The sequence below is a fragment of the Companilactobacillus versmoldensis DSM 14857 = KCTC 3814 genome (assembly GCF_001434295.1).
Taxonomy (GTDB): domain Bacteria; phylum Bacillota; class Bacilli; order Lactobacillales; family Lactobacillaceae; genus Companilactobacillus; species Companilactobacillus versmoldensis.
In genome coordinates this window covers 1-57,671 of the sequence record NZ_AZFA01000009.1, presented here as the reverse complement: position 1 = coordinate 57,671, position 57,671 = coordinate 1, and the positions used below count along the sequence as shown (strand labels likewise).

Below are 57,671 nucleotides of genomic sequence, written 5' to 3'. Positions count from 1 at the left end.
GAGTTCGGGATGAGCACGATCATGAACGGCATGGCGCTTCACGGAGGCTTGAAGGTCTTTGGATCAACTTTCGCTGTCTTTTCAGATTACCTGAAAGCTGGGATCCGTCTCAGTGCTCTGCAAAAATTGCCTGTCATCTACGTTTTCACCCATGACTCGATTGCTGTTGGTCAAGACGGACCGACTCATCAACCGATCGAACAATTGGCAGGTCTGCAAAGTATCCCTAACTTGAACGTCTTGCGCCCCGGCAGTCCTAACGAGATCGTGGCCGCTTGGAAGATGGCTATCGAATCGACCGATAGACCAACAGTCATGTTCTTGAGCCGTCAAGATATTCAAGAAATGCCGACCGACAACTCGGCTGACCTACTTCAAAAACGTGGCGGTTACGTGACTAATTTCGAAAAAGGTAAATTATCGGCAATATTACTTTCAACCGGGACCGAATTAGAGTTAGCTAAAACTGCTCAGCAAGAATTAGATAAGCAAAATATTTTCACCCGAGTAGTTTCGATGCCTGATCAAGCTAAATTTCTCCAGCAGGATATTTTATACCGTGAGAGCGTCCTTCCGAACAATCAGAGAAAACGGATCGCGGTCGAAATGGGCAGCCCGCTTGGTTGGGCCAACATCGTTGGCCTTGACGGCGATATCATCGGGACCGAGAACTTTGGTGAATCGGCTACACCTGATGAGGTGATCGAGGATTTTGATTTCACCGTCGACCACATCGTCAGTTCAGTCAAAAATCTACTATTTAAAATGGAAAAGGTGGGATAACATGTCACAAGCGTTATACGGTTTGATCGGATATCCAGCGATGCATTCAAAATCTCCACAGATGCACAATGCTGCGTTATCGCGCTTACACATTGACGCCAAATATCAAGCTTTCGAATTTCCACCGACCAAATTGGACGAAGAAGTTCAAAAATTGAAATTGATGAATATTCAAGGTTTCAACGTCACCATGCCTTACAAACAAGCAATCATTTCCTATTTAGATGAAGTCGACCCACTGGCAGATAAATTGCAGTCGGTCAATACCGTCAAAAAAGTTGGTCAAAAATGGGTCGGGACATCGACCGACGGCCCCGGCTTTTGGCACACGATCAAAAATTATCCCCAAAAGGCACTTATCTTAGGGACAGGCGGAGCAGCCCGTTCGATCATCTCTAGCGCCCCAGCTGATGTCGAGCTGAAAGTCTATAACCGCCACTCGAAACGCTTCGATCATCACTATCAACAACTCAAAGAACTCTTCGGGATCGAATTACAGCCCTTATCTGAAATCAAAAATGATCTCAGTGAAGCTGATTTGATCGTCAATGCTACCAATGCTGGCATGAGCGATAACGAAAGTATTTTGAGCGTTGAAGATTTATCACAGGCAAAAGCTAATGCTCATGTCGTCGATATCATTTATCGCGACACGCCGACAGCTTTGATCAACAATGCTTTACAGGCAGGACTGACCGCTGAGAATGGCTTGAACATGTTAGTCGGTCAAGGGATCTTAAGTTTCAACTTCTGGTTCGGTCAACCGGCACCTGAAGACCTGATGCAAAAAATGGTTCACCAATAAAATAAACTAAACAAAAGAGGAATAACTATGATAATCGAATTAAAAACAATTGAAGATGCTGACCAAGTAATGAAAGCAGTCAATGACAAAAAATTGGAACATGTCTTCCAACATAAGAACCGGGTTGGTTTCGTGGATCAAAAAGCTTTAGGCGACGTACCTTTCGAAATCAATAACGTTAAAGAAGTCATCACCGATCACCCTGCTGCCTTGCAAGCTAGTCGACTTTTCCATCCTGAAAATACTATTATCAAAACTCAGCACAGTGTCATCGGTGACGGGAGCTTTGCTTTGATTGCTGGACCAGATTCGATTGAATCAGAAGAACATGTGCAATTAATGGGTAAAGATGTTAAGGAATCTGGAGCTACTTTGCTCCGTGGCGGTTCTTTCAAGCCTCGGACTAATCCATACAGTTTCCAAGGTTTGGGCGAACAAGGACTTAAATGGCATCGTGAGGCTGCCGACAAGTTAGGGATGGACATGGTCACTGAGATCATGGATACCAGAGACTTGGAGATGGTCGACAAATACACTGATATTTTTCAAATTGGTACTCGTAACATGCAAAACTTTGCTTTATTGAAGGCTGTCGGTCAAACTGACAAGCCAGTCGTTTTGAAGCGTGGTATGTCCGCTACGATCGATGACTTGTTGAATGCTTCCGAATACATTGCTGCTGGTGGCAATCATCAGATCATCTTGATGGAACGTGGTATCCGGACTTTCGATAACAAATACACTCGCAATACTTTCGATGTTTCTGCTATCCCTGTTTTGAAGGACTTGACTCACTACCCAGTTATCGGAGACCCCTCACATGCTGCCGGCGTTACTAAATTCGTTGAACCGATTGGCTTGGCTGCCGCCGCTGCCGGTGCCGATGGCTTGATGGTCGAGATCCACAATCACCCTAAAGAAGCTTTCGTCGATGGCAAACAAGCTTTGACACCAGCTCAATTCGACCACCTAGCAAAAGTTGCTACTAAGATCCATAATCTTGTGAAAGAAGCAGACTAATGATTACTGTAACTTTACCGAATAAAATTTATGACGTGAAAATCGAGATGGGCCTGGGGCGAAAGATTGGCTCGACTGTCGCTCAGGTCTGGAACCAACGGAAAGTTATCGTGGTGACTGACGAAACTGTCGGCGACTTGTATTTACACTCGACTGTTAAAGAACTTCAAGAGGCTGAGTTTGAAGTCATCACGGCAACTGTGCCAGTCGGCGAAGGTTCGAAGAGTTTGAAATTTGTTTCTGAGATCATCCAAAACATGGCTGACGCTGGTTTCACTAGAGGTGACGGTGTGATTGCCTTGGGCGGTGGCGTTGTTGGTGACTTAGCCGGTACCGTAGCAAGTTTATATATGCGCGGTATCGCTTTTATCCAAATCGCTACTTCGATGACGGCGATGGTTGATTCAAGTGTTGGTGGCAAAACAGCGGTAAACTTAGGGCAGGTCAAAAACATTATCGGGTCGTTTTATCAGCCAGATTTAGTCGTCATCGATCCTATCTTTTTGAACAGCTTATCGGAACGCAACCTAGTCGAGGGTTACGGCGAAGTAGTTAAATGTAGTGCTCTTGAAGGTGGAGCCTTCTTTAAACTGACTGGTTCGATCAAAAAAGTCGATGACATTTTAGCAAATGCGACTGACTTAATCGAACGTTCAGTTAATTTTAAAGCTAACGTCGTCATGAAAGACGAAAAAGAAAGCAACTTGCGCCGCATCCTTAATTTTGGCCACACCTTAGGCCACGCGATCGAGCTTTTAGCTGATGGGAAATTGAAACACGGCGAAGCAGTGGCCATTGGGATGGTCACGATCAGCCAGTGCTTTGAACGGACCGATGTCACTCCTAGTTCAGTTACACAAGAACTAGAACAACGATTGACTTCGGTGGGTCTGCCAACTTCTTCAGATCTAATTGGTTCAAAGGAATTCTTTGACCATTTGAAAAACGACAAGAAAAACGACCACGGTACTTTGAACTTGGTCGCTTTAAAGAAAATTGGTAAACCAGTCATCGTGCCAACTAAACTATCAGCAATGCCCGATTTCGTCTCAGTTTTGACTACTAATTGATCACATTCAGGAGGTCATCATGAAACAATTACCAACAACAACTACCGGTTTAACAGGAAATCTTACCGTACCCGGCGATAAAAGTATCTCCCATCGTGCCTTGATGTTTGGTGCCATGGCCAACGGAACCACTAAAATCGCCAAGATATTGCATTCCGACGACGTAACCAGCACTATCAACGCACTAAAAGCCGTCGGTGTAAAAATCTCTGAAGCAAACGGGATCACCGAAGTAGTTGGTAAAGGTGTCAATAATCTAAATGACCCCTGGGGACCGATCAATATGGGTAATTCTGGGACCTCGACGAGATTGTTGACGGGGCTATTCACCGGTGCCAATCTAGCAGCAACCATTGTTGGGGATGCTAGTTTATCGACTCGACCAATGAAACGGATCACCAGACCACTGTCAGAGATCGGTGGGACCATCATTTCCGATGACGGTCACTTACCTTTGCAGATCAAAAAATCTCTCTTGTTACCAGTGATCCATCAGAAGTTGACCGTTGGCTCTGCTCAAGTAAAAAGCGCCATCTTGTTAGCTGGTTTAGCAGCCGGTGCCGATACTTACGTGACTGATAATTTTCACAGCCGCAATCATACTGAGCAAATGTTGCCGAAATTTGGCGTTGAAGTTGACTACAAAAATGATACGATCCACATCCCCGCTCACCAAGAATTACAAGCTACGGAAATAGAAGTTCCTGGCGATATCTCTTCAGCTGCTTATTGGATCGTTGCGGGTTTGATCACTCCAAACAGTGAATTGACGATCAAAAACGTCGGGATAAATCCGACGAGAACTGGTATTATCACCGTCCTTAAAAAAATGGGCGGCAATATCACCATTGTTCCACAGGAAACAGTCGGCGAACCGATGGCTGACATCACCGTCAAAACTAGTCAGCTACACGGTATCAAAATCGCTGGTCAGATCATCCCCTCACTGATCGATGAAATACCGATCATCGCCTTGGCTGCCACGCAAGCTGACGGACAAACCGTCATTGCTGACGCTAGCGAATTAAGAGTCAAAGAAACTGACCGGATAAAGACGGTCAGTGACGAATTAAATAAATTGGGAGCAAAAATTGTTCCCACCACTGATGGCTTCATAATCGACGGCAAAGTATCACTTCGGACCGATAAGATCCACGTTTCTGGACATACCGATCATCGCATTGCAATGATGCTAAGTATTGCAGCTTTGGTCACCAATGGTACTATTATTTTAGATGACGATGAGAGTGTCAAAATCTCTTATCCAACATTTTTTAATAATTTGGAAGGAATCGTGTAATTATGATCAAAGTAATCGTAGACGGACTGGGCTCAATGGGAAGCTCCCTAGCCGAAAAATTAGAAAATAGTAACTATTATGTAATAGGAATCGATGACAATCCCTCTACAACACAGATTGCCTTATCCGAAAATGTTGTCAACGAGATTGGCCACTGGGACGAAAAAACCGTTAAGGATGTCGATATGATCATCCTCTGTACACCAGTGTCCACCATCATCAAGCAATTAAATATGCTGAAAACTATGAGTCTTAAAGAGAATACTATCGTCATGGATATTGGATCAACCAAAGGTGAAATCTTACAAGCTGCCCAAGGATTAAAGAATTTCATCGGTGGACACCCAATGATCGGTACTGAACGCAAAGGTATCGTTGGCCGGGACCAATCGATGTTCAAAGGTACGCCCTTTTTCTTGATTGGGGACAACGAATTAGCCGATAAAGTTATCGATCTGCTATCGCCTTTGGAAGCTGATTTCCAGCAATTGTCAGCTGCTGAGCACGACCATTTGACTGCTGCTATCAGCGCTTTGCCACATTTGGTAGCCTACGCCCTGACTGACTCTGTCGACCAAATGCTCCCTGATAATAAATTGAACTGGCAAAATCGTGTCGCTGGTGGATTCAGTGATACGACCAGGATCGCCAAATCAAATCCAAGTCTCTGGACCGATATTATCATGTCGAACAAACAACAGATCATCGATGGCCTTGATGATATGATCAAGACTCTATCCGACTATCGTGACGACTTGAAAAATAATAATAATGAAGCACTTAATCAAAAAATATCAAAAGCTCAAGAAATTAGAAAAAAAGTAGGTGAGTCTAAAAATGGCTGACACAATAATTTTAGTTGGTTTCATGGGTGCCGGAAAAACTACCGTGGGCCGACAACTGGCAAAGACAACTTCGAAGAAATTTTTAGACCTCGATGATGCTTTCGTTGAAGACGCTGGTATGACCATCAACGAATTCATGGAAGAAAAAGGTGAACAAGCCTTTCGTCAAAGAGAAACAGCCGTACTCGAACGTAGTCTAAAAACTTCGGCAATCATCAGCACTGGTGGCGGAATCGTTGAATCAAAAGAAAACCGCCAGGTCATTGCCGATAGCAAGACAACCGTCGTTTTCTTACAAGCCGACTTCTCGACTGTTTTACAGCGACTATCTTCAGATACTGACCGACCTTTACTGCGTCAGCTATCTATGAAGGCTTTATTGGACCGATTCGAATACCGCCAACCACTCTACCGTTCAGTTTCTGATTCAGTCATCATGACTAAAGGAAAAGCACCTGACAAAATTGTTCAAGAATTAACGGAAATGTTGTCGCTCAAAGACAACTCGCTAGTTTCTTTACGAAGCGAGATCGACAGTTTAGATCGACAGATCTTGTCTTTGATCTCACGGCGTCTCAATGTGGTTAAAGAAGTAGCCCACATCAAGAAACACAGCGGCGAATCAGTCATCCAGGAAAACCGGATGCAGCAGATCCGACTAGCTTTGAAAGAAGAATTTAAAACCGATGCCAATCTTACGGACAACTTGATTGACCGAGTAGTTGATTTACTTACGACTACCTCAATTGCTAAAGAACAGAAAATGATTGGATGAAAAAACCAGCTCAATGAGCTGGTTTTTTTGTGGTCAAATTATCATACAGATATTACCCATAATGATATATTTAGCAATAGATCTATTGTCATGATGTATTGCGTGACAGATAATAAAATTAGGAGGTAATTTGGAACTTTTTAAATCAATAAAATTGTTACTGACTGAAAAAATTGGCCTAAACTTTCAATCATATTTAATTTAAGAAGGGCATTAACTATTTTTAAATATTTGAAACTCTCTTATGACTTTTATACACATGGCAATATCATAATCATTCCAGATCCAGTTCCAGCGCCTCATCTTTACTGGGAATCTGCCATGAAGCTACATCACTAGTTTATCGACACAAGAATTAGAAATTTTAAAGGGGAACATCATGAAAGAACGCAGACTAGATAAACCTATTGAAACAATTGTATTATGGCTTCAAGAATGCTCTGATAAAGAAATTAAACCTTGGCAATACGATTTAAAATGGGAAATTTATTACCATTTAAAGCCAGAGGACCATGGGGTTATGCGCTTTTTAAAATCTCGAGCAGGCTATTATTGGGATGCAAAATATCTTCCTGATAGGGAAAACACGGTCGAAGTTGAAGACTGTATTTTAATGCAATGTATTTATAAATTGTTATGGAAGGAAACAAGTAAATACGCTACCGCCGAACGAATAAAAAATAAAAGCCAAGAAAATTACCCTGATGCTGATATTATGAATTCATTTTGGTCACCTTATAAAAAGCGACTTAATGCAGCAAAGTTAATACCAAATAATGCGGAACAAGAAAATATTACCAAGGCTCAATATAGATACCAAGAAAATTTGCAAGAACTATTGGATAAATATAATTTAGACAAATATAGCGGAATCAACGCCGAATATGGACGTTTTGCGGAAATGACTCATACAATTGGCAATTGTACATTACTGCCAATTGGTTTTAAAAATAATAATCGTATGGACTGGGTTTCTACGTGGAGCGAGAGATTAGCAAAAATGAACGCTAAATTAAAAAATGGTTCGGGTCAAGAGAAATATAACAAAGATTTTTACATGGAAGATTATAAAAGCAAGTGGTCTTACAATGATCCGGATTATGTAGAAAAGACAGTAAATGCAATAAACCACCGTGGAAAGTTAATGACTGCTCATTTATGTGGTGAAATTTTACAGAATACACAACATAATGACAAACCCCAAAATATCGATATCAAAATGTTAGTAAAGAAATGGGGTCTTGAGAATTTACTTAATATAGATGACTCCAAACAATGGTAAATCGTCTTGGATAATATATGAGCCATATTTATAGTTTTAGAAATTTAATTTTGCATTATTAAGACAAAAGAATCAGCCCGAATGGGCTGATTCTTCTTAAATTTTCTATTTGTTTTCTAACATTTTATCTAAGGCTGCAAATATGGTCTCTTTGGCATTGGTAAACTGATATTTATACATTTCGGGATACTTAGTATGAATATTCAAAGTATTATTGATACGATTGATATTTTCCTGGTAGTACTTGCTGTCAGGCACATTCTTCAAGACTGCCAAGGCATCTTTTTGACTTATAACAGCTGACATTTGACCAAACAAAGTCTCAATTTGCTTTTGATCTAGATGTTCATTCACATCATCCACTAAATCGCTGAACATCAGTGTGAAGCCTGTACCAAGGATACGGATGTTTTTAGCTTGGTCGTTGTTCATCAAATCCAATTGCATTTGAGCTACATCCCGAACATCGATACTATCCATCTGCGATTCGATCAATGGCTGACCGTTTTTGAGATAAGCAACGATCATGTCGTGATTCCAAGCTAATTTTGAGGGCCCAATGACATTAGTTGGATGGACGATCACGTAATCGATATCTAAAGCTTTACACCAACGAGTAACGGTTTTTTCTTCGGCAACTTTCATGATGCCCCAAATATTATCGGGATCCATGGCCGAAACATCGCTCTCATCATATTCCAAGACTGAAGGATCATAATGACCAGCACCTATTGTCCCAACGGAACCAATATGAACGATTTTCCTAACGGTCCCAGCTTGTTTTACCGCCTGCATTACATTATTGACCATAATAGTTTTCGTTACGATGTAGTCATCGGTAGTTTTTTCCTGACCAGAAAAAGCTGCTGTATCGTTGAATAGCCAACGGGTATCCTTCATCAATTCGATCAATTTAGCATTGTCATTCAAAACGTCGATTTGGACTAAATGGAGTTTTGCAAAATCGCTTTGAAGAGCTTGTGCTTTCTCCGGATTGTTGAAGGTTCCATACACATTAGTATATCCGGCATCGAATAAATCCTGAATCAACCAAGACCCCATATAGCCAGTGGCACCTAAAACGACAACTTTATCATCTTTATTCATCATTGCTTCCTCCTATATTTATTTTCATGATATCCCTTCAAGTAAGCTCGAAGTCAAATAATCATATTGTTTTACTTGTCTCTGTTTGATATGCTTAAGCGGCAAACACTATAACGCCGTTACAAATAGCTAACGTCAAAGACTTTTGACAGACAAAATGTGCTCTTGATTCTTTAATTAGAAATGGGGAAACGATGATGAATTTAGGTATTAAGTTAGCAAAATTACGTCAGGCACACAGTTATTCTCAGGATGACCTATCACATAAGGCTCATGTCAGTCGACAGACGATTTCCAATTGGGAAACTGGGAAAACTTATCCTGACATTACTAGTCTAGTACTGATATCCAATATTTATGATCTTTCCTTAGATGATTTAGTCCAGGAGGATTTGCCTATAATGAAGCATAAATTGTTAAAGCAGAAATTATTATGGCTCTTAATTGGGATCTTATGGCTAATAGTTTTGACATATCTAGCCCTTTTCAGCCTCAAATATTCCAAGATGCTAGGCTCACTATTAGTTGGTTCTACAACGGTACTTGGACTAGGAATGATATTTATGTTCCTAAAATATGCCCATAAAGCCGACTTAAATACTTTTCAACAAGTTATCAATTATCTACATGATCGACCGGTAAAAGTCACCCCTAAATCGTCAAAGGCTAAAGCCATTCAATACATCACTGGTGGAATAATTGGCTTAACGATGGGGCTTATACTAACTTGGCTGATTTTTAAATTTGTTTTAGGAATCAATTTATTCTAAAAAAAGGATGGACTCAAGATAAAATCTTGAATTCATCCTTTTTGATTAGCCGTTGTTCTTCTCTTGCTCATCTTCGGCTAATTTAGCAAGTACTTCACTATTGCGCTTACCTTCGTTTAATTCGACCATTTTTCCTGAACTGCTATAAACTGTCCATTCAGCCAAGTTAACGATGTGATCGCCGATCCGTTCTAACATCCGGTCGACCATCAAATAACTTGAACCCATATTAGCCGTCATGGAACCCATTTGAATAGAGTTCGTTACTAGTGATCTAGTCAAATCATACTGTCGATCAACGATCAGATCCTCTTTTGCTACCGCACGAGCATCGTTTTCATCATTTCTGATATACGAATCCAAACCTTGTTCGAGCATCGTCCGGATCTGAGCAGTCATGTCAGCGATATTTTTTTCAACGATCGGCAAACGTTGATCCATTTCCCCACGGATAGTCTCTTCAGCAATACTGACGGCATGGTCACCGATCCGCTCTAAATCTGAACTGGCCTTTAAAATAACCATGATAATTCGTAGATCTGTAGCCACAGGTTGTTGTAATGCAATGAAGTCAAAAGCTTCTTTCTCCAGGCGAATCTCTTCACCGTTTGTGTTTTGATCATTTTCGATTACTTCCTTAGCCAATTTATTATCATGCAGGGTAAATGCCCTAGTTGCTTGATAAATTTGCTTGCTCGTATTGATTCCCATTTGCATAAATTGATCGTGAAGTTGATTTAATTCTTTTGAAAATAGTTCTCGCATAATTTATCCTCCGGTTGAGAATCCGTTACAAAATTGAATGGCAGTATTTTTAACCAAATGCACCGGAAATATAGTCAGATGTCGCAGGCATGGACGGATTCATAAAAATATTCTTAGTCTTATCATACTCGACAATGTGGCCAAGATGGAAAAAGGCTGTGTAGTTACTAATACGTGTTGCCTGGGACATGTTATGAGTAACAATAATGATCGTGTAGTGAGATTTCAACTCATCCAAAGTATCTTCAATCTTCGAAGTCGAAATTGGGTCAAGCGCACTAGCTGGTTCATCTAAGAGCAATATTTGTGGGCGCATAGCAACTGAACGAGCAATACATAAACGCTGTTGTTGTCCACCAGAAAGTTCCAAAGCACTCTTGTCCAGTTCATCTTTGACCTCATCCCACAAAGCAGCTTCTTTTAGACTACTTTCCAAGCGTTCTTCAAGCACATGCTTATCATGAATACCATTGCTCTTCAAAGCAAATTGGATGTTCTCACGAATCGATTTAGCAAACGGATTTGGACGCTGAAATACCATCCCAATCTGCTTTCTCACTTCGTAAACATTGACACCAGAAGCATTGATATCAGTTCCTTGATACATAATTTTGCCATCGACTCGAGCGATTTTTTCGTTCATCCGATTCAAACAGCGTAAATAGGTCGATTTCCCTGAGCCAGAAGCCCCGATCAATGAGGTAATTTGATTCTTAGGGAATTCTAGACTGGCATCAAAAATTGCATGGTCGTTCCCATAATAAACTTGTAAATCTGTGGATGAGATCTCAACCTCATCCGTTATTTTAACTATTGAATGTTCTTCAAGATTATATTCTTTCATGTTGATTACCTCGTTGCCGTCATCTTCTTATACAACCAGTTACCGATAAATCTAGCACTTAGGTTAAATATTAAGATCACGATTATTAAGACCGCCGATGACGCACTTGAGATCAAGTGGGCATCCGGGGTAACACTTTCAGTATTAACTTTCCAAATGTGAACTGCGAGTGTTTCAGCAGGACGCATTGGATTTAAGAAACTGGATGGATCGAAAATATTCCAGTTAGCATAATTTACTATTGGAGCACTTTGACCAGCTGTGTAAATCAAAGCAGCAGCTTCACCAAAGACACGTCCAGCACTTAAGATCACACCAGTTAAAATACCAGGCAAACCTACTGGCAAGATGATCCGAGTGATCGTCCGCCAATCAGAAAGTCCTAAAGACATTCCTGCCTGCTTTTGAAGATCAGAAACGCTATTGAGCGATTCTTCAATACTTCTCGTCAAGAGTGGCAAATTGAAGAACGTCAGTGCAATCGCACCAGATAAAATTGAGAAACTCAAATGCAATTGGATTACTAAGAACAAGTAACCAAATAGACCTACAACAACTGATGGTAAAGAACTTAAAACCTCAATAGTAGTTCTGATCAAATTCGTAAACCAATTATCAGGTGCATACTCAGCTAAATAGATACCTGAACCTAACGCAATCGGGAATGAGATTAACAGTGTCAATACTAATAGATAAAGTGAATTGAACAACTGATCTCTAATACCACCGCCAGCACTAAAAGCTTGTGCTGGAGTCGTCAAAAATTTCCAAGAGATATCAGGAACACCATTGAATAAGATATATCCAATCAGAAATAGCAGTATCAAAACAACGATACCAACTAGTCCGTAGATAACAGCTGTTGCAATATTATTTATACGTTTTGGATTCATTTTTTAATACTGCCTTTCTTACCAATAAATCTTACTAACAAGTTGAAAAATAGTGACATGAACAAGAGGATCAAAGCCAATGACCAAAGGACATTATTTGGCAAAGTCCCCATAACTGTATTTCCAACATCAGTGGTTAATTTACTAGTCAAAGTAGAAGCTGGTGATACTAAACTCTTCGGCATCAAAACGGCATTACCAATAACCATTTGTACGGCTAAAGCTTCACCAAAAGCACGTGCCATACCAAAAATAACGGCCGTTAAAATACCAGGTGCAGCGGTTCTTAAAATAACTTTGTAAATAGTCTGCCAACGATTGGCACCTAAAGCTGCTGATGCCTGACGATAACTCAAAGGTACGGCCCTTAAACTATCTACTGATAACGAAGTGATCGTTGGTAAAACCATGACAAACAAAACAATAGTTCCGGCTAAAATACCAAAGCCAGTTCCACCAAAAATTTTTCTGATTAAAGGAACAATTACTGAAAGGCCAATAAATCCATAAACAACTGATGGAATACCGACTAATAATTCAATAACAGGTTGTAAAAATTTGGTTCCTTTTTTCCCTGCAATTTCCGACATAAAGATAGCCATTGCTAAAGCAAATGGTGTAGCAACCGCAGCTGCTAACACGGTGACACTAAACGACGTCACGATCATTGGAAGTGCGCCGACTTCCGGATTTCCATGTGCGTCAACGGATCCCGGATTCCAATTGGTACCCGCTAAAAATCCCCAAATATTAACATGATTTTGAGTAAACGTTGCAATACCACGAGAAGTAATGAAATACAAAATACAGACAACTAGGGCAATGATCAGACCAATGCATAAATAACAAATCGCACGGCCAAAATGATCTTCACGGGTTGCTTTTGATTTTGTCAGCAACTTATTTTGAATCTCTTTCATTTGAATCCTCCAAATTTATACAAAAAAAGACCTCAACCAATTAGTTTGACAAATTTCCCCCTAATTTGGTCAAAGTCTATTTGATACTTCAGTTAACGATTACTTAGCGTCTGTAACGTTACCCTTAGCATCTTTTTGAACTTTCATATTATGAATACTGATGTAGCCCATCTTCTTAACCAAGCTATCTTGAACATCTTTAGAATTCATGTATTTCAAGAAATCGGCAGTGGCTGTCTTAGCTTTACCCTTGGTATACATGTGTTCATATGACCAGATCTTCCACTTGTTATTTTCGACATTGGCATCAGTAGGTTTTACCTTGTCAATAGATAATGGTTTTACAGAATCATTTAGATATGAGAATGCGAGGTAACTAATTGCTCCAGGTGTTGATGAAACAATCTTTTGAACTGTTCCGTTTGAATCTTGTTCTTGTGATTTAACGGCCTTAGCACCTGAAAGTACAGCGTCTTCGAATGTTGCACGAGTACCTGAACCTTCAGCACGGTTAACAACAGTGATCTTTTCGTCCTTGCCGCCAACTTCTTTCCAGTTTGTAACTTTACCAGTGAAGATGTCTTTTAATTGAGCCATTGTAATGTTATCAACGCCAGCATCTTTATTGACAACTGGTGCCATACCAACAACGGCAACCTTGTGATCAACTAACTTACTTGAGTCGATACCTGGTTTTGATTCAGCAAAGATATCTGAGTTACCAATGGCAACTGCTCCATCTTGCACTTGACTTAAACCAGTTCCTGACCCACCACCTTGGACAGTGATATTGATTTTCTTATTATCATTTTGAAATTGACCAGCAGCCTTCTCGACTAATGGTTGGAGCGCTGTTGAACCAACAGCTGTGATTTTGCCAGCGTGGTCACTGGCACTTGAACTTCCATTTGAGGAAGCGCTATTTGAACCACATCCTGTTAATACGGCACCGACAGCACCTAACATCAATAGAGTTGAAAAAATGTTTCTTTTTTTCATAGATAGGACCCCTTAATATATTTAATTAGCTTATAGCTAATCTTTAAGTCTGTCTTTACTTTACTTGGTCAACGTAAATTTTATGTGTAGCAATTGTAAATTACATGTAAATTTTGTGTTACAGAATCGGGCATTTTTATAAATGATGTCAATTAAATATTTGTATTTTCATATACTGAAAAACAATGCAAAACAAAGTACATATATAGGACATGGCAGTATCGTCCTTGGTATACTTTCTGTAGATAACTGGGAAATTATTCAAATAAATGCGGAGGTTAGATGGATCAATGAAACCTTTAGTTTTGCTAAGCAATAACCTATCATTATTCATTGAAATCAACCGACATTGTAACGATCAAGGCTGGTTCATCAGCAATATGACTGACTCCAAAAAAACAGTCGACATTGTAAAAGATCAAGAAGTCTCCGGTTTGATCTGGGACCTTTCAGCCGCCCCATTAAAAGACCATCTCAAAGAACTGCGTTTGATCAGAAAAATGATCAATGGTCCAATGATCGTCTTTGCTTCTGAAGAAAATCATCAGGAACGGATCGACTGCTACAACTTAAACATCGATGCATATTTGATCGAACCACTTGATTTTGCTGAATTGATGGCACGACTTAAACAACTACTCTGGGTTTACAATCGTACCAGTATCACCGGAGATGAAGCAGATGAAATTTCCCCAATGGATGCTCATCAAGCTAATCGTTCCTCAGTTAAATGCGATAATTTGGAAATTGATTTTAAACAGTATCGCGTCACTAATGATGGTGTCGACCTCGGTTTAACCCCCAAAGAATTCAGTTTGCTCTGGTATTTAATGAAACATCGTGGGCAGGTGCTTAGTCGAGATCAATTGCTTGAAGGCGTTTGGGGCTATGATTCCATTGGTTCATCCCGAATCATCGATATTCATATCAGTCATTTACGAGACAAGTTAGAAAGTAATCCCCAAGATCCCGCGTGGATCAAAACAGTTAGAGGCTTTGGTTATATTCTCGACAATTCTTATCCATTGATTGCCGAATCTATTTAAAACCAGTTTCTAAATCAAAAAGGCATCGGAATTTTTCAGAAAATTCCGATGCCTTTTATTTTTTAATGTTGACGTTTAACTGTGATCAAAGAAACAATGCTGTTCGGATAATGTTTCTGTAAATCAATCAATGATGAACTTTCTGGAAAATGTTTCAAATCATTCAGTAACAAACTAAGTAAGGTCTCTGCATTCGATCGTGCGTCACGAATATTCATTCCGTAAGTATTGGCGCTGGATAAATCAGGGAATGTCACATTGTATAAAATATTCTCATCCATCTCCGAACGGCTTAAAACTGCAGGATAAGTAATAGTATCAGTCATTAGAATCACTTCCATTAATAAAATAAATAAAACTTGGCGTACCTTATTTATACATCAAATTAATAGCTATTATTGTTTGAATTAATAAAAGGATTTTTACTGATAACGAAAAAGAGCAACTAGCCTAAATCCCAGCTAGTTGCTCTTTGAATATTAAATCTAATTTAGTCACCCATTGATAATACACTTAACTTTTCCCGAAGAAGATAATAATCAATGACACTAATTAAGCTTTAACATCTGATAATTTTTTAAATAAAACAATGCTCATTAAAGCTACGGCTAAACCGATAACTGTCAAAACAACTGAGTTTGTAGCATTACCTGTTTGTGGCAATGTTGAAGAATCAGTGCTTGATGATGGTGTTGTGCCATCTGTTGAGCTTGTTGGATCAGTTGAATCTGTGCCTGTGCTTGATGGCCAATCAGATGTTGAACCATAAACACCACTTGGATTAGTAGCTGATGAACCAGTACCTGTAGTACTTGAACCGGCTACGCCTGAAGATGTTGAATTAAATTTGAAATTGACACTTTCAGTTGCATTAAAGCCGTAACTTGAAACGTCGATCGTCATAGTACATGGGATCAAGTTGTCCAAGTCACTCATGCTATTAATGTTGAAACTGAAGTCCATGTAGTTCTTGCCACCTTGAGTGTAAGTCTTGGTATCATCGGCATTGATCGAACCACCATTAATGGAATCAATTGTTACAGGTTGTGTACCGAATGATGTTGGATAAGTCATGGTCATCATAACTTTATATGTTCCATCATCGTTCTTGGAAACTTTAGCAGTACCTGTAAAGAATTGGGTAGAAACTGATTCTCCTTGAGATGAATCAGCTTTCAAGACTGAGTATGGAATTTCTTGTACGTCATCTGAAGTCGAAGTTGAAGGAGCTGTTTCAGGATCACCAACTATAACGTTAGAACCGGAATCACTTGATGAGCTTCCATTATCTTTGTCAGGATCAGCTATGATTGGGTCGTAATCACCATCGTAACCAGTTGATTCGTCACCAGAACCATTAGTATTAGTATCTGTGCCAGGATCAGTATTAGTATCAGTTGAACTATCTGAATCATCATTGGTATCTGAATCTGAGTCTGATTCGGCAACATCTTTTAGATTGCTTGTATCAAATTTGAAGTCAGCAGTTGGTTTCATCAAACCTAATCCAAGAACTTTAATTTGCATAGTACTATTTAATGTACCATCTAAGTCTGATAGCTTATCAACGTTAAATGAAACGTCTTGATAAGTTGTACCATCTTTAGCACTATCTGTTACCTTATCGCCATTCATAGTTAGGATATCCACTGAAGCAATTGAAGGTACCTTGACTGTTAAGGTCACTTTGTAAGTACCATCACTGTTAGGTGTCACCGTTGCAGTGTCAGTAAAGTACTGGCTGGACATTGACTTTGTATTTGTATCAGTTTTATAAACTTGATATGGAACAGTCTGCGTCTTGTCTGAATCTGATGTAGTAGTAGCAGCCTTCGCTGTTTGTGTAGTAGTAATTTGTGGTGTTGTAGATCCGTTATCGGTCACAGTTGCCGGAACAATTACTCCCCCGAGTAACATTCCGATGGCCAATAATTTTACAATGCTTTTCTTCATTGTATAGCCCCCTCGTTTCGATATACGTCTATAATATCATATATTCATATAATATACTTATCGAATTATTGATAATGATAAACCTAATTTTTAAGAAATATTTTTTTGTAATTATCTGAAAATTAGGATTCAACTTTTTATACAAATTTAATCTTATTATTTTGACAGACAACTTGATAGCTATATACTGTAATTATTCAAATTTTCAGGAGGCAATCCCGTATGAAACAAGGAACAACGATTATTACATTGGACAACGGCTACCACCTTTGGACCAATACTCAAGGACATGGAGACATTAAATTGCTCTGCCTACATGGTGGACCTGGTGGAAACCATGAATACTGGGAAAACTTTGGTGAAAAATTAGCCGATCTTGGCGTACAAGTTACAATGTATGACCAATTGGGCTCATGGTATTCAGATCAACCTGATTACGGTGATCCAGAAATTGCCAAAAAATATTTAACTTACGACTACTTTCTTGAAGAAGTTGAAGAAGTTAGACAAAAGTTGGGCTTAAACAACTTTTACTTGATCGGACAATCATGGGGTGGCGCACTTGTTCAAATGTACGCTGCTAAATATGGTCAACATTTAAAGGGTGCCATCATTTCAAGTATGGTCGACGAAATCGACGACTATGTTAAAAATATCAACAAATGCCGTATGGATGCCTTAGGTCCAGACAAAGTTAAATATATGGAACAAAAAGAAGCTGAGGATGACTTAGAAGACGCAACTTACCAAAGTTACGTTGACGTCTTGAACAAAGAATACGTTGACCGCAAGCAACCTGCTGCCATCAGTCATTTGATCAACACTATGTCGACTGACGTCTATGGTGCCTTCCAAGGTAACAACGAATTCGTTATCACAGGAAAGCTCAAAGACTGGCACTTCCGCAAGCACCTCAAAGAAATCAACGTTCCAACTTTGATCACCTTCGGTGAACACGAAACAATGCCAATCGCCACAGCCAAGATCATGCAACAAGAAATTCCACATGCACGCTTGGAAACAACACCAAACGGTGGCCATCACCACATGATCGACAACGCCCCAGTCTACTTCGACCACTTAGAGAAGTTCATCAAAGACGTTGAGAACAACAATTTTAATGATTAGTTAGCTTAGAGTATGCCACTAATGTGGCGTACTCTTTTTATTTTATAAAAAATTAAAAATACGATGAAAGTTATATATTTAATTTTTTCTGTGAACACTTTTTATCTTGTCTTTAAGTTAAAAGTCTATAAAATTTTAAAAAGTGGTCAGATTATATTTTGAAATAGCTTAGCTATATCAATAAAAATAAATACAAAATCCACTAGAAAATTAGAGGTGAATTATGAAAAAACCAGCTTTTTATAAAAACTGGCAATTTTGGACAACCATTGGCGGTTTTATCGCAATTATTATGACAATCGTTGTAATCAATTTAAACAATGATTCAAAAAGTAGTAAGTCTTCTGCACCGACTACGCAAGTATCAAAAAAGAACAATACACCAAGGCCATCAAAAGAATCTCATAAAAAAGAAACACCCAAACCAAAGCCTAAACCTGAAGTAGAGATACCTTTTAATCCTGATGATTATCAAACAGACATAACTTTTGATAACTTAGCTAGGAATCCAAAAGATTTCAAAGGGAAAATGGTGAAATTCACTGGTGAAATCGCTCAGATAATCGAAGACGACAAAGAAAGCGAAATCCGCGTAGCAATTAATGGAGACTACGACAATATAGTTTACGCAACATTCAAGAATAAGATCCTTAATGATTCCCATATTCTCGATGAAGATAGTGTAACAATCTATGGTAAGTCATTAGGTCTAACAAGCTACGAATCAACAGATGGAGAACAAATTACGATCCCTTCTCTACAGTTACAAAAAGTAGAGGATCATGGACCAACTTCTGACGAATAATATTAATATTAAAAAAGTATATGAACACTTCAAATTGAAGTATTCATATACTTTTTTTCTACCCAACAGTACTTGTACCGTCGTTGTAATTTAATACAAAACCCTTTTCGACGTTGAAAATATAAACGTTGAAATGAATGGAATTGTCGCCGACTGATTGAGCCTCCATCTGAACTCCGCGAGCTAGGAGTTCGTTGCCTCGAAATACAGGTGTAACTCGATAACGGACGTAATGATTTGCGCTACGCTTTAAATAGTAGGCAATATCCATTTCGTGGTGCTGCATTTCTGGACTGTTCAATGAAGCCGTTCCCGTCATTAAGTTTCTAACGTTATTATTTTGCCCAGTGAATTGATAGCCGATCAAATGACTGCGGTTATACAACCAACCAGAAGGTCCCTTCTTATTGTGCCAGCCAGTTGGGTCAACATAAAGTGGTTCCCTCTTGGCATGTGGCATCAAGGAAACATTTAGCATCGCATTGGCAGCTGAAACTCGATTCAAATTGTCGAGTTCGCCGAAAGTCTGCCAAGCACCACTAGAGGTACTCAAATCACTGTCACTGAATTGTGGATTGTTATTGTTGACGGTAATTTCCTGAGTCCCAGCGTAATTTAAATTAGCTAGATCAGTAGTGGTTGAATTAGTACTGGAATTTGTTTGATTGCTACTTGTTTGCGAATCTTTATGTTTATCAAGATAATCTTGAATCTTACTAATTTGCTTTTCTTTGCTCTTGATCGCCTTTTTCAGTTTATTATTGCTAGAGATAAGTTTCTGAGCCTTAGTTTGAAAACCACTACTCGTGGCATTTTCTCCCGCAATCGCTGGAGAACTCAATTCTGGACCAGCCAATAAGACTACTGAAAAAAGAATTATCAAGACAGCTTTAAGTTGTTTTCTCATTAGTTTTTAGCCTTCCTATAACCATTGTCAATTGCTTCTTGTTCCGAATGAAAGAAAACGGCATTTTTGGAGCTCATCGAATAACCCCTTTGGCCAGGAACATGATAAATATGTGAATTAACATTGCCGACGATCTGGTTACTATCGCTAGTGACCATATCACCTTTTGATTGACCGTCATTTGAAGGCTTTGAAGATGATGTGGCATTATCAGAACTACTTGGTTGTCTCGTTGTGGCTTCAGCCTGGTTATTTTGCTCAGTCTGAGATTGGCTAAGCTGATCTTTGACCTGTTGTTTCTTATCTTCTGCAGCGGATAAAGATTTCGATAGCTCCTGGTCTTTTGCGACTAAATCAGTATGTTCTTTTTTAGCAGCTTGATATTGCTTCTTGGTGATCAATTCAGTTTTAGGACTGCTGGACTTATCACTGTCAGTCTGACTATCAGATTGAGCTGATTCGCCACTACATGCCGCTAATATAAGTATCAGCAACAATAAAACTGGGCCTAAATGAAGTCGTCTCATTAGTCCCTTTCTGCTTGAATGTCGATGTATGACCCAAGTAAGGCATCCCCAAATCATCGACACCAATATCAGTGTTAATATCATTGTTTTCCCCTATCGAATGGATTTAATTGCTAGTCCAATTGTATGAAAAAAGAGCTTGTTTTCCAAGCCCTTTTCCTTATTGCAAACTCTTGATAACATAGTCGGCCATTTGGTCGATCCGTTTAAAATCATCTTCATCAGCTTCTTGGTCAACTTTGACCGAATCAGCTGCCTGATCACCATTACTTGAATTCAATTGCATGGTGAAGTAGTCAACAGCCCGTCCATAATGAATGTGGCTCTTAGAACTTGAACCAACGACAGCAAACTTAGTCCGTTTGAGGTCAACATCTTTCAAATCTTCATAGAAGTCTTCGGCCTCATCTGGCAAATCACCATCGTGATAAGTATAAGTGGCAACGACGACGGCGTCATAATCAGGCAGATCATAAGCGTCAGTGTCGACCAACTGTTCTAAAGTTACCTCTTGTTTGTTTTTCTTCAAGTAATCAGCGATATGATTGGCGATATCCTCATTGTGGCCAGTCATGCTGGTATATGTTACTAATATTTTACTCATTTTATCCCTACCATCTCACGCTGATCCGCTCATGTTGATGTTTAGCTTGTTCGATCTCATCAACCATGGCGATGGCATAATCAGCGTAACTTATTTCACTTTGACCATCTTTGTCAAAGGTTAATTCTTCACCAGCCAAGACATATTGACCAGTTCTTTTTGCTTGGTAATTAAAATTAGCTGCTGGACTGATATAAGTCCAGTTCAATGATGACTTTCTCAATAGATCTAATGCGTTACCCATCTCTTGGCTCAACGGTTTCACGGCTGCGGGAAAATCTGCCGTTTGATACAACTGTTGGTCATGCTTTTGATCCATATAAAGTGAACCAGCACCGCCAACGACCAATAGTCTGACCTTAGTATCGGTCAAAATATCGATCAAATGTTGTGTCGAAGGTACGAATTTTTTGACCTTTGGGCCTGAAAAACCAATTGCGTCAACTACGACGTCGAAATCTTTCAGATCATCAGTTGTTAAATCGTAAACATCTCTGACCAAATAAGCATCAGTTGTCGACTTATCCGCACTGCGAACGATCGAAGTAACTTCGTGACCCCGTCGAGCAGCTTCAGCAGTGATCAGTGAACCTTCTTTTCCATTAGCACCAATAACTCCAATTTTCATATGCACACCTCCACCTTCGTACCTTAAGTGTACACAAAGAAATTAATTCAAGCCAAATATTTTAGAGATTATTAGCGATTCCATAGCCATCGATCCAAAAACTATTTTTGACTTGGTCGAGTAAAGTCACCAATTGCTTAGTTTCTTTGACATCGTGGACTCGCAAAATCCTTCCACCATCTAAATACATTGCTGCTTCCGTCACCAAAGTCATTGGCAAACGGTCATCTTTGGCAAGGCCTAATAGGTCAGCTAAAAAACCTTTTCGAGAAATAGCCACCATCATGGGACGTCGCAAATCATTGAATTCGGCGACATTACGGATCATCGAATAATCCTGGGTACCGTGAACGACCTTGGAATAACCAACACCTTGGTCAATGGCAATTCGGTCAAAATCGATCCCAGCCGCAGTCAAATCATGAATATTTTGCTCAAAGAATTCATGCATCCCTTGAGTCAAATTGTGGTATTCATGTCCCCGACTACTGTGCATCGTCAATAAACCGACATCACTTTTGGCCATCAATGCCAATTTCTCTGGGTCATCAGTAAAAGCGTTGACGTCATTAATGATCGAGACACCAGCTTCTAGAGCAGCTTCCATGACCGGAACTTTATAGGTATCGATAGCAATATTAGTCCCTGGGAAATGTTGCTCGATTTGCTTGATCAGCGGGATAGTCCGCTCAATCTCAGTTTGTGGATCGACTTCAGTAAAACCAGGCCGCGTCGTCTGACCGTTAACCTCGATCACGTCTGCACCAGCCTCTAACATCTGTTCAACATGTTGTAAGAGAGCTGTTTCGCCTTGATAATAACCACCATCGTAAAATGAATCCGGCGTATTGTTCATGATCGCATAAATCATCGCTGAATTAGTCAAATCATAATCGAACGAACCAGTCCGCCAGAGCAAACGATGATTTTCCAAAATCTCGTCTAATTGTTCCGCACCGGTTGAGAAAAATTTTACCCAGATAGAACTTAGTTGATGTAGGGCTGACAGATTAAGCATAGCGGTAACTTGTGAAGTGGCATTTTGAACATAGCTATCTAATTGCTCGATCAAGTCAGTGATTTTTGACGCTTCCTCTGAAGTTAGTTCGCTGAATTGAATCAAAACTAACTGTTGTTTTTTCGCAAGACTGAACAAAGCCTGACTTTGTACATCAGTAGCTGTTTCTAAACTAGCAGTGGTTTCTTTGATTTTCATTTTTTCTCTCCATTAATGGTTTCAACCAATTTTTTGGCGGCCCGACCGCGATGGGTCAGTTCGATCCGCTGTGAATCTGGTAGTTCAGCTAACGTCTTACCTAATTCTGGTAAATAGAAAATCTTATCAAAGCCAGTGGAATAGGTGCCGGCTTCTTCTAAAGCAATTTGGCCAGTTATCTCCCCTTCAGCCGTCAAAACTTGACCACTTTGATCGACAGCAGCCAGATAAGCGATCATCTTTGCTTGTCGTTGATCTTCAGGGACATCTTTGAGCCATGACAGCAAAGTTTGATTGTCACTCAATGATGCGTCTTTATGTAAATCGCGTTTCGTAGTAACTCCGAGTTCATCTGATAAAGCAGGGATCTCAATACCACTGTCATCACCAATTACTGGACGTAAGACTTTATTAGACAAAAAGGTAGCCTTGTGAACGGCATTATCACGATAACTGTCGACTGATTCGGCTGGAAAATTCACATTGTCGAAATATTCAGTATAAGGTTCCACTTTCAATCCATAAAAAGCTAAATCCTTTTGTAGATCTAAGGTCTTCAATTTATTATTTGATGCAATCAACCATGCTGCCATTTTGTTCACCCCGTTTGCTTCCATGCTATTGCAATTTTATTGATCAAATAAAATGATCCGGTACCTATCACGATTGCCTTTTGATCCATTTGCACTTTCCGTGCTTGTTCAACTGCTTCAGCAATCGAGTTTGCTTGAATCAAAAGATTCTGATAACTCTTAGGATCATCTTGAAACGTCTGCATTAAATCGCCGGATGGCAAAGCCCGCTCGTGGTTGTCAAGACTAGTGATGATAAAGGTCGCTGGCAAGTCTAGCAAACGATCGACACATTGATAATATTGCTTGTCTTTCAAAAATCCCACGATGATGATCAACTTCTCCGGTTCATGCAGGCGGGCGATTGATTCGACCAACCCGTTGATAGCATTGGGATTATGAGCCCCATCAATCAAAACTGGCGGATCATTTTGAATCTTTTCCATTCGTCCAGGCAATTTAACGGTCTACATCATATCCAAGACATGCGCCAATTTAATGATCTTGTGGTGATCCTGATTGAAGATGGAAATGAAATTCAAGACATTTTGTAAATTTTGAATCTGATACAGACCGCCCAAATTAAAGTCGACATCTTCTAATTTTTCACCTCGAAAATACAGACTGACGATTGAGTGGTCTAATTGCTCATCTTCTAAAGCAACGTTAGTATCACTAGTTCTATAAAGAGTGGACTCTTTGCTATCGGCCTCTTGTTGCAAGATTTGTTCGGCTCGCTTTTCTTGCTGTGGATAGCTGAAGACCTTCGTACCAGGGCGAATTATCTTCGATTTCGTCGTGGCGATTTCTTCAATCGTCGAACCCAAAAATTTCTGATGGTCCAACGCAATCCGAGTGAAAACTGAATATTCGACATTGGAAGTGGCATTGGTTGCGTCCAATTCACCACCCATGCCACATTCGTAGACCGCATAATCGACTCCCTTTTGAGCAAAGTAGATTGCCGAAACTAGATACCAGGTTTCAAATACTGAGATATCAGCTTGTTGCAGCTGAAGTTTTTCCAGCGCCTCAACTAACTTGGCGTAACACTCAACAAAGTCGTCCCGACTTATGAGCTCCTGGTCGATTTGAATTTGTTCGCGTTCATCATACATCGCTGGACTAGAAAAAGCTCCGACTTTAAATCCTGCCAACTGCAAAGTCTTCGAGATCATCAAAGCTGTCGAACCTTTTCCATTGGTACCACAAATATGGATTGTTTTAAACGAATTATCTGGTTGCCCAGCTGTGCGTAAAATCTTTTGCAATAAGGGTATCCGTGAACCAGTATCGTTATATTTCATAACTTTGGGGAGTGAAGCAATAATTTGCTCATATTCCATCAACCATTCTCCTAACAAGTTTTGATTTCTTGTAAAAAGGCCATCTTATGCGTTGGATCTTTGAAGACCCCACTATAATAACTAGTTGTCGTCTTGCTATCAGTTTTTTTGACTCCGCGCATCTCAATGCACATATGTCGAGCCGTGACGATGACTGCAACACCTTGTGGTGCCAACAGTTTTTCGAGTTTCCGGCCGAGTTCACTAGTGATATTTTCTTGAACGTTCGGTTTGGCGGCCACATAATTGACCAACCGCGGGATCTTGCTAAGACCGATTATCCGTCCACCCTTTGGCACGTATCCTACGGTGATCTCGCCGAAAAATGGTAATAAATGATGTTCACACATCGAGTAAAACGGAATATTGCGGACGATGACATTCTCGCCGTCAACCGCCGTATCTTCCTGGAAAATTTTGATATCGTCGAAGTTGGGCTCTTCTAATGAACTGAAAACTTCAGCGTACATTTTGGCCACTCGAGCCGGTGTTTCCTTTAAACCACTCCTATCAGGGTCGTCTCCGACAGCCTTTAAAATATTTTTAACGCTTTGTTCAATGATCTGTTGATTTTCGGGACTCATAAGCTAGCTTCTTTGTGATAGTTTTTGGATATATTGTTGACCGTTTAATTTTTTGATCGCAACTTCAAGGACCTCTTTACGTGGGTCGTCCGGTTCGATAACTTCCAATAATGGGACGAGTACGAATAGTCGCTTGAGCATTTCTGGATGGGGAACGGTCAACTCGTCTGTTTGAATCTTTTGCTGATCAAACAATTCGATGTCTAAATCCAATGTTCGAGGTCCCCAGTGAATCGTCCGCTGACGATGATATTTTGCCTCCAGCTGATGCAAAATTTTTAATAAAGCCGATGCTTCTAAGGTAGTTTCAACTCGTAAGATGGCATTGATGAATTGATCTTGATTGACGTTGCCGACTGGGTCGGTCAAATAGTACGCTGAACTTTTTACTTCTCGAATCTCAGGCCTTTTCTGTAAGTCATCAATGGCATTCTTGATGATATCTTGTGATCGGCCTAGGTTACTGCCGACACCGATATAAGCAATGGTCATTATTTAGCAGTGACTTCCACTTCGGCACTGTCGATAATTCCGTCAATTGGTAAGTTCAGCTTTTTGATATTGACGATAATGTTGTCTAATTGACCGGGATAACTCTGCTTGATCTGCTCAAGGATCAAAGTAGCTAAGGTCTCGATCAATTTAATATCAGTCTGTGAAACAATTTTAGTAATCATTTTATAGATCGGTCCATAATTAATCGTGTTTTCCAATTTGTCTTCAAGCAAGGTTGAAGTCGAAATATCTTTTAAATGGAGCTCGACATTGATGATAATATCTTGACCAATTTCACGTTCGGCTGGATAAACGCCGATATGAGCATGGAATTTCATTTGGTTCAGTTTGATTTTTAGCATCGTGGTCTCCTTTACAAAATGATTGTCATTTTATTTAATATTTTATATATCCGAATAATTTAATTTTATATATGGATATATTTCGTATTTCAGTATATAAAGTTTACCACGAGAATAAATTTTTTAAAAATTTAGTGTCCATTTTTTTCATATTAGGCTCGTTCAATATCTAAACTTAGCCGTTTGTAGTAAAATTGACGTACTGTCAAAGGAGATGGATTATGACAAAATACCAAATTTACTTTGTTCGTCACGGACGAACTTTCTACAATAAGTTGCATAAAATGCAAGGTTGGTCAGATTCACCTTTACTACCTGAAGGTATCGAAGTAGCGAAAACTGCTGCCAACGCCCTAAAAGACGTCGCTTTTGACCATGCCTATTCATCCGACACAACTCGGGCCATGAATACTGCTAAGATCATCATGAACGCCAACAAAAAAGATCTGCATCGCCATACGATCCCTGAATTCAGAGAACAATTTTATGGCTATTTTGAAGGCATGTTTGCTGCTGAAACCTGGTTCATTGCTGGAGAAAAATATGGTACGCCAACGTATCTTGGCATTGCTAAGAAATTCGGCTTCGATAAAACTTTTGATTTCCTTAATCAAGCCGATCCACTTAACTTTGCTGAGAATGCTGAACAGTATTGGGAAAGAATTGGCCGTGGCTTTGAAAAATTGGACCGAATTGCTAATGATGGCGATAAAATTTTGCTAGTTTCGCATAGTACGACGATTTACTCTTTAGCGCAGCGGTATCACGCACCAAACTTAAAAATAACTGAGACTCCTCTTAATTCAAGTTTGACTATTCTGGACCGTGACAACGGTCTTAATTCAGTTTCAACTTACAATAAGGTTTTGAAATGATGGTTTAAGCGGTCTATTTCATGAAATTTGTTATAATAAGATAGAATTTTATTATTAATCACTTAGGAGGACGACATGGCAAAATATCAAGTTTATATTGTGCGACATGGAAAGACCTGGTTCAATCGCTACGATAAAATGCAGGGTTGGTCAGATACGCCTTTGGCTCCTGATGGTTTGAAGGTGGCTGAACAAGCTGCTGACGCGTTGAAAGATGTTGATTTCAGCGCTGCTTTCTCATCTGATGCTAGACGTGCAATCGATACTTGTAAGATCATTGTTGATAAAAACAAGAACCACGATAAAATCACTCCCGTAAAATTGCCAGCATTCCGTGAAGAATTTTACGGATATTTTGAAGGAAATAGTTCAGCTGAGACTTGGTTCATCGTTGGCCAACCTCACGACGCCGAAACTTATGGCGAATTGATCTCGAAATACGGCATGGACAAGAGTAAAGACTTCTTGAAGGAAGCCGACCCATTCCATGATGCTGAAAATGCTGAAGAATATTGGGAACGTGTCAACCAAGGTTTTGAAAAATTAGATGAAGTTGCCAAAGATGGCGACAAAATCTTGTTAGTTTCCCACGGAACAACTATCAGATCAATCATGGACCGTTATAACGCCGGTAATTTTGATATTACCGTCAGCCCAAGAAATTCTAGCCTAACGATCATGGAAGTCGACAATGGCGACCGTAAGGTAACGACTTACAATAAATTATTGAGCTAATGTGAAAGAGTCAAAATCTGTACTGGATTTTGATTCTTTTTTTGTACAGATGCATCTTTTTAAATATACTTATCTGTATTTTAATGATATAAATAACTCAGTAACATCTTTTGATTTAATTTTTTCCCAAAAACAGAATTGTTTCTTTTATTAGTCATATAGCGCTTACAAAAATTAAAATATTGTAATTATTCTAATAAAAGTTTAATTTAGTATGTATATCGTGTCCGTTTTGTTTTAGAATGATGTTACACGTAATTTGAAAGGAGAAATTTTAATGTCTCAATCATTACAACCAGTTGATACTCCTGCGTTTTATATCAATCCTGATTCAAACGTATCGGTGATCAACTATAGTAAAGGCTATATTCAAGATGTTTTCCAATTAATCAATAGTGAAAGTTTGCTAAACTTAGTCAAACTTTACTTAGAAGAACAGACCAATAAACACAACGATGTTTTTCAAGTCACACCTAAACAATACGTTGATGTTATGAAGGCCATTCTAACCGATAATAAAAAAGCTTACGAGATTTTTGACAAAGAAAAACTTCTCCAGAGTGTTGAAGATTTATACTCATACTACCGTACATATTTCCGTGTTTCGTTGATCAACAAGCACAATAACGCGGTGATCAAGGGCAGCTTTATGGATGTGGATAATCACTTCAATGATGTTGTTATTGACCTTTATCGTGCTATTGAGGAGAAACTTCAAGGTTTCACCAACCACACTTATCGTCAAATCAATGCTGGTACTAACGCCTCAGCTATTGTCCAATCAATCGACTGGCCAACTCCTAAGGGTTACGAAAAACTAGCTGATATTCGTTTCATTGACACTTTGATGTTGCGCCCACCAATGATGATGCACACTAAGAGTAACAAGCGTGAAGGCTTGTTTGACGCCGTTCCTGACAATCCCATCAGCAAATTTGATGGCAAGAGAAACGAATGGTACTGCTTCCCTGCCAAAATTGGTGAGAGTTTAACTTATATTTACTTCCAACGTGATTATTTCGTTAGTGGTATCGCTCTAGGTAACTTATTCGAGGTTGCTACCGAAGAAGAGGTCAAGGGTAAGAAGCCTGACGAAATCTTGCTATTCGGTCTTCCCGAAACTGAAGGCGATGTTTGCCACTACTATCATGACGAGGAAAACGACATTTGGGTCGGTGAAGTTCCTTATAACGATAAGACGACTTACTTTGGTTATATGAAGAAGATGTGCTTGACGCTTCATAACTTGCACATGATCTATGAAAACAGACTGCCAATCCATGGTTCAATGGTTAAGATCACTTTCTCAAATGGCAAAGTTAAGACCGTTGTTTTCTTCGGTGACTCAGGTGCCGGAAAGTCAGAATCAATCGAAGCTTTACAAGAGATTGCTGATGACAAGATCGTTGATATCGAGACTATCTTTGATGATATGGGTAGTTTTGCCTTTGATGACGAAGGTAAGATTTACGCTCAAGGTACTGAAACTGGTGCCTTTGTCCGTTTGGATGACTTGAGTTCAGCTGTGGCCTTCAACAATATGGACCGTGGTATTTACTTGAACCCTGAATTGAAGAATGCTCGTGTTATCTTGCCTGCTAATACTTACCAACGTGTTGTTCAACACCACAGAATCGATATGTGGGTCTATGCTAACAACTACGATTCAGAGATTGGCTTGCACCAATTCCCTGATGAAGAAGCTGCTAAAAAGACTTTCATCGCTGGTAAGAGAAAAGCTCTTGGTACAACTGATGAAGTCGGTATGAGCACTACTTTCTTTGCTAACCCATTCGGTCCTGTTCAAGAAGAACAAAAGACTCGTCCTATTATTGATAAAGTATTCAACAAATTATACGAAGACAATATCTATGTTGGTGAGATCTATACTCACCTTGGTAATGATAAATCTAAGGATAGTTTGAAAGAATCAGCTCAAGAATTGCTTGACCAATTGATGAACAACTAATTCAGTTTCTAATCGTTGATAAATCAAGCTTTCCGAAACTTCAATAAAATGTTTTTTTCAAAATTTGAATAAATTTAATCTAAAAAGGTAACCGATATTCTTATATCGATTACCTTTTTTACTTTATAAAAATTAATTTTTGAAATAATGAATAATACAATTATCAAAATGGTGCTATTTTTATAACTGTGATGAGGCTCACGCACGAAGCGGAGAGTTCATTATGAAAAAGAAAATAATTGCTATTATTTTGGGTACAATGGCACTGTTTTCAATGCTTATCATCTCCTCGATCACAACAAAAAGTGATGTTGAGGCAGCCAGTACGGCCGATCCGATTTTCTTCGTACCAGGAGCTTATTCAAACGTTGATTCATGGGACAAAATGTATCAACGCTTAGATCCTCAAGGAGTTCACCCCGTCGTTAAACTAGAAGTATCAACTAATGGGACAGTTCAAAGAACTAACGTACGTATGGGTAAGACGGGTGAACGTCCTTTCGTAACAATCAATAACGAAGATTATCTTTGGGACGATCAAGCAGTCTATGAAGGAGCCAATGGTATCGATCGTGCCATCCAATCCTACAAGACTCAAAATCCATTCGACAAAGCCGATATCATCGGTCAATCAAACGGTGGTAATCAAATCACAAGATATATGGAATTATATCCAAGCAAAATGTTCGGAACTTTCCTATCCACAGGGACTCCATATAACATGCGCGCAGACAATGGAGCCGCACCAACTGATCTCTTGTTGAATTTAATCGCCGGAGCACCAAGACTTGATCCGAATCTAAAAGTCATCAATTGCATCGGACGCACACCGACTGACCTGACAACTGACGAAGTAGTTTCCCGCGACAGCGCCATGTCCGGCAGAAACATCTTCGTCGGAAACGTCGCCAGCTTCACCAATCTTTATTTCACAGGTGACGACGCAATTCACTCACATCAGATCGAATCTGCCCAATTACAACAATTTATTACTAAATATATTAATATTGGAAACTAAAATTAGTCGTCAATCAAATCGAGATCTCAATTAACTGATTTTTCCTTCGACAGCATTTCTCAGAATATTAGGTCGTAATTAGGTTCACCAATCAATATTTACCGAATGGGACGGTTGAACATTAGATACTAGCACGACAAACAAGTGTGACATCTAATTAAGGTCAATGTTCAAAATACCTTTAAACTACAAAAGACAGACCAACTGGTCTGCCTTTTTATTTGAAATTAGAAAAGAATCCATAAATACCAGCCGCGGCATTATCAAATAAATTCAAAGGACGCGTCCACGTCATCATTTTTGAGAAATACTCTCCTAAAATGGGTACGTTTTTGATATCTTCAATCATGATGTCTTCAAATTTATTGATCGTCCGACCAGCTTTGTTGGTGTTTGGATGAATAAAGCCATTAGTTCCATCGATCACGACCGCAACGATTGGTGTTTTTTCCACTCGATTGATGGTCTTATGAACGACATGTGGATCAGTTGAAACAACTGGATAGTTGTCACGATTATTCAAATCATTGTGATCCGAAGTTGAAAATGATGATTGAACGTCATCACGATCAGGTGTTTGGGTAGCCTGACTATTTGGTGATTGGGGCTGAGAATCATCCTGTTGTGATGAATCATCTTTCTTTTGGTCACTTGAATCAGTTTGGTCATCGTTTTGGTCAGTCTGATTTTGCTGATCATGTTCATCTGATTGTCCGGAAGACTGTTGTTGGTCATCTTTCGTCCCTTGATCATCCTTATCAGTCTCATTAGTTGTAGTTTGATTACTATCATTATTATTGGAATCAGATTGGCTTTGATCATTTTGATTTTGATCTGTATCAGTCTGATTTTGACTGGAATCAGTCCCACTTTGGTCCTGGTTTTGATTTTGGCTTTGGTCCTGATCTTGAGATTGGTCTTGGTTTTGATTCTGGTCTTGATCCTGGTCTTGCCCTTGATTTTGGTCATTAGTTTGGTCAGTATCATTTTGTTGATTAGAGGATTCATTGTCAGACTGATTAGAGTTATCGTCTTGATTATTTGTACCCGTCTGATCAGAGTTGCTATTGCCCGTCTGATTTTTTCCAGTTTGGTCATCGCTAGTGTTGTCGCCAGTCTGACTGTCGCTGTTATTTTGATTATCTTGAGAATTTGTATTATCTTGAGAATTATTCTCGTTATTATTATTACCTGTTTGATTACCCTGCCACTCCGAAACGCTATAAGCATGAACTTGGTCCATATTGACAGGAGTCGTTACGGTCAGACCGGCTAATAATAATGTGGACGAGAAGAATAGTCTCTTGAATTTCATAAAATCCTCTTTCTGTAATTAACTATATAAAAAACTCTATCATACTATATAATCAATATCATCTTGAATGAGAATTTGTTTCACAAGCTTAATCTTGAAAGCGGTTTATTTCAATTATTGTCATAATTGTTACAAACTTTTTGCAAATAAAAAAGTGGCCCTAAGGTCACTCGAATGTTTAGCTAAATAAGACTTGCACGTCATTTGCGTTGACGTATTCATTAGTTGAAACCCGATAATAAGTTGTTCCGGTATCAGTGTTTACACGTGTGATATCAGTATACCAATCAGTACTTGGTGCTAATGAGCGTGATTGTAATTGTTCAACTTGATCATAAAGAGGTGTTTGAACAAGTGTCGTTACAACGCCTTTTCTTTGATTATTAGTGTAATTAGCAGTTGATACTGGAGTGATAGTTTCTTCATCTGAATTATCTGGATCAGGGATATTGTCACTCTTACCTGTTACTAATCCATAAGCTCCACCGACCACATTATCAACCAGGTCAAGCGGTTGAGCAATTTTCAAAACGGTCGAAGCTACTCCGCCAACTAATGGAATCTCGCCCACAGCATTGATAACATTGTTTTGAACATTATGAACGGCATTGCCCCACTTATTTGAAGTAGGTGCGACTAGACCAGTAGCCCCAGCAACAACGTTGGAAACAACTGGAACAGTTTCAGCATTTTTGATCGTCGTCACAACGGCATCTGCATCATAAGTCGGATTCGATGTTCCAGCAGGTGCTGTAGTTGTGTCGCCAGCGTTAGTTGAAGCAGCCTCAGTTTGGCTGTCAGCTTCAGCAGTAGCTTGGGTATTTGCTTGTGTAGCTGATTCATCAGTTGCGGTAGTCGATTGATCTGTGTCAGTCGAATCATTTGTCTCAGTAGCTGGAGTTGTTTGGTCAGTTTCAGTAGTTGGTGCTGTAGCAGCTGTATCAGCGGTAGCTGCTGTCCCAGCAGTTTCAGCTGTGGCGGCAGTTCCTGCAGTAGCAGCTGTTCCTGCGGTACCATTAGTAGCTACGGCAACTGAGTTGGCTGCTTGATCACCTTGGATGCTGTTATTATTGGTTGTTTCAGCAGTTGGAGTTGTTTGGGTATCTGTAACTTGAGCAGCAGGTACTTGAAGATTTACTTGGGTATCAGTCTGTCCAGAGTTTTCATTAGAATTGACTGTATCAGTGGTTGTTGTGGTCGTATTAGCAGTATTGTCACTAGTTGCAGCATTAGCAGAACCTTGTGCCAAAGTTACGCCAGTTAACGTTAATGCAATTGCTAAAGTTGATGATAATAAAATTTTTTTGTATTTCATAGAAGCTCCCCTTTTCCCTAAAAGACTTGCTTGAGAACTCTATAACATAATATTAATGGTAGCGCTCTCAAATTACATTAATTATAACGCATATAATTTTAAAAGGAATATTTATCGTTAAAATATTCAAAATAATCAGTTCATAAAATACAAAAATCGGTCAATTGTGAAATTGACCGATTTTTTATCGTTTTATTGAATTTTTATTTGCGAAAGAGTTTATAAAATGAATCCATATCTTTAAAACCAAGTTTTTCAATTGAACCATCGATATCTCTAGTAATACTTGTAAACGAACGTTTTATATTATCAAATCTATATTTAGGATTGATCGCATACATCATATGAACGACTATCGCGATCACTAAAGCTATTTTATTAGTATAACTGATGTCCCCATTGATATTCTTGAACCAAAGAAACTCTTGATAATCCTTTGGTGCTACCGCATGGGTCGATAATGAAATATCTAGCAAATTGGAATTATGACAGCAAATATTTCGAACAAAATTCAAGCATTCCAACCATGAAACTAGTTCATCGCGAGAACAGTTAAAGTATTTAGTAAAGTATTCAACATTCTCTGGCGACATTAGTCGTATCAAGGTCGAAGTAGTTTCAAATGTCAATAAGTTAGTCATTAGCCAAACAGTTGGAAAATTATCATTATTTAAATTTTCCCGATAGTCTAGATCCAATATATTGGAATTGTATGCTTGGCGCAGCAACGACTTCTTAAAGTAGAATTGTTTCTCCTCTAAGCTATAAGCGGAGATCCGCTTATCAGCCCAATTAGAAAACTCCAAATAGCCAAAGGGCCCATATTTATCGCCTAAAACGTGTGATATCAAACTATTCATCGACACTTCGATATCTTCGATCGCATGCAGTAAATTTATCCGCAAATTTTTATCTTGATAATATCTTTTTACTACGAAATCAAACGACAATCCGTCATAATCGGGCGTGTTATAACCATCGCGGTAAGCAAATGGATAAGCAAATTGCTTCAATGTATAATACCCGATCGTTTCGATCGCATTGATGTTCTTCTCACGTAGTTTGGGGTCTAGCGTCATGCCACGCTTGGAAAACAAATTCAGTTGATCCTCATACGTGAGTTGTCTGGGATTGTGCATCTCATACACCTTCTTTAATTATTATGCTTGCCAACATTTTTAATATCAGTTTAAAAATTATCAAATGTTGGAACTTTTATATAGGTATTATGATACTATATTACATCTAAATTTGGTACTTTTTCTCATCCTCTTTATAGCGACTCAAGCAAAATATTTAAAGCAAAAACTATTTGTTTGCGGCCAATTTTTTCAAACCAATTCCGGTGAATCCACTCAAAATTGATAAAATTGGTGACAATAAACTAAAGAAACAAAATGGTAAGAAAGCTAAAGTTGAAACACCTAAGGTATTAGCAGCAAAAGCACCGGCCACACCCCATGGAATCAAGTAGTTGATCACCGTCCCACCGTCTTCCAGCACACGGCTCAACGCTAAGTTATCTAAGCCACGTTTACGGTATGTTTCTTTGAAAGCTTTACCAGGTAAAATAACTGATAAGTATTGTTCACCTACGAAAATGTTAACACCAATCCCAGCTAAAACGGTAGCCGTAACGACTGAACCAGAAGATTTCAAGCGTTTAGCTAATGGGTCGATAGCAGTTTGAATGATGTCGAATTTCATCAATAGACCACCTAATGATAAGGTCAAAAAAATCAAAGCAATCGTCCCCATCATCGACATGATACCGCCACGAGTTAATAAAGCATCAACATTTGCATTACCAGTTTTCGAAACAAAACCATTTTCGATAAAGCCAGCAATCTTAGGAACAGTCATATGTGGAACTTGAACAAAGATCATTACAATAGTCACGCCGATATTCAGCAGCAAAGTAGCAATAGCTGGCACACGCATGATGGCACAAACAAATAATAATGCGATTGGCAAAACTGCCCACCAGGAAACTGCGAAATGAGTGTTCAACGTATTCAAAGTTGGTTGAATATTAGTTATCTTCGAGCCAGTTTGACTCAAGCCTAGTAGCCAATATAGGACTAGTGAGATCAAAAAAGCCGGGATAGTAGTCCACAATAAATTTTTGATATGGGCAAATAAGTCGGACCCGGCAATGGCAGCTGCCAAATTCGTCGAATCTGATAATGGTGACGACTTATCACCGAAGATAGCACCAGAAATGATTGCCCCAGCTACTAGTGCGGGATTGACTCCCATCGTTGTTCCAATGCCAAAGAGTGCGATCCCGATAGTTGAAACGATAGTAAAGGCTGAACCGATCGAAGTCCCAATCAAGGCACAGACTAAAAAGACTGACGGTACGAACCATTGAGCAGATATCAGATGAAATCCTGCCACCATCATTGATGGAATCACACCTGCAGCGATCCAAGTACCGATCAAAGCACCAATCAAAATGAAGATAAACATTGGAACGATTCCGTTTTTGACCCCTTCGCCGATACCTTCATGGATACTGTCCCAAGTTTTGTGACGGATCTTAGCCCAGAGAACCAACAAACCGATGACTAATAAAACTGGTGTCTGTGGTGACAGACCAAAACCAATTACGCCCGCTCCTAAGATTGCGAGCATCACGACTAAGATCGTGACTGCTTCAGTAAAACTTATCGTTTGTTTTTTCATAGTTACCAACCCCAAATAAAAAATCGCCCCTGCTGCTTATGCAACAGGGACGACTCGACTATTAACCGTGGTACCACCCAGCTTGAGACTTCAAAAAAGCCTCCACTCTGAGTGATAACGGCACTCTTTTCCGCTCGGCTGACCGAGTCACGTTTGGTAGTTCGTAATTAACACCCTGACTGGTTCGCATAAACCACCAGCTTTCTGACACCCAGATGCAATCCTACTTTTTTCAAACATTTATAATATTTTGAATGATAACAACTATTTTTATCTACGTCAACTTTATTTTAAGCCATACGACGATCGATGACCTTGGAAATCAAGGACAATGCGTAACAAACGATAAAGTAAAGAATTGCTAACGCTAAGTACATCGGTACGATATAGTTAGCATTTTGTCCATAAATAACTTGAGCGTGTTGCATTAATTCCGGCACCACGATAATTGTTGCCAAAGACGTATCCTTGATTAACGAGATCAATTGCGATACTAATGCGGGGATCATCTTTTTATAAGCCTGTGGTAAAACAATATGCCACATAGCTTGTCCATAGTGCATCCCCATTGCCCGTGAGGCCTCCATTTGGCCGATATCGACCGCTTGAATACCAGAACGGATGATTTCCGCGATCATCATCGATTCGAAGACAGTCATTGCTAAAATGGCTGCTGGGATGGTATCTGGTTTGAATCCAAAAGCTGGCAAACCAAAGTACACGAAGAAAATTATTAGTAGCAATGGCAAATTACGAATAATATCAATGATCAAGCCAACGATCTCGGAAAGATAAGGAAATTTCGAATAACGAATGATCCCTAAAATCGATCCGAAGATCATACTGAAAATAACTGAAATGATTGATATTTCTACCGTTACCCAGAGACCTTGAAGAAGGAACTTTAGGTTGACTGCAGAATAAGCATCGATCCAATTTTGCATAATTCATTCCCCCTCCTAGGCTAATTTTCTTTCTAAGTGTTGCATGTAGTAACTGATCGGTAAGGTAATGATCAAGTAGAACAAGCCAACGACTAAATATGTATTAACTGTATCGAAAGTTTGCGAGGCGATCGCATTACCTTGATACATCAAATCAAATCCAGCCACGAAGGCTAAGACTGATGAATTTTTAACTAAGTTAACGAACTGGTTACCAAGTGGTGGGATCACTAATTTAAAGGCTTGTGGCAAGACGATATAACGCATTGCTTGACCATAAGTCATCCCCATCGCCCGAGAAGCTTCCATTTGGCCGATATCAACTGAGTTGATACCTGAACGAACTGTTTCAGCGATGAATGCTGAAGTATAGATCGTCAATCCGATCGTCCCGGCAGTAAAGCCATTGATCTTCACGAAATACAATGGGATTACTAAATAGAAGAACATGGTAATAACCAATAAAGGAATATTTCTAAAGATCTCAACGTAAATATTCCCGATTATCCGTAACGCTTTATTAGGCATAACCTCCATGATGGCAAACAGTGAACCGATGATCAAACTGAGAATCAAGGCCACGATACTGGACAAGATAGTCCAGCCGAATCCAGTCAGGAAACTGTGCCAATTGTTGACAAATAAATTAAGCATTAGCGAAGCACCTCCCGATAATTGAATCCTGGTACGTCACCGAACCATTTTTTGATCAGCTTGTTATAAGTACCATCGGCTTCGACTTCTTTGATAGCTTTGTTCAAAGCCTTCCGTAAATGTGGCTGTCCTTTGTTGACTCCGATACCATAAGGTTCAGTCGTAAAGGCTTTACCTTGAACACGATAACCAGGGTTCTCAACGGCCATACCACCTAGAATAACGTTATCAGTCGTTAAAGCATCTCCTTGGCCAGACTTCAAAGCTACGAGGGCTTGGGCATAATCTTGCAACTGCAAAACTTTAGCCTTGGGCGCATACTTTTTAACATTTTGAACTGAGTTTGAACCAACAACCCCGATGACAGTTTTATTATTTAAATCTTGAACCTTTTTGACTGGCGAACCGTCTTTAACTAGGATCGCTTGGCCAGCATCGAAATAAGAATCAGAAAAATCAATGGCTTTTTTACGTTCGGCATTGATTGTCATTGTGGCCATGATGGCATCGATATTACCATTTTTCAGTAAGGGGATTCGTGACTGCGAGGTTACGGTAACGAATTTAGCTTTACCGTTTTTACCAAGGATCTTCTTGGTCAAAGCTTTGGCCATGTCGATCTCGAAACCTTTGGGCTGACCATCATTAACATCAATCAGACCCATTAGTTTGGTATCAGCCTTGACTCCCCAAGTTAAGGTGTTGGCGTCTTTAGCATTTTGCAAAACGTCTTGTTGCGAAAGTGGCTTCGAGCCACAACCAACTGTGACGACTGCGAGGAGCAATGACATGATCAATATGGCAAGATATTTAAACTTTTTCATGTTTAACCCCTTTCTTTAGTGCGAGATGATCTTACTCAAAAATTGTCTAGCACGTTCGTTACTTGGATTTTTAAAGAACACGTCCGTCTTATCATCTTCGAGGATCTGACCATCATCCATAAAAATAACTCGGTTGGCTACTTCTTGGGCGAAGCCCATTTCGTGAGTCACGATCAAAGAAGTCATATCACTTTGACTCGTAACGTATTTGATAACACCTAGAACGTCATCGATCATTTCTGGATCAAGTGCACTAGTTGGCTCATCAAATAACATACACCGTGGTTTCATTGCCAATGATCGAGCGATAGCAACACGTTGTGCCTGACCACCAGAGATCTGTGAAGGCATATTGTGAGCTTTATCAGCTAAACCAACTTGGTCTAGTAGAGCCATGGCGTTCTTTTTATTTTCGTCCTCATTCATCTTTAAAACGATCCGAGGAGCAATCATAATATTTTCTAAAACATCTTTATTAGCATATAAATTGAAATGCTGGAAGACCATTCCAACATCAGTTCTGATCCGGTTGATATCAGTCTTTTTATCGGCGATATCACGACCATTGACGATCAGCTGGCCGCTTTGGATAGTCTCCAATCCATTAACACTACGAGCTAAGGTACTTTTACCTGATCCTGATGGACCAATTAAAACAACAGTCTCTCCCTTATCAATTTCGAGATCGATATCTTTTAAAGCGTGGAATTTCCCATAATACTTTTGAACCTTGCGAAATTCAATCATCGACATAAATCTGTCTCCCTTCATATCCCTGCAGTGGATGTAGAACCATTTGTGCGCAACACAAATGACCATTAAAGAAATTTTAATAGTTTTAGAACCATTTGGCAATAAAAACACCATTTGTAAGAATATCAAACAAATGGTGTGACTGATTGATAGGTCAATGATACCGCCATATAAAGGCTTTCAGGCTTTTTTAAAAAAATTTTTTAAGATCATTATATTAGAAACGTTTTCATAATAAAAAATAGCAATTCATTTAAGAATTGCTATCTCATTTTATTATTTAAATAGTTGTTCAGGCCATTTTCCGGTCGATGATTCGGGAAATAATTGATAGTGAGTAACAAACTATGAAATACAGCACGGCTAAAGCTAAATACATTGGCACGATATAATTAGCATTTTGTCCATAAATAACCTGAGCGTGTTGCATCAATTCTGGCGTCACAATGATCGTAGCTAAAGACGTGTCTTTGATCAAGGAGATCAACTGACTGACCAGAGCTGGGATCATATTTTTATAGGCTTGGGGCAGAATCACATGCCACATAGCTTGATAGTATTTCATCCCGACTGCTCGAGAAGCTTCAAGCTGCCCGCGATTGACTGCTCCGATACCGGAACGAATGATCTCGGCAATCATCATCGATTCAAAGACCGTCATCGCAAAGATGGCCGCGACGATCGTATCTGGTTTGAATCCCAGACTTGGCAAGCCAAAGTATACGAAGAAAATAATCAATAATAACGGTAAGTTACGAATAATATCAATAATAAATCCAACGATTTCCGATAACCAAGGGATCTTAGTATAGCGAACGATCCCCAAGATCGATCCAAAGATCATACTTAAAATTACTGACACAATGGAAATCTCCAAAGTAACTAATAATCCTTTAAATAGAAATCGCAGGTTCATGGCTGAATAAGCGTTGATCCAATTTTGCATATTGCTGCTCCTTTCTATTTAAGCTAACCGTTTTTCCAAATGGCGCATGTAATAACTGATCGGCAAGGTAATCACTAAATAAAAGGCCCCCACGATCAAATAAGTATTGACCGTAGCAAATGTTTGCGAAGCAATCGCATTACCTTGATACATCAAATCAAAGCCTGCGACAAAGGCTAAAACTGAGGAATTTTTAACTAAATTGATGAACTGGTTGCCCAATGGCGGAATAACTACTTTGAAGGCTTGGGGCAGAACAATGAAACGCATTGCTTGGACGTATTTCATCCCCATTGCTCGAGAAGCTTCCATTTGGCCAATATTGATTGATTTGATACCAGATCTGACGGTCTCGGCAATAAAGGCTGAGGTGTAGATCGTCAATCCAATCGTTCCAGCAGTGAAACCGTTGATCTTGACTACGTACATTGGAATAACTAAATAGAAAAATGACACGATAACTAATAAAGGTATGTTTCGAAAAATTTCCACGTAGACTGTTCCAATCGTCCGCAATGTTTTATTAGGAACAACTTCAAAAACAGCCATGATGGAACCAATCAATAAACTGGCTACTAAGGCGATACAACTAGATAAAATCGTCCAGCCAAAGCCGGTCAAAAAAGTCGACCAATAGGTCCTAAGTAAAGTGATCATTTACGAAGCACCTCCTTGTAATTAAAGCCAGGAACATTTCCGAACCATTTAATAACTAATTTATTGTATGTTCCATTAGCTTGAATTTCTTTTAAGGCTTTGTTCAAAGCCTTTCTCATCTTATCTTGATGTTTGTTCAATCCGATTCCGTAAGGTTCATCAGTAAAAGGTTTGCCCTGGACCTTATAACCGGGATTTTCAACGGCCATCCCACCAAGGATCGAGTTATCAGTCGTCAAAGCATCGCCCTGACCAGATTTCAAGGCTACTAAAGCCTGAGCATAATCTGGTAATTATAAAATCTTAGCGTCAGGAGCAAATTTTTTAACGGTCTCAACTGAATTAGAGCCGACAACACCGATGATCGTGCGGTGATTTAGATCCTGAACGCGCTTGATTGGCGAGTTGTTTTTGACTAAAAGTGACTGACCAGCATCAAAGTATGAGTTGCTGAATTCGAGGATCTTTTTTCTTTCCGGTGTGATCGTCATCGTGGCAATGATTGCATCAACATTACCGTTTTTTAGAATCGGGATCCGTGATTGTGAAGTCACTGTGACAAACTTAGTTTGGCCCTTTTTTCCCAAAATTTGTTTAGTGAGAGCTTTAGCGATATCAATTTCAAAGCCTTTTTGTTTGCCATCACGGACATCGGTCAAACCAAGTAATTTCGTATCCGCTTTGACTCCCCAAGTGATCGTATCGGTTTTTTTGGCATTAGCTAAGACATCTTGATCAGCTGCTGATTGAGCATGACAACCGGTCAAGACTATCCCTAAACTAAGCGAAACTAACAAGGCAATTAAATATTTCCATCTTTTCATCAGTTGCCTCCTTCCTAGTGACCCAGGATCTTACTAAGAAATTTGCGCGTCCGTTCATTTTCAGGATGCTCAAAGAACTCATTGGTCTTACGATCTTCAATGATTTGACCGTCATCTAGAAAAATGACCCGATTGGCTACTTCTTGAGCAAACCACATTTTGTGAGTCACGATGATCGAAGTCATATCACTTTGTTCGGTGATCTGCTTAATAACATCGAGAACGTCTTCGATCATCTCAGGGTCAAGCGCACTAGTTGGTTCGTCGAATAACATACATTTTGGCTTCATGGCTAGAGATCGAGCAATAGCCACCCGCTGCTCCTGCCCACCGGAAATTTGTGATGGCATGTTGTGCGCTTTGTCAGACAGACCGACTCTTTCTAGCAATTGCAGAGCAGTCTTGCGATTCTCATCTTCAGATTTTTTTAAAACGATCCGAGGTGCAATCATGACATTTTCTAAGACATCTTTATTGGCGTACAAGTTAAAGTGCTGAAAAACCATCCCGACATCGGTCCGAATTTGATTGATGTCAGTCTTCTTATCGGTCAGATCTTCACCATTTACGATCAAATGACCCTCTTGGATATCTTCTAGTCCATTGATCGTCCTGACCAACGTACTTTTACCGGAGCCAGAAGGTCCGATCAAAACAACAGTTTCTCCTTTGTCAATTTTTAAATTAATATTTTTTAAGGCATGAAATTTACCGTAATATTTTTGAACGTTGCGAAATTCTATCATTGCCATGGTGATGTCTCCTTTCAACTTGGGATTGATCCGGTGTATAAAAAAAATAATCCGAATTTAGTTACACCATCATCGCATTAATAGTAATACCTGTATTTTGTTAAAAAAATTGAATTTTGATAGACAGAATTTTCAATAATGAACATATTATTAATTTAATTAGTTAATATCTAATTTTAATATAAGAGGACTTTTTTAAGCGTAAATACTTGCTTATTTTTTCAATCAATTCATTTGAATATGACCTTTGTCGTAACTAGAATCGTCAGTAAAAAAGGAGTACTTATCATGACCTCAAAATCCATTAGAGACCCGAAACAAGACCATTTATTGACACCTGAGAACTGTGCCTTTTTATTGATCGATTATCAACCTGCACAAGTCAATTCACTAAACTCTGGCAGCCGTGCTGAGATCATTCATAAAATCGTCGTTGCCATCAAAGCTTTCAAGTATTATCACATTCCCATCGTCCTTTCGACCGTTAACGTTGAAACTGGACGTGGTAAAGAAACTATCCCCATTTTGAAACAAGCTTTAGGCGATACTAAATCTTATGACCGGACTAGTATCAACGCCTTTGAAGATGAAGAATTTCATGACGCCGTTTTGGCTACTGGTCGAAAGAAATTGATCATCTCCGCACTTTGGACCGAGGCTTGCCTATCATTTCCGACTTTAGATGCTCTAAAAGAAGGGTTTAGCGTCTACCCATTGGTCGATACCGTTGGTGTGACTTCCAAACTGGCCCACGAAACTGCTTTAAGAAGATTGGAACAAGCAGGAGCAGAATTGACCACCTTCAATCAAGTCATCTGCGAACTACAACGCGACTGGAGCCGAACCGATACCGTGCCCGGATTTACCGATGCTCTCTACGGTGCGGATATGTTTCTGGATACGCGTAAATCTGAATAGATAACAAAAAACAGGATGTTAATTCAGCTTGAATTAACATCCTGTTCTACTTTCTACTTCAAAACGATTTTTTTGTATAAATAACGCGTCAAGAAATAATAGCCTAAATATAGGACCAAGAAAATCAAGAACGGTATCTCGATATACGCATATGGCTGAACCAACAGTGCTTTGAACATCTGGACCCCGACTAAAACGTGAACGATCCCGATAACTGCTGGCACCGTGAACAGTACAGCAATTTCTTTATTGATCGACTGACGTAAAGCCCTTTGGCGTGTACCAATCTTATGCAACATTTGGTAACGTTTCACGTCTCCTGCAGCACCAGAAAGGATCTTGAACATCAAGCAGCTAGCTAACATTGCTAAAAAGGCGATTCCTAGGAAAAAGCCCATGAATTCCAGTCCGGAGAAGAAACCATTGATAGTTTGATATTGTTGATATTTATCACCCGAACCCATCTTAAGTTCTGGATAACGTTTCAACTGCATCTCGGAGATCGACCTGATCGTTGGCAAATTCTTCTAGAACGAATCAGTCTTAACAAATGTCAACTTACTAGGTTCAGATTTGATCTGAGCATATTCAGCATCACTGACGAACTGTAATTTTTTCATCCGATCTTTGCCCAGCATCGAACCCTGCAAATAATACTGGACCTCTTCATTTTTAGGATTCGAAGTCGTTTTAGTCTTCGAAAGGATATTGTTAGAACTGTAGTTGAAATGGTTATAAGTGATCGGTTGATCCTTAAAATCACTCAAGCGGAAATAATCATTTTTAGCATCACTCTTATAAGTATATTCATTGAGTTTCTTACCAGTCAGTTTATCAACTTGATCACGTTCTTGGTCATTCATATTAACGATATTAGCGTCATAGTATTGTTGACCATTAACGATCGTACTGATTTGTTGATGAAAACCAAGTCCTACCGTGATGGCACCCAATGCTAAAGCAAACATGATCGAGACCATGGATAGGATCTTCGTATAATCGCCGATTCGGAAGTTCAATTGGGATAAAGTAAAATTATTGATCCCCTTTTGGGCAACGCCCGGACGCTTCTTCAAGAAATTAATAACTGTCGTCGTCAAAGAATTGATCACAAAATAAGTTCCCAAAACAATTGTCACTAAGGCAATCGGCACACCGATATAAATCAAAGCGGGACTGTTGCCAAATCTGACCATAGTCACGTAACCAATACCTAAGAAAATTATTCCCAAAATAGATTGGATCACTGTCCAAGCAGTATTTCTCTTGATACGGGTCGGCTGACTTTCTTTATGCAATAAGTTTAGGACTTTAGTCATGCGGATGGATATTGAGTTACGTAAAGCCGATAAAATAAAGATCACTAAAAAGAAAATCATCGTAGCAATTAATGCTGGCAAATAAAAGCTATTGAAATTTTTTGCTGGGATATCCATGCTCTTCATCAAAGCATCCCCGACAAAACTAGTTGCGACGATTCCAACGGCCATCCCGATAATCGAAGCAATGGCACCAATAGCAAAAGTCTCGATGAAGATCATCTTGGAGATTTTGCTACTCTTCGAACCGAGCATCATGAACATGCCGTACTCTTTTTCGCGCATGCTCATCAAAAATTTATTGGCATAACCGATATAAACTACTGTGATGATTGCTAATAAAACTGCCCCAAAACCAAAGATAAAAACTGTTGCGGCGGCAGGTGAATTAGCTTCCAAAAATTTTGTATTCATGGCCATCGTCATGAACATATAAAAGATAGCTGAAGCAATCATCAATCCAGAAAACAGCACACTGTAATCTCGGAAACGATGCTTGATACCACCTAAGGCTAATTTATTTAACATTTGAGTTCCTCCCTATTCCGCAAAAGTTCCTAATGAATCTAAAATTTCTTGATAAAATTCGCCCCGTGAATGATTAGGATTCTTCAATTCTTGGCCGATCTCACCATCTTTGATGAACAAAATACGGTCACAAAAGCTGGCTGAAAATGGATCGTGTGTCACCAATAAGATCGAGACATTATCTTCTTGATTGACCTTCGACATCGTCTCCATCAAGGTCCGAGCACTCTTGGAATCTAAAGCACCTGTCGGTTCATCACCAAAAATAATCTTTGGATAATGGACCAAAGCTCGAGCTGCTGCCACCCGTTGTTTTTGACCACCAGACAATTCAGTTGGATAGTGGTTCATGATTTCCGATAACCCTAACTTTTCAGCAATACTCATCACATTTGGCTTGATCTTCTTAACTGACTTGTTTTGTAAAGCCAGTGGTAAAGCGATATTTTCGTAAGCCGTTAAATTTTCCAGCAAATTGAAATCTTGAAAAATAAAGCCGATCTCATTTGCTCGAAAATCAGCCATCTCATTATTTTTTAGTTTGGTAATATCTTCCCCGGCTATGTTGACAACGCCATTAGTGGGTGTATCAAGTGTCGATAAAATATTTAACAAGGTCGTCTTACCAGAACCTGAAGCCCCCATGATGCCGACGAATTCCCCTGGTTGGACTTCAAAATTGACATTCGACAAAGCTTTAAATTGTTTTTCATCAGCTCCGCCGTATACTTTTTCAATATTTTTTACATCAACTATTTTTTGCATTTGTGTACCTCCATCTGATGTATCTATCTTAAAATTTCGGCACAAAATAGTCGTTCGATTCATATTACAAGGACTTACATTTTTGTAAGATAAAATTTTTTACCAAATATGATATAAACATATTTATTATCAGGGATACCATTAATGTAAATAGAGTCAAAGGGAGGATCAGCATGACTTCAGAAACAAAAAGAAACACTCTTTTTGATAATTTAATAACGCCTGATAATTGCCAATTGCTACTGATCGATTATCAAGCTGTTCAAATAAATACCGTCAATTCTGGCGACCGTTCACAATTGGTCAAACGAGCGACCTTGGCCACTAAGGCCTTCAAATATTTTCAGATCCCGATCGTTTTGACGACTTTGAATATCGGCATCGGATTAGCAAAGGACACTATCCCACCGATAAAAAATCTTCTTCCAGATTGGAAGTCATTTGATCGAACCTCAATCAATCCTTTCGAAGATCGAGATGTTAAGCAGGCGATCGAAAAGAATCATCGAAAAAAATTGCTCATTAGTGGTCTCTGGACTGAATCTAGCGTTAGTTTTGCTAGTTTGGATGCATTAAATTCAGATTTTCAAGTTTTCGTGTTGGTCGATACTTTGGGGGTTACTTCAAAATTGGCCCACGAAATGGCCTTGCAACGAATGCAACAAGCTGGTGTTACTTTAACTACTTTCAATCAAGTACTTTGTGAACTGCAGCGTGACTGGGGTCGCCATAATACCATCCCTGGTTTTGTTGACGCTCTGTACTCTTCAGGCATGTACTTGCCGACTGCTGAGCGAAAATAATTTCTCCACACTTAGTTTCTTAAAAAATTATGGATGGGGGTGTTTATCTTGAATGATAAGATGCCAAAACTCACCTCAAAGAAGTCTTTTATCAGCTGGCCAACTGTTGCTTTAATGGATTTTGTAACAGTTATCGGCTTTGAAGACATTATTTATAACTTCCAAAATCAAGGACTCGCCATTGTCTTCACTTGGATCGTACTTATGATCGTTTTTGTACTTCCCTATGAATTGATGGTCGGACATTTGGGTTCGACCTTTCATGAAGATGGCGGCGGATTGACCACTTGGGTCCGTAGTACCGGTGGCGATTTTTGGGGATACATCTGTGCCTGGACATACTGGGTCGCTGGTCTTCCTTACTCGTTGATGTGGCCAATTCGACTTTGATTTCCTTTGGTTGGATCGTAAATGGCAGTGGAAAGATGTCGAATTTGATGTCAAACAGCATGTTCGCTCTACTCTCTTCGGTCATCTTCACCATTTTTATTTTCATCCAACACCATCTAAAAAATTCCTTACAGTGGTTATCGATCATCGGTGGAAGTGCCATGTTCATTGTGACGATCTTATACGTTATCATGACCATCTACTATCTCGGACAAGGCAAAGCTCCGCAGACTCAACCATTTACTTTCAAAGCCTTCATTCCTAAGTTTGATTTTCATTACTTCTCAACCCTAGGTCTAGTTATCTTCGCCATGAGTGGGGCCGAAATGGTCTCGCCGTACGTAACTAAGATGAAAAATGGCAAAAAAGATTTCCCTAAAGCTATGTGGATGTTAGCTATTATGACCGGATTCTTGACCGTCTTCGGTTCATTCTCTTTAGGCGTTTTCTTCAATGCTCATCACCTACCACACGATTTGAAAATGAATGGTTCCTATTATGCCTTTCTCGCTATGGGTAATGAATTTGGAATTGGCAAACTATTCCTTTACATCTTTTCCATCACCCAGGCCATCTACATGATGGCTCAACTAGCAGTCCTGATCGACGCCGGAACAAGAATGTTCCTATCTGATACGACTAAGGCATATTTGCCAAAGCAATTGACCAAAGTCGATGAGCACGGCTTGCCGATCAATGGCTACTGGTTGACCACTGGAATTTGTACTTTGATCATGGTGCTCAGCGCAACCTTGCCAAATATGAACACTATCTTCAATCAATTACTAAATTTAAACGGCATCGTTTCACCATATGTGATCTGTTTCGTCTTCAGTTCCTTCGTATTAGTCAGATTGCATCCAGATAAATATCAATCGCAATATGTCTACATCTAAAACAATAAACTCGCCGTGGCTGTCGGCTCTTGGTGTTTCCTATTATCATTTGCCGCCGCAACCATGGGTATCTTGCCGTTAGATGTCAGTTATGGCACCAGCACTTGGTACCATGTCTTAGCTTTGAACATCATCGAGCCATTGATCATGGTCGCTATTGGTGCCGCTTTACCGATTATCGCCAAACTACAACGCAAGAACGAACCAGAATTAGAAGAATAACTTCTACAATAGCAATAGAAAAAGCAGTATCTCAGGATACTGCTTTTTTTGCGTCATAAATAACCGAAATATTCAGATAATAATTGATTTATCAACTATTTAGATTAACAATTTAAGATATAATATTAGAGTTGTCCTAAAATCTTAAATATAGGGGTGTTTATTTTGGGGAAAAATTTGCCAGAACTCGATTCGAAAAAATCGTATATTAGCTGGCCTGTTGTTGCCTTGATGGACTTCGTTACCGTTATTGGTTTTGATGATATTATTTATAACTTCCAAAACCAAGGACTAGGTATCGTCTTCACTTGGATCATTATGCTATTCTTATTCGTTGTTCCTTATGAAATGATGGTTGGCCATTTGGGGTCAACCTTCAGTCACGAAGGGGGTGGAATGACTTCTTGGGTCCGTGGTACCGGCGGAAACGTCTGGGGATATATTTGTGCCTGGACTTATTGGGTCGCTGGTCTTCCTTATATCGTCGACGTGGCCAATTCAATGTTGATCTCCTTTGGTTGGTTGATCAATGGAAACAATAAAATGTCAGATACGATGACAAACAGTATGTTTGCCTTACTGACAGCGGTTATTTTTACGCTCTTTATTTTTATTCAACATCATTTGAAGAACTCGCTACAGTGGTTATCGATCATTGGCGGTGGCGCCATGTTCGTCGTTACCGTCCTTTATGCGGTCATGACGATTGTCTACTTAGGACAAGGTAATGCGCCGCACACATCACCATTTACAGCCAGCTCCTTTATCCCGAAGTTTGACCTCCATTATCTGTCAACTTTCGGGCTAGTGATTTTCGCCATGAACGGAGCTGAATTAGCTTCTCCTTACGTTACCGAAATGAAAAATGGTAAACGTGACTTTCCAAAGGCCATGTGGATGTTAGCTATTATGACCGGATTTTTGACCGTCTTCGGCTCGTTCTCATTGGGCGTTTTCTTCAATGCCCACCACTTGCCACACGATTTGAAGATGAACGGTTCTTACTACGCCTTTCAAGCCATGGGTAACGACTTCGGTATGGGTCATTTCTTCCTATATTTATTCGCCATCACCCAAGCAATTTACATGATGGCTCAGCTAGCCGTTTTGATCGACGCCAGCACCCGGATGTTCTTGTCCGACACTGCCAAAGCATATTTGCCAAAACGTCTGACGAAAACCGATTCCCGTGGCTTGCCGATCAACGGTTACTGGCTCACGACTGGGATCTGTACTTTGATCATGGTCTTGAGTGCCACACTTCCAAACATGAATTCGATTTTTAACCAGTTACTAAACCTTAATGGTATCGTGTCACCATACGTTACTTGTTTCGTCTTCAGTTCCTTTATTTTAGTTCGGCTCCATCCAGACAAATTCCCATCCGACTTTACTTATATCAAGAATCAAAAACTGGCCGTCATGGTCGGCGCTTGGTGTTTCTTAGTCACCTTTGTGGCCGCAACGATGGGTATCTTACCAGTTGATGAAGTCTCGGGAACTAAGACCTGGTATCACGTACTAGCTCTAAACATCATCGAACCATTGATCATGGTCGCCATCGGTGTTATTTTGCCAATCATTGCCAAGATGCAACGTAAAAATAATACTATTTAGTCTTGAACAAACAAAAGACGGTATTCGAAATGAATATCGTCTTTTTTGCTGGTTATTTATCTTTTTTAACTTCTTGCTTGATTGGTTCAACGACGCCGTATCCTTTGATAAAGGCCCGTAGACCAACGATCAAGACTACTATACTAATGATAGGTGGAATCCATTTTGCATGTGCACCAATAATTGGAGTGAAGAAATGGTCCCAAGTAAAGAGAACCATAAATGGTGCCAATACTAAAATAGTCCACATCGCATTAGTCAGAATTTTGCGAATCATTAGTGGTACCTCCTAATAATTAATATCGCTATCCTTGACTTGATATTTCTTGCGGAAAATATAGTGAGTGATTCCTTGAACAAAGATGATCAAGAAAAGCATCAAGGCTACTAGCCAAGCGGCCCAAAGTTGTGATTCTCTTGCACTCGCAGTATTTTGAGCATTCAAGTTAAATCCTTCGGTACTCATAATGACGTTCGGGAAAATACTCCAGAAAAATGAGATGACGAAGGCTGCCATGCTAATGATGATCATTGGATAGTGTAGCTTTTTGAATTTTTCATCAAATCTGATTGCTATTAAAAGTAGCAATGACAACAATAATAATGCCACTGTGATGATTGGATGTAATTTCAATCCTTGACCAACAACTAAATAGATGATGATCTCGATGACAAATGCTATTGGAACGATGGCATTAAGTTTCTTTTGATAATCAGTGATTTTACCTTGATATTTTTCAGTCATAAAAGCTGATTCTCTTATCATTGAAGTTTGTAAGGCAAAGAGAATAAACATGATACCAGTCATCAAGGCAAAAGGATTGAAGATGGTCGAAAGCTTGAAAGCCAACAAACCATTTTGACCAATGGGCAAACCGCTATTGAACAAGCTGAAAACGACCCCGAAGATGAATGGCGGAACGATATTGCCAAGAAAGAAGATCCATCTCCACATGATGTTGAATTTATCATGTTGCCATTTATCAATGTACTCAAATGACAGTCCGCGCATGGTCAAGGCGACGATCAAGATAATGAAAACTGGATAAAATCCGGAAAAAATGGCGGAATACCAGCCAGGAAAAGCGGCAAAAATCAGAGCAAAACCGACGATCATCCAGGCTTCACGCCCACTCCAGACGGCTCCGATCGAGCGGATCAATTGATCTTTGTAGTCTTTTTCATGATTGAAGATAGTGGCGATCCCGGTTCCGAAATCGACTCCATCCATAACGATAAAGGTGGTTAACTCTAGCCAAACTAGTAATAGTAAGGCAAATTGTAAATTCGTTAATTTAAGCATCTTTAAAGACCCTCCTATCGAAGGGATCTAGGTGTGGCTCTAACTCTGGATATTCTCCATTGATATCAGGAACACCTTTCTTCATGTATCTGTGACTGATGTATACCATCGTATACAACAAGAGTGCATCCATGATAGTGAATATCGTCAGAGACATCGTGACACTGGCGGCGGTGACAGTTGGTGAAACAGCGTCAAATTGTGTAAATAGTCCGTAAACAACGAATGGGAAACGACCTACTTCAGCAACGATCCAGCCGGCTGTGATAGTAATATATGGGAAACACATCGCAATACCTAAAGTTATCAAGGTCTTGCGATGTTCGGCAATGTCTTTCTTTTTCCTCATCATCATCAGCATTGCCAAAACACCGAAGATCGTGAAGAAGAATCCGGCATAAACCATCCAGCGCATTGCAATAAACATCAATGTGACTGGTGGATAATAGCTCATGTGTCCTTTGTAGGATTTGGCTACTGTCTTATCAAACTTTGTATGATAAGCCTTGGCAATAGTTTTCATACCAACAGCCTTACCCGTAAATTGACCACTACCGAAGTAGCTTCCTAGATCAGGTATAGCTAAACCTTTGATAGTTTTCTTTTGTTCATTGATCGTTGCAAAAGCGTACCAAGGAACACCAGTGGTCTTACTTCCGGCATTATCGTATTGTCCTTCAACCGCAGCGAATTTCATCGGTTGAACCGCCATAGTTGCTTGGATCTGATTGTCAGCTAGCAATTGTTGTGAGAAAGCTACTGGAACAGCTACTAACAAACCAATTTGCAATGCTCTCTTGAAGATCTCTGGATCGCGCTTGTGCAAGATCTGCCAAGCAGAGATACCAGCAGTCACGAAACCACTGACGATCAAAATACCAATAAAGACATGACCAAACTCATTAGGATACTGAGGATTTTCAAATAGGTCGATAAAACTATTCAAACGGGCATGTTGCCCTTCCATGTGATATCCGTAAGGATTCTGCATGAAAGCATTGATGGAAATGATCCAAACGATTGAGAACATCGACGAGATCAATAAAGCTAGACCAATAAATGCATGCCATTTCTTATTCATTTTCCCCCATGTGAAACGCCATAATCCAATGAGGTTTGATTCAACAAAGAAGGCCAACATACTTTCAATTACTAGTGGCACACCAATGATGTCACCAAAGAATTTAGAATATGATGACCAGTTTAGTCCAAACTGGAGTTCCATAACTATCCCAGTTAGGACACCAGTTGCGAAACTAAAGAAGAATATCCGGCCAAAAAACAATGCTAAGCGGCCATATTTTTCGTTCTTATCACCACCAAAGGCATACATCATTTCGAAAATAACTGTGACGAGCATCATCCCGATTGAAGTGGCAACGAGCAAAAAATGAGTAATAACTGTTACGGCGAATTGAATCCGCGACATTTCAGTCACGAAAAGGCTCGGTAAAGCGTTCATTTTTATTTCTCCATTTCCAATTAAACCCAAAACTAGAAGTGAAGCTCAAATGACTTTTGATATAGTCCTCTCAATATTACAAATTCTCGATTATTTAGCAGTTTTCGGAGTAATAAATTTTCTGGCAATAACTACGATAACTGCCAAAACGTTAACTAAAACGCCGATCCAAAGTGTATTGGAAAATGCATGCATAAATGCCATGCCGGTGTTAGGTGTGATGTGTGCAACGTGTAGCAATTGTGAGAACAACAAGGCTGACGTCATGCTGATCCCGACGGTTGCACCAAGTGTCCGGGCAAACGAATTGATCGATCCGGCTACACCTAAGACCTTTTTATCAACTGAACCCATTGTGATAGCTAGGTTCGGTGATAGGAAAACAGCGATCCCGATGCCGTTTAAGAGTACCGGCACCATGATCAGTACTAGATTTACTTTGGCTGGATAAAGTGCATAGCCAATTTGTGAAAGCAATAATATCAGCAGACCAACGATGGTCAATTTCATGCGATCTTTGTGGTCGGCCAAATATCCGGCGATAGGTGTCGTGGCAAGCATTGCCAGCGATTGCCCCATCATGATCAGACCGCTATAAAACGGTGACATCCCGTTGAAACTTTGTAAATAAAATGGCAATAAAATATTAGTCATCGCATTGACTAGCATGACCAACAGCAAGATGAATATCGACATTAAATATTTTACGTTACGTACTAATCTGATTGGGATCAAGGCTTGCTTAGCATGTTGATCCTGGAAAAAGGCTGCGATGGAAATAGCTGAACCAAGGATCACCAAGATCAAGCCTTTCCAAATACCGTGAACACCGTGCTGGAAATATAATCCACTTAAAAACAATATCGAGATCCCTGCGGCGAAAATTATTTCACCGATACAATTGAATCCTTTCAGGGACTTCATTAATTTCGGTAAAGTGTAGTGTGGAAATTTGAGTGATTTCAAACTAAAGATCATTACAATGCAACATAGTGGCACGTTGATCAAATAAATCCAGCGCCAGGATGAAACTGAAATGATCATCCCACCAATGGCAGGCCCAGCGATCTGTCCGACTGTGGTGAACATCGAGACGGTTGCTAAAGCTTGTCCACGGCTGTTGTCGTCGAACTCTTCACTAACGATCCCAAGTGAATTTGCCATGATCATCGAAAATCCAATTGCTTGAAAGATCCGACCTAAAATGATCATCAAAAAACCTAATGCTGCACCAGTTATCAATGATCCCAGTATAAAGACGAACCCACCAACGATAAAAACAAAATTCTTCGATAAGATATCGCCAAAATACCCGAAGAGCACGAAGGTTATGGAGGCGACGATCATAGCGACTTGAACGACCCAAGTGGATTGAAGATTTGAAATATGTAAATCATATGAGATGCTGGGCAAAGCAAGATTAGTACTTGAACCCGACATCGAAGATAATAGAGAAAATAAACCCAAAGATAATAAAGCAACAACTTTATTAGTCATGTTGAGATGGAGTCCTTTATTTCTCATGCTCATGCCTCCAAAAGTGCAACATAACAATACTTACTCGAATAATTATTAAATCATTTTATTTCAGGTCTCTCCTCGCACAGATAATATAATATTCATCATGAGTGCTCAAACAAAACGCTTACATATTTAGGCAAGAAAAAATTTTCTTATATGATATAATTCAGTCAATATCCAGCAAGATTGCTCCATTTCTTAGCTAATTATTTTCGAGGTGTGCTTTTGAAATCAATTAAATGTAAAGATACTCTTTCAATTACTAATCATCGGGTTTTTGCTTCCGACTTGAACGAACACGATACTGTCTTCGGTGGCCAGATCTTATCGGCCATCGATAATAATTCCTCGATCGCTGCTTCTCGAGCAGCTCGGATCGAAACTGTCACTGCTTCAGTCGATCAAGTGAATTTCATGCATCCCTTCGTCTTGCAAGATTCTCGTTGTGTTGAATCTTACGTCACCGGAGTTGGCAGTACCTCAATCGAAGTCTTCACTAAAATCATCGGTGAACATTTAAAAACTGGCGAAAGATTTCTCGGCTTGACCTGTTTTTCAACCTTCGTCGTCACCGACAGATCAATCAAATTGCCAGAAATCATCCCCGTAACTGATGAAGAAAAGTACGTTTGCTCCGGTTATAAACAGCGCAAGATCGAACGTAGTGAAAAACTCAAAGAACAAGTTAAATTGAATCAGCATATGTCCCTGAAGTTTCCATGGGACTAAAAAAGGGTCCTCTTCGAGGGCCCTTTTGAATTGATATTATAAATGACTGATTGCATAGTTAGCTTCATCAGCTGTGAAACCAGATCCATACTCAGACGTTAACTGTTCGAACAATCTCCCTGTTGATAGATGTAAATGCCTTTGATAACTACGGGCAGATTCCAAGGCATTTTCATTATAGTTAGCAACTAAATTATCAACAGCGTATTGACCAGCTTCGGCACTGAACTTCTCTCCATAAGGAGAAGTCAGCTGCTTGTAGATTCCACTCTTTGAAAGGTGCAAATGTCGAGAATAACTCCCAGCTTTTGCCAAAGCGTTGCTTTGTTCCATCGATGGCGTAGGTTTTGTTGGTTCAGGTGCCGGTGTTGGCGTTGAAGGTTCAGGTTCTGAAGTCTCATCTTCAGTTGTATCTGACGTTGAACTAGCATCATCGGTTTCTTCTGAATCTTCAGAGTCCTCGGAATCGTCTGAATCCTCTTCCGAATTATCATCAGAGTCTTCATCCGATTTCTCATCTTTATTATCTTTGATAATCAATTTTTTGCTAATTTTTTGATTTTTTCTCTGAACAACGATTTTATATTCTCCATCATCATAAAAATTCAAAGTCGATGTTCGACTGTCAGCTGTTTCCTTAAAGATTGGCTTTTTGGTGCCATCTTCATAAATAAAGATTTTGTTCCCCTTATTAGTAGAAATATCGATATCAACCTCAGAATCATCATTGAGCGTTGCTTCAGATTTATCTAACTTCAAAAATAATTTCTCTTGTTTCTTGGTTGTTTGCTCCTGCTTTAGATGATCAGCTTTACCACCTGAATGTTTGACCACTGCCCCTATAAAAATCCCCGCGAGTAAAGTGGCAAAAATCATCACAAATATTTTTTGCTTACCTTTTTTTAAAAATGACACTAATTATCCCTCCACCTATACTTAAACTTAAGTTTAACTTATAGGTTACATAATATCATGTAATGCTAGGAATTAATTATTTATATTTCAGTGATGATAACCACAACTTTTTTTAAAAACGTTTGTATTTTTTGAATGTATTCGATTCCTTTCTACTATATTAGTAATATTAATCGTGTTATCATTGTTACAAGTTCATAGGAAGGGATTTGATTGTCATGCGTTTAGTTGCTTTAAACCATCAAGCATACAAATAACTTAATGGCATTAAATTACCCTGGGGTATTTAGTGCTACCAGGAGGTAAATTTGAAAGACTTAAATAATAATAAAGAACGCGTGATCGTTGCTGGTGTTAGTCACCTACAACCAGACTTCGACTACACAATGGATGAACTAAGTTCATTAGTCATTGCTAACAACATGGAAGTAGCTGATGTGATCACGCAAAAAGCCGATTCGATCAACGGTTCAACTTACTTTGGAGCCGGGAAAGTGACCGAAATCGCTGAGATTGCTAATGCTGATGACGTTTCAACCATCGTCTTAAACGATGAATTGACACCATCACAAATTAGGAACCTCGAGAAAAGCACCAAGTTATCTTTCATGGATCGGACCGAATTGATCTTGCAAGTATTCTCCAATCGAGCGCATACCAAGCAAGCTAAACTTCAAGTTGAGATTGCCAAACTGCAATATCAACTACCACGGATCCATCCATCAGGTAACCCACTCGATCAGCAATCAGCTTCTGGCGGACTTGCTAACCGTGGTGCCGGTGAAACCAAACTCGAACTCGACCGTCGTGTCATCCGCAAACGGATCGACTATTTGAAGAATCAACTAAAGGCAGTCGATAAGACCATCGACGTTCAAAGTCGGCGTCGCAACAACACATCATTACCACTCGTATCATTGGTCGGCTACACTAACGCCGGTAAATCAACGACCATGAATGGGTTATTGAATATCAATAAAGACGATTCTAACGACCGGAAAGTCTTTGAGAAAAATATGCTCTTCGCAACTTTAGATACTAGTGTCAGAAAAATCGATCTCGAGGATAATACTAGTTTCCTACTCTCAGATACCGTCGGCTTCGTCAGTAAGTTGCCGCACAACTTGATCGAATCCTTCAAGACGACCTTAAAAGAGGCCGCTGCTGCCGACTTGTTGATCCAAGTGATCGACGTTTCCGATGAGCACTGGCGCAACATGCTCAAGGTGACTGAAAAGACCTTGAATGAAGTTGGCGTTAAAGGTAAACCCATGATCTATGCCTTTAACAAAGCTGATTTAAAACCGGGTCAACGTTTCCCCACTATCGAAGGTGACAATATCTTTTACTCAGCCATCGATAAGAAATCAATCGCTAAATTAGTCGAGTTGATAAAGATTAAGCTTTTTGCCAATTATCAAGAGGTTTCATTATTAATTCCTTATAAAGATCAAAAGATCACTGAAGGTATTTTGCAAAATTCACAAGTTTTGAAAACGGATTACCTTAATGAAGGCACCTTGATCACAGCAAAATTCAGTCCGCATGAACTGGAACTTTATCATGACTATATTCAAGAAACAGCTAATGCTAAAAAATAAGACAAATCTTGACGAGTCGCTCATTTTACGAGTGGCTCGTCTTTTTTTGGCTCTAAGTCAAA

General features: G+C 39.5%; 59 protein-coding genes and 2 pseudogenes (1 of these 61 running past the window's edge). 22 read left to right on the top strand and 39 right to left on the bottom strand.

What is annotated here, in order from left to right; genetic code table 11:
* The 8 genes from tkt to FC27_RS06165 all read left to right on the top strand — a co-directional run.
* On the top strand, nucleotides 1-783 hold the 3' portion of the coding sequence (tkt, locus tag FC27_RS06200) for a transketolase (RefSeq protein WP_010624677.1). Its footprint begins 1,188 nt before the window's first position; the window shows 783 of its 1,971 coding nt (coding positions 1,189-1,971); its start codon lies off the left edge, out of view; it ends in the stop codon at nucleotides 781-783.
* Nucleotide 784: 1 nt separating this feature from the next.
* Nucleotides 785-1,588: a shikimate dehydrogenase gene (gene aroE / locus FC27_RS06195; protein WP_010624678.1), complete on the top strand. Its 804-nt coding sequence runs from the start codon at nucleotides 785-787 to the stop codon at nucleotides 1,586-1,588.
* A 27-nt stretch (nucleotides 1,589-1,615) separates the two neighbouring features.
* On the top strand, nucleotides 1,616-2,608 hold the full coding sequence (aroF, locus tag FC27_RS06190) for a 3-deoxy-7-phosphoheptulonate synthase (protein ID WP_010624679.1): 993 nt from the start codon (nucleotides 1,616-1,618) through the stop codon (nucleotides 2,606-2,608).
* Nucleotides 2,608-3,678, top strand: coding sequence for a 3-dehydroquinate synthase (gene aroB, locus FC27_RS06185; protein WP_010624680.1), 1,071 nt, complete (start codon nucleotides 2,608-2,610; stop codon nucleotides 3,676-3,678). The genes aroF and aroB overlap by 1 nt, the downstream gene beginning before the upstream one ends.
* A gap of 19 nt (nucleotides 3,679-3,697) precedes the next feature.
* Nucleotides 3,698-4,978, top strand: a complete 1,281-nt coding sequence (aroA, locus tag FC27_RS06180; protein ID WP_010624681.1) for a 3-phosphoshikimate 1-carboxyvinyltransferase — start codon at nucleotides 3,698-3,700, stop codon at nucleotides 4,976-4,978.
* 2 nt (nucleotides 4,979-4,980) lie between these two features.
* On the top strand, nucleotides 4,981-5,823 hold the full coding sequence (locus FC27_RS06175) for a prephenate dehydrogenase (RefSeq protein ID WP_010624682.1): 843 nt from the start codon (nucleotides 4,981-4,983) through the stop codon (nucleotides 5,821-5,823).
* Nucleotides 5,816-6,598 (top strand): shikimate kinase, encoded by a 783-nt coding sequence (locus FC27_RS06170; RefSeq protein ID WP_010624683.1) that lies wholly within the window; start codon nucleotides 5,816-5,818, stop codon nucleotides 6,596-6,598. The genes FC27_RS06175 and FC27_RS06170 overlap by 8 nt, the downstream gene beginning before the upstream one ends.
* A 379-nt stretch (nucleotides 6,599-6,977) precedes the next feature.
* Nucleotides 6,978-7,880 (top strand): hypothetical protein, encoded by a 903-nt coding sequence (locus tag FC27_RS06165; RefSeq protein WP_010624684.1) that lies wholly within the window; start codon nucleotides 6,978-6,980, stop codon nucleotides 7,878-7,880.
* A 105-nt stretch (nucleotides 7,881-7,985) separates the two neighbouring features.
* Here FC27_RS06165 and FC27_RS06160 read toward each other — a convergent pair whose 3' ends face one another.
* A complete protein-coding gene (locus FC27_RS06160; protein WP_081483547.1) occupies nucleotides 7,986-8,990 on the bottom strand; it encodes an NAD-dependent epimerase/dehydratase family protein in 1,005 nt (334 codons plus the stop codon).
* 194 nt (nucleotides 8,991-9,184) lie between these two features.
* Between FC27_RS06160 and FC27_RS06155 the strand changes: the two genes are divergently transcribed.
* Nucleotides 9,185-9,757: a helix-turn-helix transcriptional regulator gene (locus tag FC27_RS06155; RefSeq protein ID WP_010624686.1), complete on the top strand. Its 573-nt coding sequence runs from the start codon at nucleotides 9,185-9,187 to the stop codon at nucleotides 9,755-9,757.
* A gap of 45 nt (nucleotides 9,758-9,802) precedes the next feature.
* Here FC27_RS06155 and phoU read toward each other — a convergent pair whose 3' ends face one another.
* The 5 genes from phoU to FC27_RS06130 form a co-directional block, all read right to left on the bottom strand.
* A complete protein-coding gene (gene phoU, locus FC27_RS06150; protein WP_010624687.1) occupies nucleotides 9,803-10,522 on the bottom strand; it encodes a phosphate signaling complex protein PhoU in 720 nt (239 codons plus the stop codon).
* A 49-nt stretch (nucleotides 10,523-10,571) separates the two neighbouring features.
* Nucleotides 10,572-11,366: a phosphate ABC transporter ATP-binding protein PstB gene (pstB, locus tag FC27_RS06145; protein ID WP_056938083.1), complete on the bottom strand. Its 795-nt coding sequence runs from the start codon at nucleotides 11,364-11,366 to the stop codon at nucleotides 10,572-10,574.
* Nucleotides 11,367-11,371: 5 nt separating this feature from the next.
* Nucleotides 11,372-12,259: a phosphate ABC transporter permease PstA gene (pstA, locus tag FC27_RS06140; RefSeq protein WP_010624689.1), complete on the bottom strand. Its 888-nt coding sequence runs from the start codon at nucleotides 12,257-12,259 to the stop codon at nucleotides 11,372-11,374.
* Nucleotides 12,256-13,179: a phosphate ABC transporter permease subunit PstC gene (gene pstC, locus FC27_RS06135; protein WP_010624690.1), complete on the bottom strand. Its 924-nt coding sequence runs from the start codon at nucleotides 13,177-13,179 to the stop codon at nucleotides 12,256-12,258. Before pstC ends, pstA begins: the two co-directional genes overlap by 4 nt.
* Nucleotides 13,180-13,278: 99 nt before the next feature.
* Entirely contained in the window at nucleotides 13,279-14,178 is a 900-nt protein-coding gene (locus FC27_RS06130; RefSeq protein ID WP_010624691.1) for a phosphate ABC transporter substrate-binding protein PstS family protein, read from the bottom strand.
* 290 nt (nucleotides 14,179-14,468) lie between these two features.
* Here FC27_RS06130 and FC27_RS06125 point away from each other — a divergent pair, with 290 nt between their 5' ends.
* Nucleotides 14,469-15,224 (top strand): response regulator transcription factor, encoded by a 756-nt coding sequence (locus tag FC27_RS06125; protein WP_010624692.1) that lies wholly within the window; start codon nucleotides 14,469-14,471, stop codon nucleotides 15,222-15,224.
* Nucleotides 15,225-15,286: 62 nt separating this feature from the next.
* On the opposite strand, the gene FC27_RS06120 is transcribed toward FC27_RS06125, so the two are convergent.
* Complete coding sequence (locus FC27_RS06120) at nucleotides 15,287-15,550, bottom strand: type II toxin-antitoxin system HicB family antitoxin (protein ID WP_010624693.1); 264 nt, start codon at nucleotides 15,548-15,550, stop codon at nucleotides 15,287-15,289.
* Between the two features lie 226 nt (nucleotides 15,551-15,776).
* Entirely contained in the window at nucleotides 15,777-17,177 is a 1,401-nt protein-coding gene (locus tag FC27_RS06115; protein ID WP_010624694.1) for an NEAT domain-containing protein, read from the bottom strand.
* A 222-nt stretch (nucleotides 17,178-17,399) separates the two neighbouring features.
* Here FC27_RS06115 and FC27_RS06110 point away from each other — a divergent pair, with 222 nt between their 5' ends.
* Both FC27_RS06110 and FC27_RS06105 read left to right on the top strand, forming a co-directional pair.
* A complete protein-coding gene (locus FC27_RS06110) occupies nucleotides 17,400-18,305 on the top strand; it encodes a proline-specific peptidase family protein (RefSeq protein WP_010624695.1) in 906 nt (301 codons plus the stop codon).
* Nucleotides 18,306-18,528: 223 nt separating this feature from the next.
* Entirely contained in the window at nucleotides 18,529-19,110 is a 582-nt protein-coding gene (locus FC27_RS06105) for a hypothetical protein (protein WP_010624696.1), read from the top strand.
* Nucleotides 19,111-19,168: 58 nt separating this feature from the next.
* Here FC27_RS06105 and FC27_RS06100 read toward each other — a convergent pair whose 3' ends face one another.
* The 11 genes from FC27_RS06100 to folB all read right to left on the bottom strand — a co-directional run bounded on the left by FC27_RS06100 (nucleotide 19,169) and on the right by folB (nucleotide 26,351).
* Nucleotides 19,169-20,017, bottom strand: a complete 849-nt coding sequence (locus FC27_RS06100) for a DNA/RNA non-specific endonuclease (RefSeq protein ID WP_010624697.1) — start codon at nucleotides 20,015-20,017, stop codon at nucleotides 19,169-19,171.
* On the bottom strand, nucleotides 20,017-20,544 hold the full coding sequence (locus FC27_RS06095; protein ID WP_010624698.1) for a sunset domain-containing protein: 528 nt from the start codon (nucleotides 20,542-20,544) through the stop codon (nucleotides 20,017-20,019). The genes FC27_RS06100 and FC27_RS06095 overlap by 1 nt, the downstream gene beginning before the upstream one ends.
* Nucleotides 20,545-20,704: 160 nt before the next feature.
* Nucleotides 20,705-21,148 carry a flavodoxin domain-containing protein gene (locus FC27_RS06090; protein ID WP_010624699.1) on the bottom strand — a complete coding sequence of 148 codons (444 nt, stop codon included), beginning with the start codon at nucleotides 21,146-21,148 and terminating at the stop codon, nucleotides 20,705-20,707.
* A gap of 7 nt (nucleotides 21,149-21,155) precedes the next feature.
* Nucleotides 21,156-21,776, bottom strand: coding sequence for an NAD(P)-dependent oxidoreductase (locus FC27_RS06085; RefSeq protein WP_010624700.1), 621 nt, complete (start codon nucleotides 21,774-21,776; stop codon nucleotides 21,156-21,158).
* Nucleotides 21,777-21,837: 61 nt separating this feature from the next.
* The gene (folP, locus tag FC27_RS06080) at nucleotides 21,838-22,992 is read right to left on the bottom strand and encodes a dihydropteroate synthase (protein ID WP_010624701.1); all 1,155 of its coding nucleotides are present in this window, start codon (nucleotides 22,990-22,992) and stop codon (nucleotides 21,838-21,840) included.
* On the bottom strand, nucleotides 22,989-23,585 hold the full coding sequence (locus FC27_RS06075; RefSeq protein WP_029508190.1) for a non-canonical purine NTP pyrophosphatase: 597 nt from the start codon (nucleotides 23,583-23,585) through the stop codon (nucleotides 22,989-22,991). The genes folP and FC27_RS06075 overlap by 4 nt, the downstream gene beginning before the upstream one ends.
* A gap of 5 nt (nucleotides 23,586-23,590) precedes the next feature.
* Entirely contained in the window at nucleotides 23,591-24,010 is a 420-nt protein-coding gene (locus tag FC27_RS06070) for a glutamate ligase domain-containing protein (protein ID WP_050901062.1), read from the bottom strand.
* Nucleotides 24,011-24,031: 21 nt separating this feature from the next.
* Nucleotides 24,032-24,910: a bifunctional folylpolyglutamate synthase/dihydrofolate synthase gene (locus FC27_RS06065; RefSeq protein ID WP_010624704.1), complete on the bottom strand. Its 879-nt coding sequence runs from the start codon at nucleotides 24,908-24,910 to the stop codon at nucleotides 24,032-24,034.
* Nucleotides 24,911-24,921: 11 nt separating this feature from the next.
* Nucleotides 24,922-25,494, bottom strand: coding sequence for a GTP cyclohydrolase I FolE (gene folE, locus FC27_RS06060; protein WP_010624705.1), 573 nt, complete (start codon nucleotides 25,492-25,494; stop codon nucleotides 24,922-24,924).
* 3 nt (nucleotides 25,495-25,497) lie between these two features.
* Nucleotides 25,498-25,986: a 2-amino-4-hydroxy-6-hydroxymethyldihydropteridine diphosphokinase gene (gene folK, locus FC27_RS06055; protein WP_010624706.1), complete on the bottom strand. Its 489-nt coding sequence runs from the start codon at nucleotides 25,984-25,986 to the stop codon at nucleotides 25,498-25,500.
* Nucleotides 25,986-26,351, bottom strand: a complete 366-nt coding sequence (gene folB, locus FC27_RS06050) for a dihydroneopterin aldolase (RefSeq protein WP_010624707.1) — start codon at nucleotides 26,349-26,351, stop codon at nucleotides 25,986-25,988. Before folB ends, folK begins: the two co-directional genes overlap by 1 nt.
* Nucleotides 26,352-26,572: 221 nt before the next feature.
* On the opposite strand from folB, the gene FC27_RS06045 reads away from it, so the two are divergent.
* From FC27_RS06045 to FC27_RS06030, 4 genes are all read left to right on the top strand, one after another.
* On the top strand, nucleotides 26,573-27,226 hold the full coding sequence (locus FC27_RS06045) for a histidine phosphatase family protein (RefSeq protein WP_010624708.1): 654 nt from the start codon (nucleotides 26,573-26,575) through the stop codon (nucleotides 27,224-27,226).
* Between the two features lie 75 nt (nucleotides 27,227-27,301).
* Nucleotides 27,302-27,961: a histidine phosphatase family protein gene (locus tag FC27_RS06040; protein ID WP_010624709.1), complete on the top strand. Its 660-nt coding sequence runs from the start codon at nucleotides 27,302-27,304 to the stop codon at nucleotides 27,959-27,961.
* Between the two features lie 277 nt (nucleotides 27,962-28,238).
* Entirely contained in the window at nucleotides 28,239-29,930 is a 1,692-nt protein-coding gene (locus FC27_RS06035; protein ID WP_010624710.1) for a phosphoenolpyruvate carboxykinase (ATP), read from the top strand.
* 223 nt (nucleotides 29,931-30,153) lie between these two features.
* Complete coding sequence (locus tag FC27_RS06030) at nucleotides 30,154-30,948, top strand: alpha/beta hydrolase (protein ID WP_010624711.1); 795 nt, start codon at nucleotides 30,154-30,156, stop codon at nucleotides 30,946-30,948.
* 217 nt (nucleotides 30,949-31,165) lie between these two features.
* Here the strand turns inward: FC27_RS06030 and FC27_RS11795 are convergent, their stop codons facing one another.
* The 12 genes and pseudogenes from FC27_RS11795 to FC27_RS05970 all read right to left on the bottom strand — a co-directional run bounded on the left by FC27_RS11795 (nucleotide 31,166) and on the right by FC27_RS05970 (nucleotide 42,620).
* On the bottom strand, nucleotides 31,166-32,263 hold the full coding sequence (locus FC27_RS11795; RefSeq protein ID WP_010624712.1) for a hypothetical protein: 1,098 nt from the start codon (nucleotides 32,261-32,263) through the stop codon (nucleotides 31,166-31,168).
* 178 nt (nucleotides 32,264-32,441) lie between these two features.
* On the bottom strand, nucleotides 32,442-33,578 hold the full coding sequence (locus FC27_RS06020) for a hypothetical protein (RefSeq protein WP_010624713.1): 1,137 nt from the start codon (nucleotides 33,576-33,578) through the stop codon (nucleotides 32,442-32,444).
* A 203-nt stretch (nucleotides 33,579-33,781) separates the two neighbouring features.
* Nucleotides 33,782-34,717, bottom strand: coding sequence for an Abi family protein (locus tag FC27_RS06015; protein WP_010624714.1), 936 nt, complete (start codon nucleotides 34,715-34,717; stop codon nucleotides 33,782-33,784).
* Between the two features lie 169 nt (nucleotides 34,718-34,886).
* Nucleotides 34,887-36,266, bottom strand: a complete 1,380-nt coding sequence (nhaC, locus tag FC27_RS06010; protein WP_010624715.1) for a Na+/H+ antiporter NhaC — start codon at nucleotides 36,264-36,266, stop codon at nucleotides 34,887-34,889.
* A 290-nt stretch (nucleotides 36,267-36,556) separates the two neighbouring features.
* Nucleotides 36,557-37,210: an amino acid ABC transporter permease gene (locus FC27_RS06005; protein WP_010624716.1), complete on the bottom strand. Its 654-nt coding sequence runs from the start codon at nucleotides 37,208-37,210 to the stop codon at nucleotides 36,557-36,559.
* A 15-nt stretch (nucleotides 37,211-37,225) separates the two neighbouring features.
* A complete protein-coding gene (locus FC27_RS06000) occupies nucleotides 37,226-37,864 on the bottom strand; it encodes an amino acid ABC transporter permease (protein ID WP_010624717.1) in 639 nt (212 codons plus the stop codon).
* A complete protein-coding gene (locus tag FC27_RS05995; RefSeq protein ID WP_010624718.1) occupies nucleotides 37,864-38,688 on the bottom strand; it encodes a transporter substrate-binding domain-containing protein in 825 nt (274 codons plus the stop codon). The genes FC27_RS06000 and FC27_RS05995 overlap by 1 nt, the downstream gene beginning before the upstream one ends.
* A gap of 15 nt (nucleotides 38,689-38,703) precedes the next feature.
* Complete coding sequence (locus FC27_RS05990) at nucleotides 38,704-39,441, bottom strand: amino acid ABC transporter ATP-binding protein (protein ID WP_029508191.1); 738 nt, start codon at nucleotides 39,439-39,441, stop codon at nucleotides 38,704-38,706.
* Between the two features lie 292 nt (nucleotides 39,442-39,733).
* Nucleotides 39,734-40,387, bottom strand: a complete 654-nt coding sequence (locus FC27_RS05985) for an amino acid ABC transporter permease (protein WP_010624720.1) — start codon at nucleotides 40,385-40,387, stop codon at nucleotides 39,734-39,736.
* A gap of 18 nt (nucleotides 40,388-40,405) precedes the next feature.
* Nucleotides 40,406-41,044 (bottom strand): amino acid ABC transporter permease, encoded by a 639-nt coding sequence (locus FC27_RS05980; protein WP_010624721.1) that lies wholly within the window; start codon nucleotides 41,042-41,044, stop codon nucleotides 40,406-40,408.
* Nucleotides 41,041-41,868, bottom strand: a pseudogene (locus tag FC27_RS05975) (glutamate ABC transporter substrate-binding protein). The gene FC27_RS05980 and the pseudogene FC27_RS05975 overlap by 4 nt, the downstream one beginning before the upstream one ends.
* A gap of 14 nt (nucleotides 41,869-41,882) precedes the next feature.
* Nucleotides 41,883-42,620 carry an amino acid ABC transporter ATP-binding protein gene (locus tag FC27_RS05970; RefSeq protein WP_029508192.1) on the bottom strand — a complete coding sequence of 246 codons (738 nt, stop codon included), beginning with the start codon at nucleotides 42,618-42,620 and terminating at the stop codon, nucleotides 41,883-41,885.
* Nucleotides 42,621-42,908: 288 nt separating this feature from the next.
* On the opposite strand from FC27_RS05970, the gene FC27_RS05965 reads away from it, so the two are divergent.
* Nucleotides 42,909-43,538, top strand: coding sequence for an isochorismatase family protein (locus tag FC27_RS05965; RefSeq protein WP_010624723.1), 630 nt, complete (start codon nucleotides 42,909-42,911; stop codon nucleotides 43,536-43,538).
* Between the two features lie 53 nt (nucleotides 43,539-43,591).
* Here FC27_RS05965 and FC27_RS12020 read toward each other — a convergent pair whose 3' ends face one another.
* The 3 genes from FC27_RS12020 to FC27_RS05955 are packed head-to-tail and all read right to left on the bottom strand — an operon-like array spanning nucleotide 43,592 to nucleotide 46,150.
* Nucleotides 43,592-44,059, bottom strand: coding sequence for a peptide ABC transporter permease (locus FC27_RS12020; RefSeq protein ID WP_235807880.1), 468 nt, complete (start codon nucleotides 44,057-44,059; stop codon nucleotides 43,592-43,594).
* A 6-nt stretch (nucleotides 44,060-44,065) separates the two neighbouring features.
* Entirely contained in the window at nucleotides 44,066-45,385 is a 1,320-nt protein-coding gene (locus tag FC27_RS05960; protein ID WP_010624725.1) for an FtsX-like permease family protein, read from the bottom strand.
* A 12-nt stretch (nucleotides 45,386-45,397) separates the two neighbouring features.
* Nucleotides 45,398-46,150, bottom strand: coding sequence for an ABC transporter ATP-binding protein (locus tag FC27_RS05955; RefSeq protein WP_010624726.1), 753 nt, complete (start codon nucleotides 46,148-46,150; stop codon nucleotides 45,398-45,400).
* A 173-nt stretch (nucleotides 46,151-46,323) separates the two neighbouring features.
* On the opposite strand from FC27_RS05955, the gene FC27_RS05950 reads away from it, so the two are divergent.
* From FC27_RS05950 to FC27_RS05940, 3 genes and pseudogenes are all read left to right on the top strand, one after another.
* Complete coding sequence (locus FC27_RS05950) at nucleotides 46,324-46,953, top strand: isochorismatase family protein (RefSeq protein ID WP_010624727.1); 630 nt, start codon at nucleotides 46,324-46,326, stop codon at nucleotides 46,951-46,953.
* A 60-nt stretch (nucleotides 46,954-47,013) separates the two neighbouring features.
* Nucleotides 47,014-48,461: pseudogene (locus FC27_RS05945) on the top strand (APC family permease).
* A gap of 231 nt (nucleotides 48,462-48,692) precedes the next feature.
* Complete coding sequence (locus tag FC27_RS05940) at nucleotides 48,693-50,078, top strand: APC family permease (protein ID WP_050901063.1); 1,386 nt, start codon at nucleotides 48,693-48,695, stop codon at nucleotides 50,076-50,078.
* Nucleotides 50,079-50,130: 52 nt separating this feature from the next.
* Here FC27_RS05940 and FC27_RS05935 read toward each other — a convergent pair whose 3' ends face one another.
* From FC27_RS05935 to FC27_RS05920, 4 genes are all read right to left on the bottom strand, one after another.
* Nucleotides 50,131-50,355 carry a hypothetical protein gene (locus FC27_RS05935; protein ID WP_010624729.1) on the bottom strand — a complete coding sequence of 75 codons (225 nt, stop codon included), beginning with the start codon at nucleotides 50,353-50,355 and terminating at the stop codon, nucleotides 50,131-50,133.
* A 12-nt stretch (nucleotides 50,356-50,367) separates the two neighbouring features.
* The gene (cydB, locus tag FC27_RS05930) at nucleotides 50,368-51,381 is read right to left on the bottom strand and encodes a cytochrome d ubiquinol oxidase subunit II (RefSeq protein ID WP_010624730.1); all 1,014 of its coding nucleotides are present in this window, start codon (nucleotides 51,379-51,381) and stop codon (nucleotides 50,368-50,370) included.
* The gene (locus FC27_RS05925) at nucleotides 51,374-52,843 is read right to left on the bottom strand and encodes a cytochrome ubiquinol oxidase subunit I (RefSeq protein WP_010624731.1); all 1,470 of its coding nucleotides are present in this window, start codon (nucleotides 52,841-52,843) and stop codon (nucleotides 51,374-51,376) included. Before FC27_RS05925 ends, cydB begins: the two co-directional genes overlap by 8 nt.
* A gap of 90 nt (nucleotides 52,844-52,933) precedes the next feature.
* On the bottom strand, nucleotides 52,934-54,367 hold the full coding sequence (locus FC27_RS05920; protein WP_010624732.1) for an MFS transporter: 1,434 nt from the start codon (nucleotides 54,365-54,367) through the stop codon (nucleotides 52,934-52,936).
* A gap of 222 nt (nucleotides 54,368-54,589) precedes the next feature.
* Between FC27_RS05920 and FC27_RS05915 the strand changes: the two genes are divergently transcribed.
* On the top strand, nucleotides 54,590-55,093 hold the full coding sequence (locus FC27_RS05915) for an acyl-CoA thioesterase (RefSeq protein ID WP_010624733.1): 504 nt from the start codon (nucleotides 54,590-54,592) through the stop codon (nucleotides 55,091-55,093).
* Nucleotides 55,094-55,129: 36 nt separating this feature from the next.
* Here the strand turns inward: FC27_RS05915 and FC27_RS11925 are convergent, their stop codons facing one another.
* Nucleotides 55,130-56,008, bottom strand: a complete 879-nt coding sequence (locus tag FC27_RS11925; RefSeq protein WP_010624734.1) for an Ltp family lipoprotein — start codon at nucleotides 56,006-56,008, stop codon at nucleotides 55,130-55,132.
* A gap of 308 nt (nucleotides 56,009-56,316) precedes the next feature.
* Between FC27_RS11925 and hflX the strand changes: the two genes are divergently transcribed.
* Nucleotides 56,317-57,609 carry a GTPase HflX gene (gene hflX, locus FC27_RS05905; RefSeq protein ID WP_010624735.1) on the top strand — a complete coding sequence of 431 codons (1,293 nt, stop codon included), beginning with the start codon at nucleotides 56,317-56,319 and terminating at the stop codon, nucleotides 57,607-57,609.
* Nucleotides 57,610-57,671 lie beyond the last annotated feature (62 nt).

Coding starts and splice junctions, on each gene's coding strand:
- FC27_RS06100 (WP_010624697.1), bottom strand. CDS start 20,017: ATGAGAAAACAACTTAAAGCTGTCTTGATAATTCTTTTTTCAGTAGTC.
- nhaC (WP_010624715.1), bottom strand. CDS start 36,266: ATGAAAAAACAAACGATAAGTTTTACTGAAGCAGTCACGATCTTAGTC.
- pstB (WP_056938083.1), bottom strand. CDS start 11,366: ATGAAAGAATATAATCTTGAAGAACATTCAATAGTTAAAATAACGGAT.
- FC27_RS06090 (WP_010624699.1), bottom strand. CDS start 21,148: ATGAGTAAAATATTAGTAACATATACCAGCATGACTGGCCACAATGAG.
- FC27_RS11795 (WP_010624712.1), bottom strand. CDS start 32,263: ATGAAATTCAAGAGACTATTCTTCTCGTCCACATTATTATTAGCCGGT.
- FC27_RS06005 (WP_010624716.1), bottom strand. CDS start 37,210: ATGCAAAATTGGATCGATGCTTATTCTGCAGTCAACCTAAAGTTCCTT.
- folE (WP_010624705.1), bottom strand. CDS start 25,494: ATGAGTCCCGAAAATCAACAGATCATTGAACAAAGCGTTAAAAATATT.
- FC27_RS06120 (WP_010624693.1), bottom strand. CDS start 15,550: ATGACTGATACTATTACTTATCCTGCAGTTTTAAGCCGTTCGGAGATG.
- folK (WP_010624706.1), bottom strand. CDS start 25,986: ATGACCATTGCTTATATCGGTGTCGGCAGTAACCTAGGCCGATCACAA.
- FC27_RS06125 (WP_010624692.1), top strand. CDS start 14,469: ATGAAACCTTTAGTTTTGCTAAGCAATAACCTATCATTATTCATTGAA.
- FC27_RS06035 (WP_010624710.1), top strand. CDS start 28,239: ATGTCTCAATCATTACAACCAGTTGATACTCCTGCGTTTTATATCAAT.
- FC27_RS06015 (WP_010624714.1), bottom strand. CDS start 34,717: ATGCACAATCCCAGACAACTCACGTATGAGGATCAACTGAATTTGTTT.
- FC27_RS05955 (WP_010624726.1), bottom strand. CDS start 46,150: ATGCAAAAAATAGTTGATGTAAAAAATATTGAAAAAGTATACGGCGGA.
- FC27_RS06070 (WP_050901062.1), bottom strand. CDS start 24,010: ATGGAAAAGATTCAAAATGATCCGCCAGTTTTGATTGATGGGGCTCAT.
- FC27_RS06040 (WP_010624709.1), top strand. CDS start 27,302: ATGGCAAAATATCAAGTTTATATTGTGCGACATGGAAAGACCTGGTTC.
- FC27_RS05920 (WP_010624732.1), bottom strand. CDS start 54,367: ATGAGAAATAAAGGACTCCATCTCAACATGACTAATAAAGTTGTTGCT.
- aroB (WP_010624680.1), top strand. CDS start 2,608: ATGATTACTGTAACTTTACCGAATAAAATTTATGACGTGAAAATCGAG.
- FC27_RS06110 (WP_010624695.1), top strand. CDS start 17,400: ATGAAACAAGGAACAACGATTATTACATTGGACAACGGCTACCACCTT.
- FC27_RS06105 (WP_010624696.1), top strand. CDS start 18,529: ATGAAAAAACCAGCTTTTTATAAAAACTGGCAATTTTGGACAACCATT.
- folP (WP_010624701.1), bottom strand. CDS start 22,992: ATGAAAATCAAAGAAACCACTGCTAGTTTAGAAACAGCTACTGATGTA.
- aroA (WP_010624681.1), top strand. CDS start 3,698: ATGAAACAATTACCAACAACAACTACCGGTTTAACAGGAAATCTTACC.
- folB (WP_010624707.1), bottom strand. CDS start 26,351: ATGCTAAAAATCAAACTGAACCAAATGAAATTCCATGCTCATATCGGC.
- FC27_RS05995 (WP_010624718.1), bottom strand. CDS start 38,688: ATGAAAAAGTTTAAATATCTTGCCATATTGATCATGTCATTGCTCCTC.
- aroF (WP_010624679.1), top strand. CDS start 1,616: ATGATAATCGAATTAAAAACAATTGAAGATGCTGACCAAGTAATGAAA.
- FC27_RS06065 (WP_010624704.1), bottom strand. CDS start 24,910: ATGGAATATGAGCAAATTATTGCTTCACTCCCCAAAGTTATGAAATAT.
- cydB (WP_010624730.1), bottom strand. CDS start 51,381: ATGCTTAAATTAACGAATTTACAATTTGCCTTACTATTACTAGTTTGG.
- FC27_RS05965 (WP_010624723.1), top strand. CDS start 42,909: ATGACCTCAAAATCCATTAGAGACCCGAAACAAGACCATTTATTGACA.
- FC27_RS06175 (WP_010624682.1), top strand. CDS start 4,981: ATGATCAAAGTAATCGTAGACGGACTGGGCTCAATGGGAAGCTCCCTA.
- FC27_RS06030 (WP_010624711.1), top strand. CDS start 30,154: ATGAAAAAGAAAATAATTGCTATTATTTTGGGTACAATGGCACTGTTT.
- FC27_RS06075 (WP_029508190.1), bottom strand. CDS start 23,585: ATGGCAGCATGGTTGATTGCATCAAATAATAAATTGAAGACCTTAGAT.
- FC27_RS06160 (WP_081483547.1), bottom strand. CDS start 8,990: ATGATGAATAAAGATGATAAAGTTGTCGTTTTAGGTGCCACTGGCTAT.
- FC27_RS05960 (WP_010624725.1), bottom strand. CDS start 45,385: ATGTTAAATAAATTAGCCTTAGGTGGTATCAAGCATCGTTTCCGAGAT.
- FC27_RS06085 (WP_010624700.1), bottom strand. CDS start 21,776: ATGAAAATTGGAGTTATTGGTGCTAATGGAAAAGAAGGTTCACTGATC.
- FC27_RS06155 (WP_010624686.1), top strand. CDS start 9,185: ATGAATTTAGGTATTAAGTTAGCAAAATTACGTCAGGCACACAGTTAT.
- FC27_RS05985 (WP_010624720.1), bottom strand. CDS start 40,387: ATGCAAAATTGGATCAACGCTTATTCAGCCATGAACCTGCGATTTCTA.
- FC27_RS06130 (WP_010624691.1), bottom strand. CDS start 14,178: ATGAAAAAAAGAAACATTTTTTCAACTCTATTGATGTTAGGTGCTGTC.
- FC27_RS06170 (WP_010624683.1), top strand. CDS start 5,816: ATGGCTGACACAATAATTTTAGTTGGTTTCATGGGTGCCGGAAAAACT.
- pstA (WP_010624689.1), bottom strand. CDS start 12,259: ATGAATCCAAAACGTATAAATAATATTGCAACAGCTGTTATCTACGGA.
- FC27_RS06045 (WP_010624708.1), top strand. CDS start 26,573: ATGACAAAATACCAAATTTACTTTGTTCGTCACGGACGAACTTTCTAC.
- FC27_RS05970 (WP_029508192.1), bottom strand. CDS start 42,620: ATGGCAATGATAGAATTTCGCAACGTTCAAAAATATTACGGTAAATTT.
- FC27_RS05980 (WP_010624721.1), bottom strand. CDS start 41,044: ATGATCACTTTACTTAGGACCTATTGGTCGACTTTTTTGACCGGCTTT.
- FC27_RS05940 (WP_050901063.1), top strand. CDS start 48,693: ATGGACTTCGTTACCGTTATTGGTTTTGATGATATTATTTATAACTTC.
- FC27_RS06000 (WP_010624717.1), bottom strand. CDS start 37,864: ATGCTTAATTTATTTGTCAACAATTGGCACAGTTTCCTGACTGGATTC.
- FC27_RS05990 (WP_029508191.1), bottom strand. CDS start 39,441: ATGTCGATGATTGAATTTCGCAAGGTTCAAAAGTATTATGGGAAATTC.
- FC27_RS06115 (WP_010624694.1), bottom strand. CDS start 17,177: ATGAAGAAAAGCATTGTAAAATTATTGGCCATCGGAATGTTACTCGGG.
- FC27_RS05950 (WP_010624727.1), top strand. CDS start 46,324: ATGACTTCAGAAACAAAAAGAAACACTCTTTTTGATAATTTAATAACG.
- FC27_RS06165 (WP_010624684.1), top strand. CDS start 6,978: ATGAAAGAACGCAGACTAGATAAACCTATTGAAACAATTGTATTATGG.
- FC27_RS05935 (WP_010624729.1), bottom strand. CDS start 50,355: ATGATTCGCAAAATTCTGACTAATGCGATGTGGACTATTTTAGTATTG.
- FC27_RS06095 (WP_010624698.1), bottom strand. CDS start 20,544: ATGAGACGACTTCATTTAGGCCCAGTTTTATTGTTGCTGATACTTATA.
- FC27_RS06020 (WP_010624713.1), bottom strand. CDS start 33,578: ATGAAATACAAAAAAATTTTATTATCATCAACTTTAGCAATTGCATTA.
- pstC (WP_010624690.1), bottom strand. CDS start 13,179: ATGAAAGAGATTCAAAATAAGTTGCTGACAAAATCAAAAGCAACCCGT.
- FC27_RS05925 (WP_010624731.1), bottom strand. CDS start 52,843: ATGAACGCTTTACCGAGCCTTTTCGTGACTGAAATGTCGCGGATTCAA.
- phoU (WP_010624687.1), bottom strand. CDS start 10,522: ATGCGAGAACTATTTTCAAAAGAATTAAATCAACTTCACGATCAATTT.
- aroE (WP_010624678.1), top strand. CDS start 785: ATGTCACAAGCGTTATACGGTTTGATCGGATATCCAGCGATGCATTCA.